Source organism: Corallococcus carmarthensis (assembly GCF_003611695.1).
GTDB lineage: Bacteria > Myxococcota > Myxococcia > Myxococcales > Myxococcaceae > Corallococcus > Corallococcus carmarthensis.
Map to the genome: position 1 here is coordinate 1 of NZ_RAWE01000055.1, position 49,027 is coordinate 49,027.

Below are 49,027 nucleotides of genomic sequence, written 5' to 3' on the forward strand. Positions count from 1 at the left end.
CGGCGGGACAGCCGGCTCCTGCGGGCGGGGCGTGGTCGTGGGGCGCGGGCCGATCTTCGGAGGAGTCATGCCCCCAGTATCGGCCGGACCGGGTCCGAAGTTGCCCCGGCGGGCCGGGCGGGGTGGGTCCTCCAGGCGTCGCGGGCGACCTCCAGGGTCACGGCCTGGAAGCGCACCGGAGCGCCCGGACGGCGGGCACCCAGGCGTCCCCAGTCCGCGCGGATGACGGCGGCGATGAGCGGGTAGCCGCCGGTGGTGGGGTGGTCCGGGCCCAGCACGATGGGGGTCCCGGAGAGGGTGACCTGGATGGCGCCGCGCACCATGGGCCGGGAGGTGCCCGAGCCCTCGTCGCCGTGGGGCACGGGAGGTCCGTCCAGGCGCTGGCCCACGCGGTCGCTGGAGGGCGACACGGCGAAGGTGCTGCCCAGCAGGAGCGCCACGGCCGCGCCGCCAAAGCGGGCCGCATCCGGGCCCAGGAGCACCCGCAGCGGAGCGGAGGGGTCCAGGGCTTCGGTGAGACGTGAGAGGTCGGCTTCGGAAGGAGCGGCGTCCGGCGGGGTGGGAGGTCCCAGCGGGAGCCGGTCACCGGTGCGCAGGGGCCGGCCCTCCCAGCCGCCCAGGCGGGCCACCCACAGCGTGCCCTGGCCTCCAAGGACCTCGGGGACGGCGAGCGCGCCATCCACGGCCACGTAGCGCACGGCGTACCGGGTGGGCGCGGGCACGGTGAGCGTGGCTCCGTCCGCGAGCAGGCTGGGGGCCGCGCCATCCACGGACACGCGCACGTCGCGGCCCCGGGCGCGCAGTTCCATCCGGCCGAAGGCTTCGAACGCCGCTGCGCCGGGCGCATTGCCCACCGCACGGTTCGCCGCGACGAGCAGCTCCGGCACCCACGCGCCACCGGGCGGAACGCCGTGGTGCATGACTCCAGGCCGTCCACCGTCCTGCACGGTGACGGGAGCGCCCAGGCCGACGACCTCGAGCCACGCCGTCATGGATGCACCTGCTCGAAGCGCACGCGGTCGTCCAGGTGCAGCACCGCGCCGCGCGTCGGGTCGAACGCGGTGAAGTCCAGCGCGGTGCCCACGAGGTTCCAGCCACCCGGCGACGCGAAGGGATACACGCCCGTGCGCTCCCCGGCGATGCCCACCGCGAGCGCCGGCACCCGCGTGCGCGGCACCGGCAGCCGGGGACACGCGATGCGCGGATCCACGTCCCCCAGGTACGCGAAGCCCGGCAGGAAGCCCACGCAGCGCACCGTGTACTCGCGCGCCGTGTGACGCCGCACCACCTCGTCCACTGTCAGGCCCGCGTGCTCGGCCACCTTCGGCAGGTCCTCGCCGTCGTAGCGCACGCGGATGCGGATGAGCGGATGCTCCACCCTGGCGACAGGCGCCACACGCAGCCGCGTCAGCACGAGCGCCGGAGACTCAGGCGGTGTCTCCGGGTCGAAGTACACGCACGCGTGGGCCTCGGTGATGACCGCGTCCCGCACGCCCGGCAGCGCGCACAGGGCCTCTCGCGCCAGGCCCCGGTCCACCGCCTCTGGCAACACCAGCCGCAACGCGCTGTCCCCCAGCGGTTCCGGCGGCTGCTCCAGCGCGTCCAGCATCGCGCGCACCTCGCGGGCCAGCGTCACCGCGCCCGGCGTGTCGCCGTGCACGCACAGCGTGTCCACCGTGCCACCCGTGGCCAGCCGCACCGTGTTCTCGCGTGCCTGCGCCACGTCCGTCAGCACCGCGCCGGGCTGGCCTCGCGGAATCAACGACCCGTCCGGCAGCGTGCCCCGGTCCGCGAAGCCCTCGCGCGCGTACCCGAGCCCCGCCGCGCGCGCCGCGTCCCTCAACGCCCCGGCACCGGGCCCCACGACCGTGACGCCCGTCCCCAGGGCCTCCACCACGCCGTCCACCACCGCGCGCGCCAGCGAGGGGGACTTGTTGGCCGCGTGGTACAGCGCCCCATGGGGCTTCGCATGGCGCACCGGCACGCCGCGCTCGCGGGCCAGCGCGGCCAGCTGTCCGCACTGCTCCGCCACCTGCGCGCGCAGCACCTCCGGTGCCACGTCCAGCGCCTTGCGCCCGAAGCCCTCGCGGTCCGCGTACGACGGGTGCGCGCCCGCCAGCGTGCCGTGCCGTTCGCACAGCTCCAGCGCCCGCCGCATGGACGCCGCATCCCCCGCGTGTCCTCCGCAGGCGATGTTCGCCAGGTGCGCGAGCGCGTAGAGCTGTTCGTCCTCCCCGGGCAGCTCCCCCAGGTCGATGTTGAGCAGGCACCGCGTCATGGGCCCACGCTACGCGAGCCCCACCCGTCAGCGGTAGGTGATGAGCGAGCGGTGTTCGCCCTCGAAGTGACCGTGCTCGTTGAGCGTGGACAGATACCGGCCCCGGTCGCTGTAGATGACCTTCGTGATTCCACAGTTCGACAGCGTCCAGTTCGTCCGGAACGCGTGTTCGTCCGGGATGCCCAGCAGGTCCTGGCTGATGGCCGTGATGGGGCCGCCGGAAGTGAACACCAGCGCCGTCCGGGAGGGCCCCAGCGAGCCCACCAGCGTCGCCAGCGCCTCCAGGCAGCGCGTCTTGAAAGCCGGCCAGGACTCCCGGTACTCGGTGTCGTGTCCGCCCGCGACCCAGCGCCCCACGGCCTGCGTGAAGAGGTCCTGGTACGCGCGGCGCGGATCCTTCGCCGTTGCCAGCTCCTCGCGCAGCACGGCGAAGTCCGCGTAGCGCGGCGTGTGCCGGTGCACGACCTCTTCGTGGTCGAACTCGTTGAACCCTGGCGTCCGCACGGGCTCCACCTGCTGGCCCAGCGCCGCAAGGCACGCGTCCGCCGTCTCGCGGTGGCGCAGCATCGTGCCCGTCACCACGGCGTCCACCTTCGGCAGCCGCGCACGGAGCGCTTCGCCCAGGACGCGCGCCTGCTGCACGCCCACGTCCGACAGCTTGTCGTAGTCCTTCGCGCCGAAGGACGCCTGCCCATGGCGGATGAGGTAGAGCGCGCCCACTTCAGCCCCCTGCCTTCTTGATCAGCTGCCGGCAGCGGTAGGCCAGGTAGTTGACGATGAGCCAGTAGTTCTTGAACGCCGGGTTGCGCGTCTGCTTGTGGTGGTAGCGGTAGTAGATCTGCTGCGCGATGACCGCGAGCCGGAACACGCCGTAGACCTCGTAGAAGGTCCAGTTGGCGGGCTTCAGGCCGGTGCGCTCCAGGTAGTACGCGACCACCTCCTCGCGCGTGAGCATGCCGGGCAGGTCCGTGGGCTGCCGGCGCGTCATGCGCAGGAACGCGTCGTCATCCGCCTGGACCCAGTAGGCCAGCGTGTTGCCCAGGTCCATCAGCGGGTCGCCCAGCGTGGCCATCTCCCAGTCCAGCACCCCGATGACCTGCGTGGGGTCCTCCGGCTTGAGCACCACGTTGTCGAAGCGCCAGTCGTTGTGGATGACGCACGTCTTGATGTCCGGCGGGACGTGCGCGGCCAGCCACTCGCGCGTGCGCTTCATCCGGGGCACGTTCCAGGTGCGCGCCTTCTCGTAGCGGTCGGACCAGCCGGAGATCTGGCGCTGCGGATAGCCCGGCCCCTTGCCCAGCGACTGGAGGCCCACCGCCTGCGCGTCCACGCCGTGCAGCGCGATGAGCTGATCCACGACGTTGAGGCACAGCTGGCGCGTGCGGGCCTTGTCCAGGTTCAGCCCCTTGGGCAGGTGCTTGCGCGGGATGAGGCCGGGGATGCGCTCCATCACGTAGAACTCCGCGCCCAGCACTCCTGGGTCCTGGCACAGCCCCACCATGGTGGGCACCACCGGGTACACGGGCTTGAGCGCCTGCTGCACCGTGTACTCGCGCGCCATGTCGTGCGCGGACTTCGCCTTGGTGCCCGAGGGCGGCCTGCGCAGGATGAGGTCGCGGTTCTCGTACTTGAGCCGGTAGGTCCAGTTGGAGGCGCCGCCCGTGTACTGCGTCACCTCCGGCGTGCCCTGGAGCGAGGGCACCTGGGCCTTCAGCCACGCATCCACCGCGTGCACGTCCAGCGACTCGCCGGAGCGCACGGCCTTCCCCTCGTCCAGCGGGATGGAGACCGGGGTCGTCATGTTCAACCTCCCTTGCTGAAGCCGCGCTTCGCGAGCTCGATGCGGGTGATGACGCCCTTGTGCACCTCATCCGGGCCGTCCGCGATGCGCAGGCTGCGCGCCTGGGCGAAGAAGCCCGCGAGCGGCGTGTCGCGCGACACGCCCGCGCCGCCGTGCACCTGGATGGCGTCGTCCACCACCTTCTGGAGCACGTTGGGCGCCACGACCTTGATGGCCGAAATCTCCGTCATCGCGCCCATGGCGCCCACGTCGTCCAGCTTCCACGCCGCGTACAGCGTGAGCAGGCGGGCCTGGTCGATGGCGATTCGTGCCTCCGCCACGCGCTCGCGGTTGCCGCCCAGGTTGAGCAGCGGCTTGCCGAACGCGGTGCGGCCCATGCCCCGGTCGATCATCAGCTCCAGCGCCCGCTCCGCCGCGCCAATGCAGCGCATGCAGTGGTGGATGCGGCCCGGCCCCAGGCGGCCCTGCGCGATTTCGAAGCCCATGCCCGGCCCGGAGATGAGCGCGGACACCGGCAGGCGCACGTCGTGGAAGTGCACCTCGCCGTGGCCGTGCGGGGCGTCATGGTCGCCGTACACGGGCAGCATGCGGATGATCTCCACGCCCGGCGCGTCCATGGGCACCAGGACCATGGAGTGCTGGTGGTGGCGGTCCGCGCCCGCCTGCGTCGTGCGGCCCATGAAGATGGCCACCTTCGCGTTGGGATGGCCCAGGCCGCTGGACCACCACTTCTTGCCGTTGAGCACCACGTGGTCGCCGTCCACTTCGGCGGTGGCCTGCATGTTGGTGGCGTCCGACGACGCGGCGTCCGGCTCCGTCATGCAGAACACGGAGCGGATGTCGCCCGCGAGCAGCGGCTTCAGCCACTGTTCCTGCTGCTCCGGGGAGCCGTAGCGCCAGATGACCTCCATGTTGCCGGTGTCGGGGGCGCTGCAGTTGAAGACCTCCGGCGCCATGAAGCTGCGGCCCATGGCTTCCGCGAGCGGCGCGTACTCCAGCGTGCTCAGGCCCGCGCCCAGCTTCGCGTCCGGGAGGAAGAGGTTCCACAGCCCTTCGGCCTTCGCGCGGGCCTTGAGCTCCACCATCACGGGCGGCACCTTCCACTGGCGCCAGTCTCCGCCGGCCTCCATCGCGTGAAGGGCCCGGAGGTATTCGCCCTCCACCGGCTCGATGTGTTTGGACATGAAGCGCTGCACGCGCTCCAGATATTCGGTCGTCCTGGCGGAGGGCTGGAAGTCCATGCGGGGCATCCTGCGCCCCGGCGGGTTGGTGAAGCCACTGAATGTTGACTGTCTGTTCTGGGGCTGGCGCTGCGCCGCCTGCTGCCTTCAGCGGCGGCGCGGGCCCGGGGCCTTGCGCGGCGTACGGGGGGAACGCGTCCCACGCCGGCCCTGGGCCTTCGGCTTGCGCGCGGGCGAGCGGGGTGGGGTGGGCTGCTCGATGCTCGCGAGGATGATCCGCCGCAGGAGCGCGTACACGGGCAGCGGGTCGAAGCTCTTGTCCAGTTGGTGGTGCAGCGCGAGCCCGTCCACGCACGCCTTGATGATGACCGCGTAGTGCCCGTCCTCCGCGGAGGGGGCCGTGGCGTGGCCCGTGCGGAACTGCGCCACGGTGCGGGCGATCTCCTCGTCGCCCTGTCCCAGCAGCTGCGCCACGGCGGGCGTCAGGTCGCGGTTGCGCAGGCCCAGCGCGAACAGCTCGTAACGCAGCCGGCACGTGCCCGGCGCGTCCGTGGCCAGCTTCTCTCCCCAGGCGAAGGCCGTCTCCGCCAGCTCCTCCGCTGGCGTCTGCGCGCGCAGCCGCTCCAGCTCCGACATGTACTGCCGGCTCGCCTCCTGCGTGACGGCCAGGAGCAACGCGTCCTTGCTGCCGAAGTAGTAGTGCACCAGCCCCTGGTTCACCCCCGCCTCGCGCGCCACCTCCTTCACCGTCGCGGCGTCGTAGCCCCGCTCCCCCAACACGCGTTGGCCGGCGGCGATGAGGCGCGCCCGGGCGTCAGGCTCCGGGGCGGTCGGGGGAGGCGGCGTCTTGCCACGGCGGGGGGAAGGCATCCCAGACCCATAGGGCACCGCCTCACACCCCCGCAAGGCCGGCGTCCGCTCGTCGGCTTGACATCCCGCGTCGTCGGTCTTAGTTAGTTGTGTGACTAAGTTAGTCGTCCGGCTAAACCGAAGGAGACGGTCCATGCGAGTCGAGTCCAAGCGGTCGATGCAGTGGGTGAAGGCTGTGGCGGTGGGTGCGGCGTTGGTGTCGGTGCCGGCGGTGGCCCAGGACATGGCGTCCTCGTCCACGGGGCAGGAGCAGCAGCGGCGCGGGGCGTTCCTTCTGGAGCTGCAGCCGCCCGCGCTGGACGGCTCGCTGTACGGCATCCGGGCGGAGGTGGCGCCGTCGCGGGATTCGCGGCTGGCGTTCGGCCTGCTGGGGCGCGCGGGCGGGTGGAACCGGTCGCTGGGCGCGAAGGCGCGCTTCACGGGCGTGGGCGGCAGTGACGTGAAGCTCAACTTCGGCGTGGGCCTGGACGGCCGCTACACGCTGGCCTTCCTGGCGGACGGCACGGTGCGCCCGTTCGTGGGGATGACGCTGGGCCTGGAGGAGTTCGTCGCGCGCCCGGACAGCGCGGCGATGCCGGACCGCAAGGACTACACGACGACCGCCTTCCTGGAGCCGACGCTGGGCGTGATGTGGCGGCCGGGGTCCGGGCGCGTGGGCCTGTCGGCTCGGGCCGGCCCGGGCTTCACGTTCACCGACGTGCGCGAGCTCCAGGTGGGCTCCAGCAACCTGGGCCTGCGCACGGTGTACCCCACGGCGTCGCTGGGCCTGCTGGTCGTCCTGTAGTCCGTCAGCGGGGGCCACGGGAGCTTGCGGCTCGCGGTAGGCGGGTGGCTACACTTGCTGGACATGCGTGCCCCGTTCGAGTCCTACCGCGCCGAGTTCCCGGTCCTGAAGGAGCAGCTCTACCTCAACCACGCCGGGGTCGCGCCCACCAGCGTGCGCGCCGCCGCCGCGGTGAAGTCGTGGATGGACGACGTGGTGAATCACGGCGTCCTCCATGAGCGGGGCTGGGAGGCCCACAGCGAGAAGGTGCGAGGGCTCGCCGCGCGCATCATCGGCGCCTCTCCGGAGGAGGTGGCCTTCGTGCGCAACACCAGCCACGGACTGGGGCTGGTCGCGGAGGGCCTGGACTGGAAACCCGGGGACGAGGTCGCCGTCGCCACCAGCATCGAGTACCCCTCCAACGTCTACCCGTGGCTGCACCTCAAGGCCCGGGGCGTGGAGGTCCGCGAGATTCCCACGCCGAACGGCGGCGTGACGCCGGAGGCCGTGGCGTCCGTGCTCACCCCGCGCACGCGGCTGGTGGCGGTGTCGTCGGTGCAGTTCGCCACCGGCCACCGCACGGACCTGGATGCGCTGGGCGAGCTGTGTGAGCGCTCGGGCGTGCTGCTGTGCGTGGACGGCATCCAGAGCGTGGGCTGCATCCCGGTGGACGTGAAGAAGAGCCGCGTGCACTTCCTCAGCGCGGACAGCCACAAGTGGATGCTGGGCATCTCCGGCATCGGCTTCCTGTACGTGGCGAAGGACGTGCTGCCGCGCGTGCGCCCCGTGCTGGTGGGCTGGCGCAGCACCACCGACGCGTGGAACTTCAACCGCTCGCACTTCGAGCTGCGGCCGGACGCGGCCAAGTTCGAGGAGGGCAGCGCCGCGTACCCCGGCATCTACGCCCTGGGCGCCGCGCTGGAGCTGCTGCTGGAGGTGGGGCCGGAGGCCATCGGCGCGCGGATTGGCGAGCTGCTGACCCGGCTGGACACGGGCCTGCGCAACCTGGGCTGCGAGGTGGGCCCGGAGCCGAAGGACCGCGCGGGCATCCTCACCTTCCTGCCGCCCGGCGCGAACGTCCGGGCGCTCGGCGCGTACCTGGGGGAGCAGAAGGTGTCCCACTCCGTCCGGCGCGGGCGCATCCGCCTGTCGCCGCACTTCTACAACACGCTGGAGGAGATGGACCGGCTGGTGGAGCTGGTGCGCGCGTACCGGCCCGGGTGAGGCGTCCCACCCGGGCCGTGGCGCGCGACGACGGCTACTGCGCCGGGAAGAGGTTCTCCACGGAGAGGTAGCGCTCGCCGGTGTCGTAGCAGAAGGCGAGCACGCGGCTGCCGTCCGGCATCTCCGCCAGCTTCTGGTTCACCGCGGACAGCGAGGCGCCGGAGGACACGCCCACGAAGATGCCCTCCTCGCGCGCGGCGCGGCGGGCGAACTCGAAGGCGTCCTTCTCATCCACCTGGATGGTGCCGTCGAGGATGGCCGTGTGCAGGTTCTTCGGGATGAAGCCCGCGCCGATGCCCTGGATGGGGTGCGGGCCCGGCTGGCCGCCGCTGATGACGGGGGACTTCACCGGCTCCACCGCGAACACCTTCAGCTTGGGCCACTTCGCCTTGAGCACCTCACCGCACGCGGTGAGGTGGCCACCGGTGCCCACGCCCGTGATGAGGTAGTCCAGCCCGTCCGGGAAGTCGTTGAGGATCTCCTGCGCGGTGGTGCGCTTGTGGATCTCGATGTTGGACTCGTTCTCGAACTGCTGCGGCATCCACCCGCCCGGCGTCTGGCCGACCAGCTCCTGGGCGCGAGCGATGGCGCCCTTCATGCCCAGGGCGCGCGGCGTCAGGTCGAACTGGGCGCCGTAGGCGGCCAGCACGCGGCGGCGCTCGATGCTCATGGACTCCGGCATCACCAGGATGAGCTTGTAGCCCTTCACCGCGGCCACCATGGCCAGGCCGATGCCGGTGTTGCCGCTCGTCGGCTCGATGATGACGCTGCCTTCCTTGAGGACGCCCCGCTTCTCCGCGTCTTCAATCATCGCCAGGCCGATGCGGTCCTTGATGCTGCCGCCCGGGTTGGCGCGCTCCAGCTTCAGGTGCACCGAGACGCGCGACGGATACAGCCGGTTGATGCGCACGTGCGGCGTGTTGCCAATGGTCTGCAGGATGTTGTCGACCTTCATGGCGTCTCCTGTGAGTGGGGAACGGGCACTGCGTGAGGGAAAGTCAAATCTGGTAGTCGAGGACGTCCAGGCCTTCCTCGCCGTGGCGCGCGCGCACCTCGCTGCGGCGGGTGACGACGGACTGGGCGGGCACGCTCTGCGTCAGCCACGCGTTGCCGGCGATGATGCTGCCCTTGCCCACCACGGTGCCGCCTCCGAGGATGGTGGCGTTCGCGTACACCACCACGTCGTCCTCGATGGTGGGGTGGCGCTTCTTGTCCGCCAGGGCCTTCTCCACCATCAGCGCGCCCAGCGTGACGCCCTGGTAGAGCTTCACGTTGTCGCCAATCACCGTCGTCTCACCGATGACCAGGCCCGTGCCGTGGTCGATGACGAACTTGCGGCCGATGGTGGCGCCCGGGTGGATGTCCACGCCGGTGCGCTGGTGGGCGTATTCGGTGAGCAGGCGCGGCAGCAGGGGGAAGTTCAGCCGGTGCAGCGCGTTCGCCACGCGGTAGATGGCGATGGCGTAGAAGCCCGGGTAGGTGAGCACGACCTCGTCCACGCTGCGCGCGGCGGGGTCCGCTTCGAAGATGGCGCGCGAGTCCTGCTGCAGCCACTCATAGATGTCCGGCAGCTTCGCCATGAAGCGCGAGGACATGCCCGCGTCCGTGACGGGGTAGTGCGGCGCGAGCAGCGCCTGGATGCGCTGGAGGCTCGCCTCCACCGCGGTGACGTCCCGGCGCACGGCGGCGGCGTTGCACTCCAGCCGCTCCGCGAAGTGGGGGAAGAGCAGCCCCAGCACCTGCGCGACGAACTCCGGCGCCGCCTTGCGCACGTCCGGGGGGAAGCAGTGGCGCTGTCGCGCCTCCAGCAGGGTGGCAACCAGTCGGGCGTTCGGATCGTCCATGGGGCGTTGCGTCAGGATAGCGCGCCGGTACGGCGTTTTCCTTGTTTCCAGTTCGGGAAGGGCTGATGGAGGCCGGGCAGGTCTTTGCCTGGCGTCCCGGGACGTAGCGGCGGGGTTCTGGACGTGGATGCCGTTGCCGGGAAAACGTCGCGGCTGTCCGGCCGTCCAGGAACCAGGGCGGGGGGCGGACAGGCAGCGAAGAGAGGTGGGGATTACCCAGGGGGATGCCTGAAGGACACAGCATCCACCGGGTCGCCCGGGTCCACCGCCGCTGGTTGGTGGGGCGGCGCTTCACGGCCGATTCGCCGCAGGGCCGGGCGGAGGTGGCGCATGGGTTGTCCGGGCGGACGCTGCTGGGCGTGGACGCGCATGGCAAGCACCTGTTCCACGCGTTCGAAGGCGGTGTGCGGCTGCACCTCCACCTGGGCCTCTTCGGGCGCATCCGTCACTTCCGCGGGGACGCGCCCGTGCCGTCCACGGCGTGCCGGCTGCGGCTGGCTTCGGATGGAGCGACGCTGCACCTGTCGGGACCGTCCGCGTGCGAGCTGCTGTCGCCGGAGCAGGAGGCCGCGTTGCGCGCGAGGCTGGGGGAGGATCCGCTGCGCGCGGATGCTTCGCCGGACCGGGCGTATGCGCGGCTGACGCGGGGACGCATGCCGCTGGCGCAGGCACTGCTGGACCAGGGGCGCATCGCGGGCGTGGGGAACATCGTCCGGGCGGAGGCGCTGTTCGTCGTGGGCCTGCCGCCGCTGTTGCCCGCGTGTGAGCTGGAGCGGGACGCGTTCGACGGGTTGTGGCGCGCGATGCGGGCGCTGTTGCAGGACGGCGTACGTGACGGACTCATCGTCACGCCCGGAGCGCCGCCGCTTCCGTCACCCGGACGCAAGCGGGCGGAGCGCTTCTGCGTGTACAGCCGCGCGGGCCTGCCGTGCCCGCGCTGCGGCGGGAAGGTGACGGGGCAGTCGTTGGCGGCGCGCACCCTCTACTTCTGCGCCGCGTGCCAGGGAGTGGACCGTGTGCGGCGGACACGCCGTGGGTACGAGCGGACAGCCAGAGGCCCTGCTCCTACGCTGTAGCTTGCCGAGCCGGGGGCACCCTGGGGACGATGGAGTCATGACGACCGCCCTGTCCTATGCCCATGGCACCAGCACCACCCCGCTGCTGGGGGAGACCATCGGTCAGAACCTGCGCCGCACCGTCGAGCGCCACGGCGACCGCGAGGCGTTGGTGGTGGCCTCGCAGAACTACCGCGTCACCTGGCGGCAGTTCTGGGACGCGACGACGGCGGTGGCCAAGGGCCTGCTGGCGCTGGGCGTCCAGAAGGGCGACCGGGTGGGGCTCTGGTCGCCCAACCGCTTCGAGTGGACCGTGTCGCAGTACGCGCTCGCGCGCACGGGCGCCATCCTGGTCAACCTGAACCCCGCCTACCGGACGTCGGAGCTGGAGTACGCGCTCAACCAGGCGGGCGTGAGCGTGCTGTTGCTGGCGAAGGGCTTCCGGCAGACGGACTACACGCAGATGCTGGCGGAGGTGCGGCCCCGGTGCGCGGGCCTGCGCGAGGCGCTGGTGCTGGACTCGGACTGGGACCGGCTGGTGAGGGGCGGCGCGAGCATCCGCGACGACGTGCTGGAGGCGCGCGAGCTGTCGCTCCAGTTCGATGACCCCATCAACATCCAATACACGTCCGGCACCACGGGCTTCCCGAAGGGCGCGACGCTGTCGCACCACAACGTGCTCAACAACGGCTTCTTCGTGGGCGAGGTGCTGCGCTACGGGCCGGAGGACCGCGTGTGCATCCCGGTGCCCTTCTACCACTGCTTCGGCATGGTGATGGGCAACCTGGCCTGTACGTCCCATGGCTCGGCCATGGTGATTCCGGGCGAGGCCTTCGACCCGCTGGCGGTGCTCCAGACGGTGCAGGCCGAGCGCTGTACGTCCCTCTACGGCGTGCCCACGATGTTCATCGCGGAGCTGGACCACCCGCGCTTCGGCGAGTTCGACCTCAAGTCCCTGCGCACCGGCATCATGGCGGGGTCGCCGTGCCCGGTGGAGGTGATGAAGCAGGTGCAGTCGCGGATGCACATGGAGGAGGTCACCATCTGCTACGGCATGACGGAGACGTCCCCTGTGTCCACGCAGAACCCCCTGGATGACACGCTGGAGAAGCGCGTGGCCACGGTGGGCCGCGTGCACCCGCACCTGGAGGTGAAGGTGGTGGACCCGGACACGGGCGCGGTGGTGCCACTGGGCCAGCCCGGTGAGCTGTGCACGCGTGGCTACAGCGTGATGCTCGGGTACTGGGAAAACGCGGTGGCCACGGCTGCGGCCATCGACAGGGCGGGGTGGATGCACACCGGCGACCTGGCGACCATGGACGCGGAGGGCTACGTCAAGATTGTCGGCCGCATCAAGGACATGATCATCCGGGGCGGGGAGAACGTGTATCCACGCGAGGTGGAGGAGTTCCTCCACTCGCACCCGGAGGTGTCCGAGGCGCAGGTCATCGGCGTGCCCAGCGTGAAGTACGGCGAGGAGGTGATGGCGTGGGTGCGCCTGAAGTCCGGTGCCACGCTCACCGCGGAGACGCTGACGGCCTTCTGCACCGGCCGCATCTCCACGTTCAAGATTCCCCGCCACTGGAAGTTCGTGGACAGCTTCCCGATGACCGTCACCGGCAAGGTGCAGAAGTTCCGCATGCGCGAGGTCTCCATCGCCGAGCTGAGGCTCGGCGACGTGGCCGCCATCAAGACCGCCTGACGCGCTTCGCGGGGGCCTTCTTCACCGCGGTCTTCTTGGCCGCGGGCGCCTTCTTCGCGACAGGGGCTTTCTTCGCGGCGGGAGCCTTCTTCGCGACGGGAGCTTTCTTGGCAGCGGGGGGCTTCTTCGCGGCCTTCTTCATGGCCGCGCGGTTGGAGGCGTCCACGGCGCGGCGGGCCCAGGGCAGCAGCCGGCGGCCGTCGTCCTCCGCGTCCACGGGCGGCGTCCAGTAGCTCATCGGCTGTTCCTTGCCGCGGCTCTGGTAGATGAAGGGCCGGCAGCCCTCGGCCTCGAAGTCGGCGCGGGTGACGTCGTCCGTCTTCAGGTAGAGCTGGCCCTGGATGATGAGGCCGAACATCCGGCCCCCGAAGTACAGGCCCCAACCGCCGAACATCGAGCGGGCCTGTACCGCGCCAAGCGGCTCCAGCAACTCCAACGTGTACTCCACGAAGCTGTCCATGCGGGGCATGGAGTCCTCCTAGTCCAGCGGCAGCTCGAAGTGGAAGGTGGCACCGTGGCCGGGCTCGCTGTCGACCGCGATGCTCCCGCCGTGGGCCTGGATGAGCTGCTTCGCGATGTAGAGACCGAGCCCCAGCCCGCTGACCTCGTTCGGGGACGTGGCCCGCTCGAACCGGACGAAGATGCGCTCGTGGTGCTCCGCGGGGATGCCCGGGCCTTCATCGCGCAGGCTGAACCGCACCTGGTGCCTCCGCCGCTCGACCTTCGCGTGCACGGGCCGGCCAGGCGCGTACTTGATGGCATTGATGAGGAAGTTCGTCAGCACCTGTTCGATGCGAGTGGCGTCGAGCCGGGCCACGATGCCCGCTTCGATGTCCTGCTCCAGCGTGCAGCCCGCCGCCTCCAGCTGGGGTTCGAAGCGCTCCAGGACCGCCGCCATCAACGTGGAGACGTCCGTCTCCACCCGCGTCATGGACAGCTTCCCGGAGCTGATGCGGGACACGTCCAGCATGTCGTTGATCAGCCGGTTCATCCGGTCCACCTGGAGCAGCGTGCCGTCGAGCAGCTTCTTGAGCCTCGCCGCGGTGAACGCCGCCAGGCCCTGGTTTTCGAGGAGCCGCTGGTTCATCTGCGTCTGCAGCTTGAGCGTCGTCAGCGGCGTGTTGAGCTCGTGCGAGGCGACGCCCAGGAACGTGTCCCGCGACACGATGGCCGCGCGCAGGTTCTCCGCCAGCTGTTCGATCTCCCGCTGTTCGTTGACCTGGTCGGTCACCTCGTAGATGAGCACCAGGATGCCGTCGATGTTCCCGGCCGGGTCGCGCTTCGCCTGATAGGTGAAGTTGACGAACATCTCCCGTTCGGTGCCATCCGCCTGGACCATGGACGCGCGCTGCTTGGCGCCGTGGAAGCTCCGGCCCGTCTGGTAGACGCCGTCGAGGATCTCGTAATAGCCCTGGTCCTCCAGCTCCGGCAGCGCCTGCCGGACGGTCTTGTGGAGGAGGTCCTCCGCCGGACGGCCGCTGAACAGCATGGACATGAAGGGCGCGTTCGCGAAGGTATAGACGTGGTGCGGTCCGCTGTGGATGGCGATGCCGAGCGGCGCCTGGGTGAGGAAGCCGTGGAACTCCTGGCGCGCGCGCAGGACCTCCTCCTCGGCCCGCTTGCGGTCGCTGATGTCGAGCGCTGTTCCGACGAACTGGAGGGCCCTGCCTTCCGCGTCGAAGGTCACCTGCCCGCGCGCCTCCACCCAGCGGGCGAGGTGCCCCGGCATCCCCACCACCCGGTGCTCCATGACGTAGCGGCCCTGCGCCCTGCCCGCAAGCGTGGCGGTGATGGCCGCGCGCAGCGCCTCGCGCTCGTCGGGGTGGACGCACTCGAGCACCTGCTCCAGGCGGTAGGCGCCTGCTTCGGGGAGGCCAAAGAGCAGGGCCATCCGCTCGTCCATCCGCATCTGGTTGGCGCGGACGTCCAGTTCCCAGGTGCCTGCTCCGGAAGCCTCCACGACCCGGCGGAGGCGCTCCTTGCTTTGCTTCAGCGCCTGTTCGCCGAGGACCCGCGCGGTGGTCTCCGTGCAGACCACCAGCGTGCCGTGGACCCTGCCCGCGTCGTCGAAGGCGGGAGAGTAGCCATAGGTCCAGTAGACGTCCTCGATGCGGCCGTTGCGGAAGATGGGGACGAGCTGGTCTTCGTTCCAGCTGGCCTTGCCCTCGCGCATCACGTCGTCGATCTGCGGTCCGATGATGGGCCAGATCTCCGGCCAGCACTCCCGGCCTGGCATCCCCAGGGCCGAGGGATGTTTTCCCCGGCCGAAGCTGGGCACGTAGGCGTCGTTGTAGAGCTGGATGAGTCGCGGCCCCCACCAGAGGAACATGGGGTGGCGCGAGTGGAGCATCGTCCGCACCAGGGTCCGCAGTGAGACGGGCCAGCCTTCGACGGGGCCGAGCGGCGTGGTGGCCCAGTCCTTCTCGCGCATCCGGGCGGCCATCTCGCCGGAGCCGCTGAACAGTTCGTCCGCCTTCACGTGGTCCGGCTCCCAGTGTGAATCAGGTGGAAGGCGTCATAGGTGACAACTCCCGCGGAGAATAGAACCAGGCGTGGCCAGGCCAGGGAGCGACCGCTCCCCAGGTGTCGAGCGAATCACACCTCCGTGAAGTCCATGCCGGTGGCTCCGGTGCGCTCCAGCGCCGTCTTCAGGTCCTCGGAGACGATGAGGGCGACGTTCCAACCCCAGGGGCGGAAGATCTTCGCGTCACCCACCTTCGATTTGTCGATGCGCATGATGTCCACGGAGCGGTATTCACCGATCCGCCAGGGCTGACCGTGCCGGGGCTCCCAGAATCGGACCCCTTCCGAAGCCTGCTCGTCGATGCAGCGGATGACTCGGGTGGTGACGAGGATGACGTACTGGTCCGGGTGCTTGGGAATGGTGACGGGGATGAGTTGAACCTCATCCGCCGCGTGCTCCATCAATACGTTGGCGAGCTTGATGTGGACGACAGGGGTCATCCCGCCGGCAATCCAGGAGAAATCCAGCGGCTTGCCTGGCTCCTCGACTGGAACGGTCAGCGTCCCTTCGATCTGGACACGGGTCCCTTGGGTGAACATCCAGGGATCTTCTTCCTCCTGACGGAGGTCATTCCTGGGCGTGTCGAGAAGCCAGATGCCTTCCTGAACGTCCATCGCAAGGTCGAAGTAACGAGCAGCCATGGATTGCTAACGTCCTTGTTTCAGGGTCAGAAGCTTGTTGATGGGAGTTCCTGGCACGGTGGCTTCTTCCGCCAGTTCCCGCAGCGCGCCAGTCAGTGCTTCACGGCATTGCACCACGGTGCGGCAATTTCTTGTGGATAGCTCCAGTCGTCGAAATACCAGGTCATGGTACGCCTTTGGATGCGGTCCCCGGTGGCCATGGACCTCGACGATGTTCTCCGGATCTTTCAGCACCATTCCGGCCTTCTTGAAGATGCGGCGGAAGAGCGGGGTCCACGGTCCACCGTTCTTCGAGGACTTCTCATTCCGGATGGTGGCCAGGTGGTGACGCTGGGGCTTCCCAGGCCGCGATGACATCCGCCTCGAACTCTTCACCCTCCAGCCGGGCCTCGGAAGGGGACGCGCCTTCCTCCTCCCGGGGCGTGACGACGATGCGCTCGCCGTCGTCCGTCTCCAGGTGCACGACCCGTGTCGTCGCGCAGCCCGACACGAGCAACCCCAGCAGCAGTGCCCACCCCAGTTGCTTCATGGATGCCTCCTTACCGGGGCTCACCCAGTTCCCGCAGGAAGAACCGGCGCACGTCGTCCTGGTAGTACCTTCCTTCAGGGCTGTGTCCCTCGCCGGGCATGAGCAACAGGTCGAAGTGCTTGTTCGCGCGCACCAGCGCCTGGGCCATCCGCATCGTCGTGGACAGCGAGGCGTTCACGTCGCTCGTTCCGTGCATCAGCTTGAGCGCCCCCTGGAGCTTGTCCGCCAGCGCTTCGTTGGAGCCCGCCGCGTAGCCTTCCGGGTTCTCCGACAGCAGGCCCATGTTCGGCTCGTTGATGATGGCTTCTTCCGTCAGGGCGCCCGGTGCTCCCGCGTAGCCCGCCTTGAAGAACTCCGGCGCCGTCAGCATGCCCCGCAGCGCGAAGTAGCCTCCCCAGGAATGTCCATGGATGCCCACCCGCTCCAGGTCCATGTAGGGCCGGCTGGCTGCCGCCTGCTTCAGCGCCGCGACGTGGTCTGGAATCTCCGTCTGGCCCACGCGGCCGTAGTTCACGTCCTGGAATGCCTTGCTTCGTCCCGGCGTGCCTCGACCGTCCAGCACCATGGCTACGAACCCGAGCTGCGCCAGCGAGTGCGCGATGCGCGACTCATACGAGCCCACGTAGCCCCAGGGCACCATCGTCGTGAACGGCCCCGCGTAGATGACGTCGATGACCGGGTAGCGCTTCTTCGCATCGAAGTTCCATGGCTTGTACAGCACGCCGTACAGGGGCGTGACGCCGTCCGCGGCCTTGACCGTGATTCCTTCCGGCGGCGTGTAGTGCAGCTCCGCCAGGGCGCTCGTGTCCGCCTTCGCGTAGCGGAAGGAGGGGCGCCCCTCCGTGGAGGTCACGTCCCAGACCCGGGGCTGCTCCCGCGTGGAGTGCCCATCCACGAAGTACCGCGTGGACGGTGACAGCACGGGCCGGTGCATCCCGGGCTCCGGAGACAGCCGCTTCAGCGCCCCGCCCGGAATCGCTGCCCGATACACCAACCGGTCATAGGGAGCCCCGGGCTCGGCGGAGGCCAGGACGAAGCAGGCATCCGACTTCGGCGAGACACCCACCACCGCGTGGACCGGAAACGCGCCCCGGGTGACCTGGCGCACGAGCCTACCGGAATAGTCATACAGGTAGACGTGACGCCAGCCATCGCGCTCGGACATCCAGAGGAAGTGCTGGTTGTCCGGCAGTGGCTTCACCTGCTGGGCCCACCCGCCCGCCGCGAAGTCCAGTGCCCCGACAAAGGTGTCCTTCCGCTCCTCCCGCAGCACGCGGCGGCGCTTGCCTGTCGCGGGCTCCACCGCCACCAGGTCCAATCGCTTTCCATCCCGCGACAGCTGGAGCACCAGCGCTTCACCGCCGTCCGGACGCCAGCCCGCGAACCAGTCGTAGCGCTCCGTGGAGTCACCCGGCGCGGGCGTCACCTGTCCCATCTCCACCGTGACGAAGTGCAGCTCCGAGCGCATCAGCGGGGTGCCCACCTTGGAGTAGGGGGCCCACGTCACCTTCTCCAGCGCGCTGCCGTAGTCGACCAGGGGAATCCGGTGCATGCCCCGCATGTCGTCGTGCCAGACCGCCACGTACCGGCCCTGGGGGGACCACGCCGCTTCGGGCAGCCGCCAGGGCGCGTCCTCCGTGCCGGTGCGCTCCAGGCGGGTCGCGCCCTTCGCGTCCACCACCGCGAACCCCGTGTCCCGCTGCACCGCGACCGCCCCGCCATCCGGAGACAGGATGTTGCCGGGCACGAGTGACAGCGCCGATGGATGCGTGGGCTCGAACGCCACGAGCCGCTTGTCGCTCAGCCCCAACGAGAACGTCCGGCCCTGGACGGCGAAGACGATGGCTTTCGCATCGGCGGTGAGCGTGAAGCGCATGGCGACGGGCAACGGCACCGGCCTGCCGAACACCTGCGTGAGTTGGGAACGCAGTGACTCCGCGTCCAGCAGGGGCTGCTGGGTGCGCCGCTGCGCATCCACCAGGACCCAGGTCTCTCCAAGGGGCTCGGTCCGGGACCCATAGACGAACCGTTCGCCCTCGGGCAGCCACTGGGGCGGCGTGAAGGTGTCCCGGATGCGGTCGACCCAGTGGAGCGACGCCTCCGAAAAGTCGAGCCGCTCCTGGAGCGTTTCCCTGGCTTGCGCGCCATCCGCCATCGCCATGCAGGGGACGGTGAGTCCCGCGAGGAGGAGCGCGATGCGCACGCGCGACAGGAGTCCACCAGAGCGGAGCAGGGGAGGCGTCATGGGCAATCTCCGGGACGGAGTGAAGGGAAACGTCAGGCCAGGCGTCGCGGTGCCGGGGCGGCAAGCAGCTCCACCAGCGTCTTCAATCCCCGCTCCAATTCCTCGCGGGAGCCGGCCGCGCCCAGAGACACCCGGAGCGCATTGGGGGCATGGCCCGGCCGGGCCGAGAACAGGTGCGCGGGGCCGAGCAGCACGTCACGCGCGGCGGCTTCCTCGACGAGTCCCGCGGCGCGGCGGTGCTCGGGGATGGGCATCCACAGGAAGTACGCGCTGGCGTGCGCGACGTAGGGATGGCCCTTCAACACCTTCGCCGCCAGGGCCTGGCGTGCCGTGGCTTCAGCCCGCCGCGCGTCGCGGAGGGACTCGGCCGTGCCGTCCGTCACCCATTGCGTGGCCAGCTCGTTCAGCAGGGGCGACCCCGACCAGGCCGTGGCCGCGGCGGCCTGCTCCAGCGCCAGACGCGCATGGGCCGGCGCCCGGATGTAGCCGACGCGCAGCGCGGGCAGCACCGCCTTGGACAGACTCCCCAGGTGGTATGTCCGCTCGGGCGCCAGGGCGGCCAGGGGGGCGGGCGCCTTCGCCACGAGCGGCGCCAGCGCGCCGTTCTCGATGAGGGTGACGTCGAACTCGCGGCAGACCTCGACCAATGCCTGCCGCCGCTTCAACGGCATGACGGCCGTGGTCGGGTTGTGGTTCGTGGGCGTGCAGTAGAGCACCCGCGCCTTGCTCCTCCGGCAGGCCTCCGCGAGCGCCTCGGGCACGAGTCCCTCCGCGTCGAGGGCCACCGGATGTGTCGGCAGCCGGAGCCACTCCGCGGCGGCGAGGACCCCGGGGTAGGTGAGGTCCTCCACCAGCAGTCCGTCCGGGTGCGCGAGCAGGGACAACACCATCAAGGTCGCGTGCTGGGCCCCGCCGCACACGGTGACCTCTTCGCTCGTGGCCGGGACCCCCGCGAGCTCCAGCCAGCGAGCCCCCGCCGCGCGCTGGGCCTCCGTGCCCGCGTGGGCCTGATAGCCACTGAGCGCGCCCAGGTCCGCGCGCTCACCCAGGCGCCGGAGCGCGGCCGCGAGCGCGAGGTGCCCCAGGTCTCCGGGGACGATGGGCACCGCCGTGGGCCCCAGGTCGATGCGCGTCCGGTCAAGCTGGGGCGAGTAGCGGTCCCCCTCCCGCAGATCCCTCACGAACGTCCCGTTGCCCACCTGGCTCCAGATGAGGCCCCGCCGTTCCGCCTCGGCGTAGGCCCGGGTCACCGTGCCCAGCGACGCCCCCAGCGTGCTCGCGAGCTCCCGGTGCGTGGGCAGCCGGTCCCCCGCGCGCAGCCGCCCCGCGCTGATGTCCGCCGCGAGCGCCTCGACAAGCGCCCCGTAGAGGGGGCCAGCGGAGCGTTTCAGGCGCGGCTTCCAATTGGAGCGGGACATGGTTCAGATTGTACCATGACAATCAGAGGCTTGTGCCAGGGCCCTGGGGTTTTCGCCTCGGGGTGCCTCGGTCTGGAATCTGGCGCAGGCAGCGGAGCGGGCCGGCCTGGGTCACTACACCTCAGTGAACCGCATGCCGGTAGCGCCGGTGCGCTCCAGGGCCGTCTTCAGGTCCTCGGAGACGATGAGAGCGATCTTCCAGCCCCAGGTGCGGAACACCCTGGCGTTGCCCACCTTCGACGGGTCGATGCGCATGCCCACGACGGACGCGTACTGGCCTGCCTTCTCGGGCTGTTTGTGCTTGATGGGATCCCAGTACTCCACTTCCCGGGATGCCTTGTCGTCGATGCAGCGGATCAACCGGGTGGCCACGAGCATGCTGAACTGTTCGGGGTGTCCCTGGATGTCGACCGCGAAGAGCTGGACGTCATCGGGCGCAAGCTCCGCGAAGACGGTGGCCAGTTTGACGTGAAGGATGGGCGTACTTCCGATGCCTGCTTCAGAGTAGTCCAGCGGCTTTCCGGGCTCGTCGATAGGAACGCGAAGGTGGCCTGGTGACTGGATGGGCTTCCCCGCACTGAACATCCATGGGTCCTCGACTTCCACGGCTCCTTCATCGACGAAATCACCCAGGTACCAGCGCCCCGGTGCGTAGACGTCTTCTGACAATCTGAAGTACCGGGCTGTCATGGTCGTGGCTGTCCGTGGCCTTGAGTCAGCAATCGATTGAGTTCCGTGCCCTTCGTCCTGGCTTTCTCACCGAGGACCCTGAGGGCGCCGGTCAGGGCCTCGCGGCATGCCTCCACGCTGCGGCATTCAGAAGTCGCTTGCCTCAACCTGTCATAGACGAGTTGATGGTACTCGGCGGGATGAGGGCCCCGGTGGCCCGGGACCTCGACGATGTTCTCCGGATCCTTCAGTTCCATGCCGGCCTTCTTGAAGATGCGCCGGAAGAGTGGGGTCCACGGTCCACCCGTCTTCGCGGACTTCTCATTCCGGATGGTGGCCAGATGGTGCCGCTGGGGCTTCCCAGGCCGCGATGACATGGCGACCGCGTTGGGTGCGAGCGCAATGGTGAAGCCCTCCGCTGTCATCGCCACGGAGCGCACGCCCCCAAGGGCCACGAACTGGAGGCCCGCCTGCGTCTCCACGGCGACCGCTGCCTGCGCGGAGCCCGGCAGGGTCGGGGCCTTCATCGCAAGCCCCGCGGTGTTGCCAATCGCCGCCGTGGCCAGCATCACGAAGACGCGCGCGGCGTTCCTGCCCAACACTTCTCCGTAGGCCTCGCCCGCGTCGCGCACCTGGAGGAACGTGGTGGCCTGGTCCACGTGGCGCACCAGCGTCACCCAGCCGTCGAGGATGCGCCACACCGTGTCCACGCCCAGGTAAGCAATCGCCGTGGCGGTGATGAGGGCGGCGAGTCCCTTGGACAGAGGCTCCGGCATGGCCCAGAGCAGCAGGTACATCGTCACGGTGGAGGTCATCGTGGCCATGACGGCCTGGGGACTCGCCATGCCCTCCAGGGCTTCGGCCGTCTCATGCCAGACGGAATCCATCGCGATGGCCATGGCCAGCGCATAGCGGCCATCGCTGCCCAGCAACGGGCCTTCGTCCAACAGTCGCAGGCAATCCCCGGCCTGCTTGCGCTTCTTGTCGCACCACTGCCTGTAGCCGCGCGTCAGGTCGTCCGACGCATCCAGCAGGCGCAGGTCGCGTGCCTCTTCTTCACCCAGCGGGACGATCTGCCGGGTCCGCTCCCGGAAGCCGAAGAGGCCGCTGCGCTCCGGCAGGCCGAAAAGGTCTCGCGCTTGCCTCAGCGGATGCGCGAAGGGCCGGACGTCCCGCGCGAGCGTCCTTACCGCTGCCTTGAACTCGTCCTCCTCCAGCCGGGCCTCGGAAGGGGACGCGCCTTCCTCCTCCCGGGGCGTGACGACGACGTGCTCGCCGTCGTCCGTCTCCAGGTGCACGACCCGCGTCGTCGCGCAGCCCGACACGAGCAATCCCAGCAGCAGTGCCCACCCCAGCCGCTTCATGGGTGCCTCAGTCCTCCGTCAGCAGGAGGCTCCAGAGCAGCACCTTCTTCTTGCCCGGAGGCCGGTGCAGGCAGCGGAGCGGGCCGTCCTGGGACGCCACGAACACGATGGCGCCGGAGTGCTGGTTGGCGAAGACCGCCGCGGCGCGGTGGCGCGAGCCGTGCTGGCTGATGGGGTAGTGCGGCCCGGGCCGCCCCTGGAGCGTGCGCGCCTCGAAGACCTGCGGCGGGCCGCTGCGCGGGATGGCGATCTGATACCCCGCGCAGAGCACCTCCAGCTCCGGCCCCAACACCAGCGCGTTGTCCACCGCGGTGAACTGCCCGATGCTCTCCACCAGCGCCTGGAAGTCGCTCTCCGTCACCTTGTCGTCGTGCTCGGCGGCGGCCTTCTTCAACTCCGGATCCTCTTCCTCCTCCGCCGCCTTGCCGGCCTCCGCCTGCCACGCGCCGTTGATGAGGTCCGCTCTCGCCTGGACGAAGCGCTGCAACCGCTGGCGGAGCAGCGAGCCCTGCTCCGGCGGCAACACGTACTTGCCTCGCGTGCGGAAGCGCTCCACGTCGTGCTGCTTGGGCAGCAGCGCGATGAGCCCCCCGTGGTGCAGCCCCGCCATCTTCCGGATGAGCCCCTGCACCGCGTTGGACACGTACCACTCGCGGTTGCCGCCCATCAGCGGCTGCACCTTGGGCAGGGACTCCACCAGCGTGGAGCACATCTCCATCAGCGCCGCGCGCACCGCGCTGTCCTCGTGGAAGAGCAGGTCGTGCAACGCCACGCGACGGCCCGGCGGCACCGGCGCGCCCTGCTCGTAGCGGAACACCTCGCGCCCCTGCGTGCTCACCACCAGGTGGCCCGGCTCCGGCGCGTGCAGGATGAAGACGTCCTCCTCGCCCTCGGCGTGGAACTCCGTGTACTCCACCCGGCGCGCCAGCCCCTGGATGCGCAGCTTGCCCTCGCGCGGCCCCACCACCACCGCCGTGCGAGGCAGGTGCGCCGCGGGCGCCAGCTTCACCAGCGCCTCCACGCTGAAGTCCGTGATGCTCGACTTGGGCTCCAGGGGCAGCGTCTCCCACGCCTGCCGCTTCCCCTTCTGACCGCCGATGTAGACCGTCTCGCGCACCGCCTGAAGGCCCTGCAACCCCTGCGCGTGGTAGGCGATGCGCACGCGCGTGGCCTCGCCTTCCTCCCGGCCCAGGCTCGCGAAGAACACCGTGTCCGCCAGGACGACCAGCAGCTTCAGCGTCGGCTCGGCCACGGGCGTCTTGGCGAACTGGCGCAGCCAGCTGCGCAGGGCTTCTCCGGGATATTGCAGGCCGGGTTCATCCATCGGGCGGGCAGCATAATCACGGCGCCGCGCTTCCCGGTGGAAGTCACGCACGCGCCGCGATGCGGCGTCCGTTTCCCACCGTGCGCCCGGCCTGTAGCGCCGCCGTCCAACTCCACGGCCTGAAGCCCGCGCCTCATTCCTCGATGAGCGGCTGGAGCGTGCCGAACCGCTCCAGGCCCTGGTCCAACGCGGAGCGCACCGCGTGGAGCAGGGCGCCATCCGACAGCCGCCGCACCAGGACGATGCCGGAGGCCACGTAGGACGGCGCACCGCCCAGCCGTGCCTCCAGCGCCTCCAGGGTGAGCACGGTGAGGACGAAGCGGCGTCCGTCGCGCAGCCGCACCACCAGGTCCCGGGAGCCCTCGAAGTGCAGCGCCGGGGGCTCCGCGATGAGCAGGGAGGCGATCCGCTCATCCTCGGTGTCGATGGACCGCATGCCTGACCGTTCGCGCGTCGAGCGTCGCATGGCGGGGACGATGGCGACCCCCACCCGCGCCTACAACCCGTGCCGCCGGGAGGGCCGCATCGTCCGACAGCGCCCGGCCCTGGGGGACAGGGGGGCGGGCAAGGGAGCGGACACGCCGGACAAGACGAACGGGCCGGACCGGGTGTATGGCCCCAGGCCTCCCATGCCCGCCGAGCCGTCCACCCTGTCCACCTGGGGCCTCCCCGGGATGTTCTTCGTCGCCATGCTGGCGGGCTCCGTGGTGCCGGTGCCCTCCGAGGCGATGCTCGCCGCCCTCATCTACAACGGCACCCCGCCGGTGATGGCCACGGTGGTCGCCACCGTGGGCAACGTGCTGGGCGCCATCACGCTCTACATCCTGGGCCAGTGGGTGTCGCGCGGCGGTGGCGGGGCCGTGGGCCGGTGGGTGTCTCGCCGCCGGGAGAAGGAAGGCCCCCGCATGGCGCGCGTGGAGGCGAACCTGCGCACCTGGGGCGCCCCCGCCCTGCTCATGTCGTGGCTGCCCATCCTGGGGGACGCGTTCGTGCTCGCGGGCGGCTTCGTGGGCGTGCGCCCCTTTCCCTTCGTTGTCTTCGTCACCCTGGGCAAGGGCCTGCGCTACGCCTTCGTCGCGCTGTCCACCACGGCCGCGATGTAACAATGCGTAACATTGCGCGCCCCCGAGGGGTGGGATGCGCCGCTCACGCAGGGTTTCAAGGAATGTGACGGATAAGCGGCGTCGGCGTCGTGTACGCGGAATACTGCGTCCGCGGCGCTGCCGCGACGTCCTTGAACCCCAATGGCTCCCGGGTTTGCCGGGAGCAGGATGAAACATTGTGAGCCTGAAACAAGACCTCTTCCGGCGGCCTGCCGCCTCCTGGCGCACGTGGTCCTTCACGCTGGTGTGCGCGGCGCTCAGCGCGTGCGGTGGCTCCGTGGAGGCGGACGCGGATGAGACGGCGCCGGAGTTCGTCGCGCGCGAGGACTCGCTGGCCAACGTGCGGCTGCGCCTGATGGCGGCCAACCTGAGCAGCGGCACGGGCCAGGACTACGACCCGGGCCACGGCATCCGCATCTTCCAGGGGACCGACGCGGACGTCGTGATGATCCAGGAGTTCAATTACAAGACGGACTCCGCGGCGGACATCCGCAGCTTCGTGGACACCGCCTTCGGCACGGGCTTCTCCTACTACCGCGAGGCCGGCGCGCAGATTCCGAACGGCATCATCAGCCGCTACCCCATCATCGCCTCCGGCGAGTGGGACGACACGCAGGTGTCCAACCGCGACTTCGCGTGGGCGCGCATCAACATCCCGGGCCCCAAGGACCTGTGGGCCATCAGTGTGCACCTGCTGACGACCAGCTCCAGCATCCGCAACACGGAAGCGTCCAACCTGGTGAAGTTCATCAACGCCAACGTGCCCGCCGGGGACTTCCTGGTGATTGGCGGTGACTTCAACACCGGCAGCCGCAGCGAGGCGGCCTTCAGCACCTTCTCCAGCGTGGTGAGCACGGCGTCGCCGTACCCGGCGGACCGCAACGGCAACACCAACACCAACGCGGGCCGCAGCTCGCCGTATGACCACGTGCTGGTGGACAGCGACCTGCGCGCCTACCAGACGTCGGTCGTCATCGGCTCCAGCACCTTCGCCAACGGCCTGGTGGCGGACACGCGCGTGTACTCGCCCATCTCCGACATCTCCCCCGCGGTGTCGGGCGACAGCGGCGCGTCCGGCATGCAGCACATGGGCATCATCAAGGACTTCCTCATCCCCGGGGACGGCACCACGTCCTCCTCCGTGACGGTGCTGTCGCCCAACGGCGGTGAGAGCTGGGTGGCCGGCTCGGCGCACACCATCACCTGGTCCGCGTCCGGCGTCACCAACGTGAAGGTGGAGTACTCGCTGAACGGCTCCACCTGGACGACGCTGACCTCCAGCGCGTCCGGCGGCAGCGTGGCGTGGACGGTGCCCTCCAGCGCCAGCACCAACGCGTGGGTGCGGGTGAGCGACGCGAGCGACGCCTCCACCAGCGACCTGTCCAACGCGGCCTTCGCCATCACCACGGGCGGCGGCTCCGGCACGGGCAACGTGTTCATCAACGAGGTGTTGATCAACGAGCCGGGCTCCGACGTGAACGGCGAGTTCGTGGAGCTGGTCAACAGCGGCACGGCGGCGGTGGACCTGAGCGGCTGGACGGTGTCGGACAGCACGAACGTGCGCCACACCTTCGCCAGCGGCACCACGGTGGCGGCGGGCAAGGCGGTGGTGGTGTTCGGCGGCGCGGCGGGCATCCCGTCCGGCACGGTGGGCGCGGTGGCCGCGTCCACGGGCACGCTGGGGCTGGGTAACAGCGGTGACACCATCACCGTGAAGAACAGCGCCGGCACGGCGGTGGATACGGCCACGTTCGCCTCGTCGCTCGCGGGCACGGACGGCGTGTCCGCCAACCGCAGCCCGGACGCGTCCTCCACGGGCGGGTTCGTGCTGCACACGGGCGTGTCCAGCCTGAGCAGCTCGCCGGGTACGCGCGCCAGCGGCTCCGCGTTCTAGTGATGAACACCGCGCCTCCGGACCGTGCTGGTCCGGAGGCGTGACCTGGGACAGTGTGCCCCCGTCCGTCCCGCTTCCGGACGCGAGGAGCCCGCCCCCCATGTTGAAGGTCCACCACCTCTCCGAATCCCGCTCGCAGCGCATCCTCTGGCTTCTGGAGGAGCTGGGGCTCGACTACGAGGTCGTCCGCTACGAGCGCGATCCGAAGACGGGGTTCGCCCCACCGGAGCTCAAGGCCATCCACCCGCTGGGCAAGTCGCCGCTGGTGGAGGACGGCGGAAGCGTTCTGGCGGAGTCCGGCGCCATCATCGAGTCGCTGATCCGCAAGCACGGCCAGGGCCGGCTTTCGCCCGCGCCGGAGGACCTGGACCGGTACGCGCACTTCCTCCACTACGCGGAGGGCTCCGCGATGCTGCCCATCGTGCAGCTGCTCTACGTGAAGCGGCTGGGGGAGGCCGCGGCGCCCATCAAGCCGCGCATCGACTCCGAGCTGAAGAACCACCTGAGCTACCTGGAGGGGGTGCTTCAGGGCCGTGAATACCTGGTGGGCAACGCGCTGACGGGCGCGGACATCCAGCTCTCCTTCGTGCTGGAGGCCGCGAAGTCCTTCCGGCTGCTCGGGGAGTTCCCGAACCTCACGGCCTACCTCGACCGGCTCCACGCGCGCCCCGCGTACCAGCGGGCCCTGGAGCGGGGCGGGCCCTACAAGATGGGCCGCTGAAAGACGACGGGCCGCCCCGGGAGCACCTCGGGACGGCCCGCAACCTGTCCGACAGCCGGACTAGTTCCGCGACGCCTCGCGCAGGCGGGGCGGCACGCGGGGGCCGAAGACGGGCGGCTCCTCCGACAGGTCGACCTTGGGGGCGCGCTTCAGCGGCGAGATGCCCATCCAGCGGTTGAGGGTGGCCTTCGCCTCCGCCTGCGGGACCGCCGGCAGCTGGCTGATGCGCGAGCCGTGGTTTCCGCCCGCCACCGTGTACAGATAGGAATCCTGCGCGTTGCCCAGCACGTAGGCCGCCGCCGTCCAGGGGTCGTAGCTGCCGTAGATGAACATCAGGCGCTGCCCCTGGGTGGACACCCAGTCCTGGATGTCCGGCATGGCCTGCGGGCGGAAGACGTACGGGATGCCCGGCGGCGAGTACACCTCACCGGTGTCGGTGTCCGGGAAGTGGATGAGCGCGCCCAGGTGCTTCTCATAGGGCTGGGGCCAGCCCAGCTCCACCGCGGCCTGGTAGTAGTAGGCGGCGTACGGCTTGATGCCCGAGTCCGCGAACGACCCCATGCCCACCTCGTAGTCCATCGCGTCGAACAGCTGCTGGTCCGTCGCGGTGGTGTCGGGGATGTTCCGGGTGCAGTTCCCCGCGCCGTCGTACTGCCAGAAGGCGAAGTAGGTCTCGATGGCGGCGTGCTCCAGGGCCAGCTCGAAGCCGAGCTGCGAGTACGTCAGCTTCGGATTCTGCTCCTCCGCGTAGGCCTTCAGGAGCGTGAGCATGTTCTCCCGGCGCGAGAGCACTTCACGCTGGAAGGCCCACAGCCGCTCGCGGCACGCGAGCTGCGCGTCCCCGCCCACGCTGTCCTGGAACGTCACGAAACGTTCGTCGTTGCGCTTCGCGATGGGGGCCACGTACGCCACGGTGGCGTCCACGTCGTCCGGGTGGAAGCGGCGGAAGAACACCACCGTCTCACCGCCCTTGCTGCCACCCGTGGACACCCACTTGCCGGTGTAGATGCGCTTGAGCGCCTGGGTGAGGCGGTGGAAGTCATCCGCGGACTGGCGGATGGTGAGGTGGCTCCAGTCCGCGGGCGACGGGATGCTGGGCGGGAAGAAGCGGTGCTCCACGGCGACCTGGTTCGCGCCCAGGAGCTGCGTGGGCTCGCTGCGGCCGGTGCCGGTGGAGACGTTGTAGCCGCTGGTGGAGAGCACCATCGGGCTGGCGTCCGCCTTGTGCAGCAGCGTCATGCGCTGCTCGAAGCGCTGGCATTCCGGGTGGGCGTGGTCCGACGGCTGGTTGTACCTCAGGATGAAGAACCGGTAGCCCGCCGGCACGGTCGCGCCGTTGGGGTTCTCCTGCACGGTGAGGCCCGGGATGGCTTCCAGCCGGACCCGGATGTCCAGCGATGTGTTGGTGATGACGCTCAGGTCCGGCGTCTGCTCAACCCAGCCGCTCGGCGTGCAGGCCACGCCGCCGTCGGTGCCCGCGTCCTCGGAGCCCGTGCCCGCGTCCGTTCCGGTGCCCGCGTCGACATCGGTGCCCGCGTCCGTTCCGGAGCCGGCATCGACATCGGCGCCCGCATCGACATCGGTGCCAGCATCGGTGTTCGTGCCCGCATCCACGATCGGGGTACCGCTGTCAGGACGCGGGTCGTCCGGGTCATCCTCGCCGCAGGCCAGCGGACCGGCGAGCAGCGTGAGCAGGGGAAGGAGCAGCACCCAGCGCGACGGGGCCGCCGCGTGGGAGTGCCGGAATCTCAGGGGAGTCTTCATCGGTCCGCGTTCCTCGGCATCCGCTTCCGCCGGGCCAGCCCCGGCGAGCGACGAAGCCCGCGCGGATTCCACTCTCAAGGCCGGATCATGTTCAAGGGGGCCGTCCCGGTGAGGTCCTCCACGCTGTCGAAGAGGAGCTGCCCGATGTAGTTGAAGTTGTGTGCCCATGCGCCCGGGTCCTTCCTACTCAACTGGTAGTTGTGGGCGGCCTTCACGAGCGCTGGAGTGAATGGCGCGAACGCGTTGGCGGAGACGGACTCGGTGGCGCTGCAGGTGCCGTCCTTGTCCGTGTCCTTGAAGAAGTAGGGATTGACCTCGCCGTTGTAGCAGAGGCCATTGCCGGTCACCCCGCGCATGGCCGTCAGCAGGCGTGCGGCCATTCCCGAGACCTCCGCGTCCAGGGGCTCCGTGGTGTTCGCGTCGCCGTCGTAGTCGGCCAGGTGGACGACGCGGATCTGCTCCGCCGCGTCCTGGTCCGCGTGGCAGGTCTCACAGCGCTCGCTCCACACGTCCGCGATGCGGAAGGTGTGGTTGCTCTTGCCCGGCACATGGCAGCTGGTGCACTGCGCCCCGCCCATGTGCGTGAGCCGGCTGGCGTAGGTCTTGTTGGGGTACTCGTAGCCAATCCGGGCCTGCGTTCCTTCACGCGTCCCCGCGGCCGGCAGGTAGTGCACGTTCTGGAACCGCGGCGTGCCGCCCGCCGCCAGCGCCGCGTCGATGGTGGCCTTGGACGCGCGGCCGATGTGGCAGTTGGCGCAGAGGTTGTCCTGGCCCGGCAGGTTCACTGTCTTGCCGTCCGGAAGCCACGTCTGGGCCGGGATGAAGACGTCGTAGTCGGGCTCGAAGTTCTCGTGGCAGGTGGAGCACTCCAGGCCGTTGGCGGTCTCCGGCACCAGCTGACCGACCCCGTACTGGACGAAGAACCGGTAGCCCTGCGCACCGCTGTGGCAGCGCGAGCAACTGGCCTGGACGGTCTCGCTCGAGTCCCAGTTGCGCGCCGCCTTGCTGGCGCCGTTGAAGTGGCCCGGGTCGTTGCGCACCAGCAGGGACGTATCGAAGGGCACGGCCAGCGCCTCGTTCATCGACTTCGTCGAGTCATGCAACAGCTGGAGGATGTACTTGGCGTTGTGCGCGAACGCGCCCGGATCCACGCGGGACAGCTGGTAGTTGTACGCCGCCTTCTGCAAGCGGGGTGTCCAGTGGGCGAACGCGTTGGTGGCGGCGGATTCGGCCTGACTGCACGTCCCGTCCCCGTTGGTGTCCTGGAACCAGTAGGGGTGGGTGTCGCCGTAGCAGAGGGGCCAGGCCCGCTCCGCGCCGTACCGCTGGATGGCGGCGAGCAACCGGTCACGCAGCCCCTGGATCTCGAAGTAGATGCCCTCGGTGCGGTCGTGGTCCCCGTCGTAGTCCTGGTTGCGCGAGGCGATCTGCCGGATGTTCCAGGCCTTCGTGACGTCGGTCACGCCGGGATGGCAGGTGGCGCAGGCATCCCAGCGGACCCGCGTGGTGTGCGGGTCATGGCATTCGTTGCACTTGTCGAAGTTGGGGACGTGGCGGAAGCGCGAGTCGTAGACCTGGTTCGCGTACTGGTAGCCGCCGGCGGCCTGGCTGGCGAAGAGCGTCGCGCCCGCGGGGTAGTAATGGATGTTGGTGAAGCCCAGTGCCGGTGAGGCGGTGTCCTCGCCCACCACGCCCGCGTCCGCGACCTGCGCGTCGATGTCCTTGCCCGACGCGCGCCCCTGGTGACACACCACGCACCGCGCCTCCGGCCCCAGGCCGGTGACCTGCTTTCCCGAGGGGAAGGTGACCGCGGTCAGCCCGGAGGCCGCGCTGTCGTGGCACGTCTCGCAGCGGACCACGGACTGCGTGCGGCCGGGGGCATCCACCCGTCCGGGGGCGGAGCCGTCGCCGCCCAGGAAGTCGATATAGCCCTCCGAGCTGTGGCACCGCGCGCAGGTGGTGGGAACCATGCCGTCCTCGTTCCAGTGGGAGAAGGCCTCGGCGGTGGTGTCCGCATGCGGCGAGCCGGACCAGGCGAGGTAATAGGGCACCTGGCTGGGATCGACGCCCGCGTCGCCCGTGAGGCCGCCCAGCACCACCACGACGTGACGCGCCTCCAGCCGGGACTGCGCGCCGGTGACCTTCACCGCGGTCTCGCCCGCGCCAACGCCTGTCACCTGTCCGGTGTCGTCCACGGTCGCGATGGCCGGGTTCTCGCTCTCCCATTGGTAGCCGTCGTCGGTGGCCTCGCGCGTGGTGGCCGTGAGCTGGAGCGTCTGACCCACGAGCACCGAGTGCGGGCCGTCGGTGATGATCTCCGGGTGGGGTGTCTCCAGTCTGGCGCAGGCGCTCAACGTGAAGGCCAGGAGCATCCGTCCGGCCAGGAGCAGGAGAGGTCGTCTCATCGAAGCCTTCTCGGGGATGAAGTGCGTCATGGTTGAGCGCCTCCGGAGATCCACGCCAGGAGGGTCTGGTACTCCGGCGTGCTCTCTCCGTAGATGGCTCCGCCGCCGTGGCCCGCGCCGGACGCCTTGCGCAGCAGCCGGCTGGCGGAGGGATTGGATGCGTCCGTCAAGGAGCTGACCTCCGCGTAGTCAGCGTCGGCATCGCCGGTCAGCACGAAGGAGGTGCTGCCCGCGGCGCCTCCCGCGCGATGACAGGTCTGACAGCCGGTGGTGAGGAGCGGATGGACGTCGCTGGCGAAGGAGACGGTGGTTCCACCGTCCCCGCCGCTGCCGCCGCCGTCGGTGGGCGGGACCCCCGCGTCGGGGGAGGGCGCGCCACGGTGGAGGTCCGCGCACCCAACGACCAGCGCGAACATCACGGTGAGGACCGCGGCCCGTGTCTGGATGCGGGAATCAGAACTCATACGCCACCACCAGCCGGGTGAAGTCGTCCGGCGTTTCGTCTGTCTTCTCCAGGTTCCAGAACTGGAAGAGGCCGGCGCTCAAGCCCCGCCACCGGGCGACCACGCCCACGTTGTGGCTGGAGCCGTCCTCCCGGGTGAGCGCGTTCGAGTCCAGGATGAGGCCTCGCCGGTTTCCGAACGTGCGCAGCCCCTGCCGGTACTGGACGTAGAGCCAGTCCGTGGGGTGGTAGCGAAGCTGGAGGTAGCTGGCGAAGTGGTAGTAGTCCGCGCCCGGCCCGCCGTAGCCCTCCGCCTCGCCTCCGGAGACATCCGCGCGCAGCAGCCCGGCGCCCAGCGAGAAGTGCTCCAGCACCGGAAGCCCGCGCGGACGCCACACCGCCACGTCCAGCGCCTGGAGGAACAGGCGGCGCCCGAACCCCAGTGAATTGAAGTAGGGCGAGTACCACACGTTGATGGGCCCCCAGGAGCCGCCAAGCCTTGCTCCGACGCCCAGGCGGGTGTCCTCCAGCGGTGCCAGGTCCGACTGGAGGTTGAGCACCGCGTCGGCGCGCTTCAGCCGGTAGCCGGAGATGACGTAGGCATCGCCGGAGAGGGCGATGGGCCCCAGACGGCGCTCCACGTTCACCGTCAGCCCTTCCCGGGCGAACACCACCGGAAGCACCCGCTGGTCGAAGCCGGCGAGCCCTCCGTAGCTGTGATGGAAGAGCGGATCCCCGCCGAAGGGCACCAGCACCTTGCCGCCCTTGGCGAACACCTTCACCGGCCAGGACGCTCCGTTGATCCGGTAGCCCACCTCCCAGAACTGCAGCGACAGCACTTCCAGGGTGAGGGTCACCGGGTCTTCGGCGGACTGCCGCGTCAGGAAGAGGAAGTGGTGGTAGCTGCGCAGCGCGCTCTCGCCCTCGGCCTTGAAGGGGTGGTCGTTGTAGTTGATGCGCTCGTAGTTGAGGTCGAAGCGTCCGTTCAGGCTCAGCGAGCCGAGGACCGGGAAGGTTCCCAGCGGTACGCCTGCATGCGGGCCGGAGGGGACGGGAGGCGCAGCGGGTGCGGCGGCGGGCTCGGGTGCGGTGGGCGCGGGTGGGGCGGTGGCCACGGCGGTGTTCGCGGTGGCTGGCGGGGTCGTCCCCAACGCGCCCGCGTCAATCCAGCGGGCCAGGAGCGCCAGCTGCGCGCTGCCCGGTTCCCACACCGCGCCGCCCGGGTGCGAGTCACCCTTCGCTCGCTGGTACAGGAGGCTGCTGGCGGCAGCGCCGGGCACCACCAGCGGCGCCACCGACCGCAGGTGCGCGTCTGGATCCGTGTGGGTGAGGTAGCGGCTGGCTCCGGCCATCCCGTCGGAGGCATGACAGCTGGAGCAGTCCGCCAGCAGCGCCTCGTGGACCTGGGGAGCGAAGCGCGGCGCTGCCGAAGCGTCCTCGGAGGGAGCCGTGGGTGGCGTACCGGCGCTCGCGGACGCAGCCGGCGCCGTGGATGGCGGACTGGGACTCGCGGACGCAGCCGGCGCCGTGGATGATGAACCAGCACTCGCGGACGCAGCCGGCGCCGTGGGTGATGAACCGGCACTCGCGGACGCAGCCGGCGCCGTGGGTGATGAACCGGTACTCGCGGACGCGGAAGGCGCCGTGGATGGTGAACTGGCACTCGCGGGCGCGGAAGGCGCCGTGGGAACCGGGCTGGAAGCGGAGGGCGCGGACGCAACCGGCGCCGCCTGGGTGCCAGCCCGTGCCCTGCCGGGCGGGGCGCCACCTTCAATCCACCGCAGGAGCGTCGCGTACTCCACCGACTCCACCGCGAGGACCTTCTTGCCGCCGTGAAGGGCGGTGCCGGTGCCCTTCTTGAGCAGCGGACTCTGGGCGGCGGTGGCGGTCTGCACGAAGCGGACGGTGGCGTCGTAGTCCTCCGGCCCGCCTTTCAGCACCCAGCGGGATCTGGACGCCTTGCCCTCCGGGCTGTGACAGGACCCGCACGCCTTCTCCAGGATGGGCCGGGCGTCATCCGCGAAGCCCGGCACGCGCGGCCGTGCCGCGATGGGATTCCGGGTGGCTCTCGCGGGGGCGGCGGGTGACGGCGTCCCCGGTTCGACGACACCCGCGTCGGGCGCCGCCTGCGCATGTCCGGGAGGCTCGGGGGGCGGCTTGATGCCCAGCCGCTCCTGGAGCTGCCGCCGCTTCTCCTCCTGCGACTGCGCCCGCGTGAGGCTGGGGACGGCCAGCACCAGCGCGCAGGCAAACAGTGTCCAGGCACTGCGCTCAGCGACGCGCATGGCATGCCTCGCAGCTCATGGAGCTCTGGGCCCTGGCGGCCCGTCCGTCATGGCAGCGCCCGCAGTAGCGGCCCTCTCGCATGTCTTGATGCGTGAAGCCCAGCCGGGCCTGCGGGAACGTGCCGGGGTGGCAGCTGTAGCAGTACATGGAGCCATGCCCCCAATGGGAGAACAGCGCCGGAGCAGGCGCGGCGCGCTCCTTGAGCGGAGGCAGCCGCACGTCCTGCGGCGAGTTCACGGCGAAGATGGGCGTCGTGAACAGGAGAAGGATGGCGAGCCCGGCCCGCCACCACCCCCCGCGCGGGGAGGGGGCGCCAGGCGGATGCGAAGGGGCGGAACTCATAGGGCCCTTTGCTCCTTCAGGATTCTCCAGACCGTGACGCCGTAGAGCAGGACCCCCAGCAGGACCAGGGGGACGCCCACGGCGGTGGAGATGACGAAGGTCAGTGGCGTCCAATACAAGAGGGCGAACAGCTGGATCAGCAGCCCCGCCAGGACGAAGAGGGCCGCCACCCGGATGCGCTTGTCGTGGCTCATGGGCGCGCTCGCTCCGGCAGCCAGAAGTTCTGGGCCTTCACGCCCTCCAGGTCGTGCGCGAGGTCATGACAGCTCAGGCACGAGCGGGCCCCGCTCTGGAGCTCCGCCTGGAGCTCCCGGTGCGGCCCGGCCTCCAGGTAGCCGCGCGCATCGTTGTGGCAGTGGAGGCAGTTGTAATTGGGATACGGCTGATAAAGCCGGGGCTCCGGGGGAATGGTCCCGAAATAGTGGACCCAGACGTGCCGCAGGCCGTTGAGCTTGGCCTTGGCGTCCCCGAAGAGCGCGTAGTCCGTGTGGCAGGAGAAGCAGGTGGAGTCGCGGTTGATCAGCCGCTTCTGGTAGTGGACCGCGGCCAGGGCATTCGGGTTGTCCACGAACAGGCTCTGCCCGTAGGGCTCCATCTCGTGGCAGCCCATGCAGAACTGGGTCTGGCTGGATTCGCGCACGCCCACCGCGACCCCGGTGCCGCTGACGGCCAGCGGCAGGAGGGCCAGTCCTCCGAGCAGCACCAGGCGTCCCAGCCGGTTCGCGGTGAGGTGGCCCGCGGCATGGGCAATCATCGCCACCAGCACGGCCACCGCGCTGACAATCACAATCATGAGGGTGGGCAGTGGGGTCTCCATGGGGCCTGGGTCGTGAGAACCGTGCAGTGGGGCGATTCAGGAGCGCTGGGGGACCCGGAGGGCCGCCGCCACGGCGCCGCGCGCTACCGGGTGGGCGCCCCGGCGGAGGGCGGGAGGGGAATGGGCTCCACCTTCGCTGTCTGCCCGTCCACGCGCAGGTCCAGGGCCCCGTGGCCCGCCGGCGAGGCGTAGCGCAGCCACCAGGACGCCTCGCCTTGCTTCGCCATCACCAATTCCAGGGCGTGGTCCTGGCTCCGCGCGAACGCGGCTCCCAGCCTCACCGCCTCTTCGTACCCCACGGTGAGCGCCACCGAGGTGGGCGGTGGCGGCAGCGGGGCAGAGGGATCCGCACGCGTCTCCCGCGCGGAGCCCGCGCACCCCGCGGCGACGAGGGCGGCGAGCAGGACGGCGCGGGGCAGGGAGTGCGAAGAGGTCATGGGCGCTGGCTCGAACGGAGGGGAGGAATGAAACCCGTCCGCCCTTCGACACTGCATGCCCCGTACCGGGGTGGACTCGTGCCCCTGTGGGGGGTGGGCCCGGGCGCGGGTGCGCCTCCCGCCTGGGTGCTCCGGCGCAAACCTTGCGCCAGCCGGCGGCATCCCGCGCATTCCCTGCGTGGGCGCCCGCACGCCCCTTCCCGGAGGCTGGCGCGAGCGGTGGGCCCCGGGACCGGACCGGGCTTTCGGGCTCGGACGCGCGGGGGCACCGGGCCACGACCACGCCGCCCCGGCGGCACACTCTGTCTGGCCGCGAGGGGCACGGCGGCGCGCGGCTTGAGTCCACCCCCGGCGCGCGGTAGCCACGTCCCGTCACGTCTCCCCGGAGCCCCCCATGAAGCCCCTGCTGCTGGCCGCCGTCCTCGCCGCCGCGCCCGCCACCCCGCCGAAGTCCCTGGCGCCCGACGCCGGGCCCGCGCAGGCCGCGCAGCCCACCCTCACCGTACCCGGCGGGAAGTTCCTCCGCGCCCGCTCCGGCAACACCGCCGTCGCCCAGATGTTCGCGCCGGGCATCGCGGAGCTGTCGCTGGCGGAGAAGCGCGTGGCGTGGTCCCTGACGCTCGCGGCGCACGCGGGCGAGGACATCGCGTTGGATCAGCTCGGCTGGAAGCTGGTGCCCGCGAAGCAGCTGCTGGAAGGCGTCTGGCTCTTCGGCCGGGATGCGCAGAGCGCCGCGTCCGGCTTCGACGCGAAGCTGGCGGACTACCTGCTGCGCTTCTACGGGCACGGCGGCAACCACGACAGCACCACCGGGCAGAAGTTCGTCCCGGGCTTCACCGCCGAACAGCTCGCCGCGGGCGCCTCGCGCGCCCTCAATGCCGGAGCACCCTGGACGGTCAAGGACGACGCCGCGCTCCAGGCCTGGCTCCAGGAGCTGAAGCCCACCCTCTTCGACGCGGGCTTCGAGCCGCAGCTCACCTCCAAGGCCCCGCCGCAGGGACAGGACCTCCTCACCGCGTCCTCCAACACCGCCTATGGCCCCGGCGTGACGGAGAAGGACCTGGTGGGCTTCACGGAGAAGTACCCGCTCAACTCGCGCGTGGTGAAGCAGGACGGCAAGCTGACGGAGCAGGTGTTCCGCGCGGGCACGCCGGACGGCAAGGTGAAGCCGGGCCTGTACGCGAAGGAGCTCTCACGCGTCATCGCGCACCTCCAGGAGGCGATGAAGTCCGCGGAGCCCGCGCAGAAGACCGCGCTGGGCAAGCTGGTGCGCTACTTCCAGACGGGCAGCCCGCAGGACTGGGACGCGTACAACATCGCGTGGCTCAAGGTGGACCCGAAGGTGGACGCCAACCTGGGCTTCATCGAGACGTACGTCGACCCGCGCGGCCACAAGGGACAGTGGGAGGCGCTGGTCAACTACCGCGACACGAAGGAGAACCAGATCATGGTGCTCATGGGCCAGAAGGCCCAGTACTTCGAGGACCGGCTGCCCTGGCCGGAGAAGTACCGCCGCAAGAAGGTCGCGCCGCCGGTGGCCAAGGCCATCAACCTCATCACGTCCAACCCGGAGCCGCCCGCGGGCATCAACCTGCCCAACGAGCAGCACATCCGGGAGAAGTACGGCAGCAAGAGCGTGATGATCACCAACGTCATGGACGCGGCCTCCGCCGTGACGCGGCTGCCCCTGGCGCTGGAGTTCTCCCGCACGGCGGAGGACCGCGAGCAGGCCCAGAAGTACTCCGTCACCGCGCGCAAGTGGCTGGTGGCCTTCCATGAAGTGCTGGGCCACGCCTCCGGTCAGGTGGACGCGAAGTTGAAGGGCCAGTCCCCGTCCGTCTTCCTCAAGGAGTACGACAACACGCTGGAGGAGGCGCGCGCGGACCTGGTCGCGCTGTGGCACGCGTTCGACCCGGCGCTCGCGGAGCTGTCGCCGGACCACGAGGCCATCGCGCGGCAGATGTACCGCGACTTCCTGGTGGAGGGGCTCACCAACCTGCGCAGGGTGGAGACCGGCAACGCCTTCGAGGAGGACCACCAGCGCGGCCACCACATGACGGTGACGTTCCTGGAGGAGAAGGGCGTGGTGAAGCAGGTGACGCAAGATGGCCGCACGTACTTGGTGGTTCCGGACTACGGCAGGATGCGCGAGGCCGTGGGCGAGCTGCTCTCCAAGCTGATGGTCATCAAGGCCACCGGCGACTACGAGGGCATCCGCGCGCTGGTGCAGGAGAAGGGCATCCACTTCGACCCGAAGCTGCGCGACGAGGTCGCCCGCCGGGTGAAGGCCGTGGACGTGCCCACGGTGCTGCTGCTCAATTCGCCGCGCGTGGTGCCGGTGCTGGACGCGAAGGGGGCGCTGGTGGACCTGAAGGAGGACACCACCCAGGCCTTCGTGGATCAGCACCTGGAGCGCAGCCTGCTGGGCCGGCTGTCTCCCGCGGAAGGCCGCCGCGTCGCCGCGAAGGTGGCGGGCTCACCGGACGCGGTGCGCGAGGCCTTCAAGGAGCTGGGGCCGGAAACGGCTCCGGCGCCGTCCCCCGTGAAGGGAGCGGCGCCGGCGAAGGTCAAACCCTGACGGGCGCGGTGGCCGTCAGTGATTGGACGGCGTGTCCCTGTCCGTGAGGGGTGTCCCGGACTCCGTGGTGAGCACGACGCGAGCGTTGCCCGGCTGCACCGGTCCACCCGGGGTGGCCGGGTCGCCCAGCTGGCCATTGGGCCGGCCGTAGTCGCGCTCGTAGATGCGCACCACGGAGAGGAAGAAGGCGACGATGAGGGGCCCCAGCAGGAGGCCCACCGCGCCGAACGCCGCCAGGCCGCCGAGCAGCGCGAAGAAGATGATGGCGCCGTGCTGGTTCATGCCCTTCCGGGCCAGCAGCGGCTTGACGACGTTGTCCACGAGCCCCACCACGACGACGCCCCAGATGGCCAGGAAGAGCGCCGCCCACGGATGGCCGCTGAGGAACATCAGGCCCGCGGCGAACAGCACCACCACCGCGGCGCCCACGGCGGGGATGAGGGCGAAGAAGAAGGTGAGGCCCGCGAAGAACAGCGGCGCGGGCACCCCCACGATGAGGAAGCCGATGAGCGCGGCCACGGCCTGGACGCCCGCGGTGGCCACGGTGGAGACGAGCACCGACACGGAGGTGCTCTTGAACTCGAGCAAGAGCTCCCGGGTCTGGCCCTGCCTTAGCGGCGACACGCTCTCGAGCCACTGCACCAGCCGTGCGCCGTCGGTGAGGAAGAAGAAGAGGGCGATGAGCATCATCGTCGTCTGGAGGATGAGCGTGCCGGTGGCCGCCACCGCCCCCGTCACCGCCTTGGCGGCGGTGCCGCCCTGGGTCGTCACCTGCTCCTGGAGCTTCTGGTCCAGTTCGGCCTGCTCCAGCGGGAGCCGCTCGATGAGCTTGCTCACGGGGGCCCGGATGCCACTGGGGAGCTTGTTGACCAGTCCGTTCATTCCGTCCTTCTGCACGGTCTGCGACACGAAGCGCGCGCCCTCGGACACCTCCGCGACGACGAAGGCCGTGAGGCCGCCCAGGGGCAGGAGCAGGGCCAGCATGATGCCGGTGACGATGATGCCCGCGGACACGCTGCCGTGGCCCCGCAGCCGCCGCTTGAGCCGGCTGTACAGGCCGTAGAAGGTGCCCGCCAGCACCGCCGCCAGGAAGAAGGCCTCCGCGAATGGCCGGATGACCATGCAGAGCAGGAGGATGGACAGAAGGATGAGACCCACGAAGACGCGTCGCGCTACCTGATCCGAGGCCATGGCCCCTCATTATTAGGGAGCCGGACCTGTCAGCGGGAGCCTGCACGGTCGGATTGTTGCAGGAACATTCCCCACGGCCCGGCTGGTTGCCTGCTCACCGGACTTGGGAGCGGCCAAGGGGGCGGTAGAGTGCGCGCATGCCGCCCTTCGACTCCGCCCGCTTCACCCTCTGGCTTCCGCAGCTGCTGTGCGCCACCTTCCTGGCCATCCTCTTCCTGCAGTCCGGCCTGGACAAGGTCGTGGACTGGAAGGGGAACCTGGGGTGGCTGACGGGCCACTTCTCCAAGTCGCCCCTGAAGGGCGTGGTGACCCCGATGCTGGCCGTCATCACCCTGATGGAGCTGGCGGCCGGGGCGCTGAGCGCGGCGGGCGCGGTGGCGCTGCTGCTGAATGGCAACCCGCTCCTCGCGTACCTGGGCGCGGTGCTCTCCTCGCTGTCGCTGCTGGCGCTCTTCTTCGGTCAGCGCATGGCCAAGGAGTACGCGGGCGCGGCGGTGCTGGTGCCGTACTTCGTCGTGGCGCTCGCGGGCGTGTACCTGCTGCGGCTGACCTGAGCCGCCTCAGAGCACCTTGCGCGAGGGCATGATGGCGTTGGCGGACAGCAGGCCCGCCGCCAGCGCCACCGCGACCATCAGCATGGAGAAGGCCGTGTCCACGCCGGCCACCACGTCGCGCTCCAGCAGTGACGCGAGGCTGCGGAAGCCCACGCTGCCGGGGACGAGCAGCATCAGCCCCGGCACCACGGTGGTGACGGCGGGCCGGTTGCGCAGCCGCGCCAGCGCGTTGCTCCCGATGCCCAGCAGCAGCGCGCCCGCGAAGGCGCCCAGCTGAGGCCCCAGCAGCAGCGCTCCCAACCGCGCGCCCATGAACGCGGCGGCGCCGGCCAGGGCAATCCATCCCCAGTCGCGCGGCCGGGCGCGGAAGAGCACCGCGATGGCGAAGCCCGCCACCACCAGCGCGACGACCGCGGTGCCCGGGGGCAGCACCGCGGGCAGGGGCGGCGTGGGCACGGGAGGCAGCACCGTGGCCACGCGGCTGCCCAGGGCCGCGCCGAAGCCCAGCTGGAGGAACACCAGCGCGGCGTGGGTGAGGCGCGACGTTCCGGAGATGAGGTTGCGCGTGGCCACCTCGTTGACGGCGATGGTGAGCGTGAGTCCGGGCAGCAGGACGATGAGGCCCGCGAGCGTGGCCACCTCGCCGTGCAGCGGGCCGAAGAAGTGGGCCGCGATCCCCGCGAACGCGGCGGACAGCACGGCCGCCACGGGCTCCAGCACCCGGGCGGTGGTGGGCTGCTTGCGTGTCAGGAGGTCCAGCGCGCCAATGGCCAGGCTGCTGAAGCCCGCGACGCCCATCTCCTTCCAGCCGCCGCCGAACAGCAGCGCCGCCGAGGCTCCCGCGAGCATCCAGCAGAGCAGCTGCAGGGCGGGGCCGTAGCGCGGCGGCCGGGCGAGGAGGGTCTCCACGCGGGTGGCGCCCTCGGTGGGAGTGAGGCGTCCCTGGATGACGTCGTCCGCGAGCATGTCCAGGAGGATGAGGCGCTCCAGGTCGAAGTCGCCGGGCTCCACGCGGATGAGGCTGGTGCGCAGGTCTTCCGGCGGGCCGAAGGACGCGAAGATGGAGGTGGGCGTGGAGAAGAAGCGGGCCTCCAGGCCCAGCCGCTCGCTCACCCGCTGCATCAGGCCCTCCAGGCGGTGGGCGGGCGTGCCGTGGCGGTGCAGGGCGTGGCCCAGGCGCAGCACGAAGGCCACCGCGGGACCGGGCGGTGGGGGCGCGAGCGCGGCGGCGAACTCGGGCGGGGCTTCAGCGGTTTCGGAGGAGAGCGTGGACACGGCGGGCGCGCACATGCGCAGAGCCGCCCGGGGGAGTCAAACAGCGTGGAACCCCCCTGCAAGCCTTCCTGCTCGCTCCAATGTGCGTGGTGCTCAAGGAATCCCTTGTCGTGACGCATCTGATACAGCGGGTGGAACACGGGAGGACGCATGGCGCGCAAGCAACGGACGCCGCGATGGCTGGAGGCCGCGAGGCGCAGGGGACCGGAGGCCCCGGTGGGCCCGGGCGCGGACTGGCTGGCGCGAGCGCTGGGCCGGGCCGGCGTGCTGCCCCGGGCTGAAGCCGAGCAGGCGATCCGCGACGGCCGCGTGGAGGTGGATGGCCGCGTGGAGCATGAGCCCTTCGCGCCAGTGGGGGAGGGGACGCGGGTGCGCGTGGACGGCGTGGAGCACGCGCTGACGCGCCAGGCGCGGGGGCTGATGTTCCACAAGCCCGCGGGACCGGTGGTGCACGGCTCGGATCCGGAGGGCGTGGGCACCGTCTTCGAAAGGCTGCGCGCGGTGCTGCCGCCAGAGCTTCAGGGCTTCGAGTGGTACGCGGTGGGCCGGTTGGACCGGGACACCACGGGGCTGCTGCTCTTCACCAACGACGAACGGCTGGTGCGGCACGCGACGGCGCCGGAGACGCACCTGCCCAAGCGGTACGTGGCGCGCGTGGAGGGACAGCCCACGGAAGCCGAGCTGGCGCGGCTGCGAGAGGGATTGACCTTGGAGGACGGCCCCACGCGTCCCGCGGAGGCGGTGCTCCGCGCGCCCGACGTGGTGGAGCTCACCCTCACCGAGGGGCGGCACCACCAGGTGAAGCGGATGCTCGAGGCGGTGGGGCACCCGGTGCTCACGCTGCACCGTGAAGCGGTGGGGCGGGTGGTGCTGGACGTGGCGGAGGGGGCCTTCCGCGAGCTGACGGAGGCGGAGGTGTCGGGCGGGCTGGGATTCACCGCGACGGACGTGGACCTGACGGACTAGCGGCCGAGGTTCTTGAGCATCTCCCGCGCCTTCGCGGGGTTCGCCATGTTCCTGGGGGACATCAGCAGGTACCGGTCGTGGGCGCGCCTGGCCTTGGCCTTGTTGCCGGTCAGGGTGTAGGCGGTCTCCAATCCCAGCCAGGCTCGCCGGATGTTGGACTGGCGATGGGTGACGTCCTCCAGGAGCTTCACGGCCTGCTTGTGGTCGGCCGGGGTGCCGGGCATGAGCTGGATGAGCGTCAGGCCCAGCTCGAGCTTGGCGTCGAGCGAGCCCGGCTTCATGGCCAGCGCGTTCCGGAACGTGGCCGCCGCCTCCGGGAACTTCTCGTCCCGGAAGGCCGTGCGGCCGACGTCCATCATGTCGGCGAAGGTCTCCGGCTTCGCCACCCGGCCCGATGCCGACGAGAGGGCATTCGCGTCGTCCAGGATCTGCACCACCTTCGCGCGGCTGGGGTGCGTGGCGGGGGCGTACTCCAGGAAGCGTTGGTAGTGCGTCACGCTGGTGCGGCTGTCATTGAGGCGCGCGTACAGCATCCCAAGCAGGAGATGGCATTCCCCTTCCTGGGGGAACCGCGTCGAGCACTGATGCGCCAGGTCCACGGCCTCGCGGAGCTCTCCCCGCTGCACCCGCGCGTGGATGCGGTCCTGATAGTCGGCCAGGGACAGGGCGGACGCCGGGAGCGGTTCCACGGTCAGGGGTGCGTTGCCTGTTGCCTGGGGGCTCGGTGCGGCAATCGCAGTGGGGCTCCGCGCATCGTCGGAGAGGGATTGAACCGCGGTGGGCGGACGCTCGATGGGACGCGGCGCTCCAAGGGGCTCGGGAGGCACATCGGTGGAGGTGAGGAGCCAGAGACAGCTGGCCCCGATGGCCAGGCCCGTGGTGCTCAATCCGAGCGCCCATTTCCTCAATGATGTCGCGGGCGCGAGCGCGGCCGGGGCTTCGTCCTCCACGCTCTCCATGTCGGATTCGGGGAGGGGGATCCTCCCTGTATGGAGCAAGGGCCTGGGACGCGGGGGCTTCTTCGCGAGTGCCGGCTCCTGCTCGCGCCAGGACTTCAGCTCCTCCTTGAAAGACGCCGGGACGGACAGCTCGCGGCCCTGAGCCAGCAGGTCCTCCCGGAACAGCATCCGCAGCAGATGGGCGGCGCTCAGCGAGGACGCTCGTGGATGGTTCGCGTACAGGAATCCTGAGAGCGCCTCCGCGAAGGCATGACTGGATTCGAAACGCTGGGACTGCTCCGGATGCAGGGCCTTGAGGACGATGCGGTTGAGCGCCTCCGGCAGGTCCGGCCGAGACTCGCTCAGCGACGGAAACTCACCGCGCGCCACGCGCATCATCACGACCTGCGGAGGCCCCTCCACGGGCAGCTTGCCGCAGAGCAGCTCGTACAACACGACGCTGGTGGCCCAGACGTCCGTGCGCGCATCCACCTCTTCTCCACGCGCTTGCTCCGGAGAGAAGAAGAGGTACTTGCCCTTCACCACCCCGGGCTCTGTCTTGATGTCGCGGATGAGCTGCGCCTTCGCGATGCCGAAGTCGACGATCTTGACCTGGCCCTCGTAGCCCAGCAGCACGTTGTCCGGGGAGATGTCCCTGTGCACGATGCCCAGCGGTTGGCCGCTGCTGTCCGTCCGCGTGTGCGCGTAGTGCAGCCCCCGGCACATCTCGATGGCGATGAAGACCGCGATGGGAATGGGCAGCGCGCTCATGCCGCTCTTCATCGCGCGCTTGAGGGCGTGGTGGAGGGGCTGGCCGTCCACGAACTCCATGGCCAGGAAGTACTCACCCTCCACCCGGCCAAAGTCGAAGACCTGCGCCACGTTGCCATGGGACAGCGTGGCGGAGATGCGTGCCTCGCTTATGAACATGGAGATGAACGCTTCGTCGTTGGCGTACTCGGGCAGGACCTTCTTGATGAGCACGGGTTTGGTGACGCCCGCGTCGCCTACCAGCTGGGCGCGCCACGTCTCCGCCATGCCGCCCCGGCCCAGCCAGGACACCAGCTCATACCGCCCGAAGGTGTCACCTGCCTGGAGTGCCATGGGTTGTGGGGCCTGAGTCTCGATTTGCCTGGTGCGTGACGGAGCGTCCCTGGGGGGAAGACAAGTCTAGGGAGGTGGATTGTTCATGGGCATTTTAGTCAAGGCATGGAGGACGAGATCCCTCTTGGGATAGCCTTCAGGCGTGAGGGTCAGAAATATCTTGTAGTGCTGTTCGCTTTCCTTGAACTCCTTGCGCCTGGCATGGACAATGCCAAGCATGAGATGACACTCGGGGACCTTGGGGACCCTGGCCTCGCAGTCCTTTGCCAGCCTGAAGGCCCCGTCGAGATCTCCCTCTCTGCTGCGCCTCAGGACCTCTGTCTGAATGGCTTTGATTGAGTCGTGAATAGATATGGCACTTGTTCTCGAGCCAATGAACTCGTCGGCGGGCGCATCGGTAGGCGCGTCGGTGGGCGCACTGGCGACTTCCTTCTTGTCCTCGGGTGGCACGACGGGCGCAGGAGGGCGCGTCTCGACAGTCACGGGAGCGCGAATGGGCGTGGGAGGTGGAGCCGCCGACACGGGTGTGGCCGACTGCGTATCCATCAGCAGCCACAGGCTCGCACCCACGACCATCAGTCCTCCCGCGCTCAACCCGTAGAGCAGCGGGCGTGAGGTTTCAGAAGACGCCACGATGGACCGAGGTTGGGTCGTCTCCGTTGTCTCCGTGACTGGCGGGGTGACCGCCCGGATTCGCCGCGTCTGCCGCTGGGTGACGGGAACCGGCGTCACCGGTTCCTCTGGCGCGGCCTGCGCGCGCCAGGCCTTCAGTTCCTCCAGGAAGGAGCCCGGGACGGACAGCTCACGCCCCTCTTGCGCCAGGTCGCCCCGGAACAGCACGCGCAGCAGGTGCGCGATGGTCATGGAGGAGAAGCGCGGGAAGTTCGAATACAGGAACCCCGCCAGCGCATCCCCGAAGGCGTGACTGGACTCGAAGCGCTGCTCACGGTCCGGAGTCAGCGCTTTCATCACGATGTCATTCAATTCCTTCGGGAGGTCCGGCCGGAGCACGCTCGGAGCGGGAATCTCCCCCCGGCCCACGCGCATCATCACCATGTGCGGCGGCCCCTCCACGGGCAGCTTTCCGCAGAGCAGCTCATACAGCACGACGCCGGTGGCCCAGACATCCGTTCGTGCATCCACGTCTTCCCCGCGCGCCTGCTCTGGAGAGAAGAAGAGGTACTTGCCCTTCACCACGCCTGGCGCCGTCTTGAAGCCCCGGATGAGCTGCGCCTTGGCGATGCCGAAGTCGACGATCTTGATCTGCCCTTCGTAGCCCAGCAGCACGTTGTCCGGAGAGATGTCGCGGTGGACGATGCCCAGCTGTCTGCCACTGCTGTCCGTGCGCGTGTGCGCGTAGTGCAAGCCCCGGCACATCTCCATCGCGATGAAGACCGCGATCGGAATGGGCAGCGCCCCCAGGTCGCTCTTCATCGCGCGCTTGAGGACGCGGTGGAGCGGCTGGCCGTCCACGAACTCCATGGCCAGGAAGTACTCACCGTCCACGCGGCCGAAGTCGAAGACCTGTGCGACGTTTCCATGGGACAGCGTGGCGGAGATGCGCGCCTCGCTGATGAACATGGAGATGAAGGCCTCGTCGTTGGCGTACTCCGGGAGGACCTTCTTGATGAGGACTGGCTTGGTGACGCCGGCATCCCCTACCAACTGGGCGCGCCACGTCTCCGCCATGCCGCCCCGGCCCAGCCAGGACACCAACTCATACCGCCCGAAGACGTCGCCCGCTTGCAGTGCCATGGGGCGGACATCCTAAGCCCAGATTCCAGGGATGGCCGAATAGAGGCTGTCTTTCTCCTGCCTGGCTGCCTGGGATGTCAGCGAGTGGAAACCACTGACTGCTCAATTCGCCGCGCCGGCCTTCGCCAGCATTTCAATGACGCGCGCCCGGCGGGGATGGTCCTCGGGTGCGAGCGCCAAGAACATCTCGTAGTGCTGCGTGCTCTCACGCGGATGGTTGAGCTTCGCGTGGACGTCGCCGAGCATGAGGTGACATTCCGGCACGCGCGGATTGTTCTTCGCGCAGTCATTGGCCACTTCCAGCGCCGCGTCGTAGTCCTTGCTCTGGAGCAGGCCGGAGACCTTCTGCTGGACCTCCTGCTGCTTCGTCTTCACGAGCGAGCTGACCTTCTGCGCCACCTCCTGCCGCTTGGAGTCGAGCATCCCGAAGACGCCCTTCTTGGGCGCGGGGGCACTCTCCTCAACGACGGGAGGCGGTTGCTGGACGGCGCTGGCCACGACGACGGTGGGCGGCGCGGGTTCCTCGACGACTGGCTCCGGATTCGCGGACTGGACCCGCTGGGTGGCGCGGACGGGCCTGGCGGAAATCTTCCGGGTGGAATGCGCGGGCCGCGTGGCTTCTGGCTCCGCGGGACTTTCAGCTGGAACCTCCGCCACGGCCTCCGGCTCCTTCACGGGGCTCGGCGCAGGCGGTGGTTCAGCCTCGACCTTCGGGGCGGGGGCTTCGACCGCGACCGCCTGCGGAACGGGCGCGGGCTGCGCGACGGGCTCTGGTGAACGCGAACCCACGAAGAGCCAGAGGCAGGCTCCCGCCACGGCCAGGCCTCCGGCCGCGCCTGCTCCGTAGATCACCTTGCGGGAACGACCCGTCGGAATCGTGGGCGCGTCGGACTGGGTCGTCTCGTCGGTGGGCGGCGGCTTCGCGACGGCGCGCACCATTCGCCGCGTTTGGACCTGCTGCGGCGGTGGGGCACCCAGGAGCTTCGCGAGCGCCGGCTCGCCCCACTTCTTCGCCTCGTCGAGGAAGGCCTCGGGCACGGACAGCTCGCGGCCCTCGTTCGTCAGGTCCGCACGGAACAGCAGCCGCAACAGGTTCGCGAGGCTCAACGAAGAGAAGCGCGGGTAGTGGGCATGGAGGAACTCCGCCAACGCATCCCCGAAGGCATGACTGGATTCGAAGCGCTGCTCCTGGTCCGGAGCCAACGCCTTCATCACCAGGTCGTTCAACTCCTTCGGCAGGCCCGGCCGGAGTGTCGTGGGTGCGGGGATCTGTCCGTGGGCGATCTTCATCATCACCGTCTGGGGCGGCCCCTCCACCGGAAGCTTCGCGCACAGCAATGAGTACAGCACGATGCCGGTGGCCCAGACGTCCGTGCGCGCATCCACCTCTTCTCCGCGCGCCTGTTCCGGAGAGAAGAAGAGGTACTTGCCCTTCACCACGCCGGGTTCCGTCTTGAAGCCCCGGAGCAGCTGCGCCTTCGCGATGCCGAAGTCGACGATCTTGACCTGACCCTCGTAGCTGACGAGCACGTTGTCCGGAGAGATGTCCCGGTGGACGATGCCCAGGGACTTCCCGCTGCCATCCGTGCGCGTGTGCGCATAGTGCAGCCCCCGGCACATCTCCATCGCGATGAAGATTGCGGCCGGAATGGGCAGTGCGCCCAGGCCTGCCTTCAGCGCGCGCTTGAGCACCTTGTCGAGCGGCCTACCGTCGACGAACTCCATGGCGAGGAAGTACTCGTCCGCCACCTGTCCGAAGTCGAAGACCTGCGCGACATTGCCATGGGACAGCGTGGCGGAGATGCGTGCCTCGCTGATGAACATGGAGATGAAGGCTTCGTCGTCCGCGTACTCCGGCAGGACCTTCTTGATGAGCACGGACTTGGTGACGCCCGCGGCCCCCATCAGCTGGGCGCGCCAGGTTTCCGCCATCCCGCCCCGGCCCAGCCAGGACACCAACTCATACCGCCCGAAAGTGTCGCCAGCCTGGAGTTCCATGGGGCGCGCATCCTAGTCGGAACGCGGAAAACGCCGAATGACGGCTCCCTGTCCGCCGGGCTCACGAGAGGCTCTCCCCGTCGGCGGCGCACCGCGCGAACCTGTCCGACAGTCGGACAGGTTTGGCGGACCGCGTCGGGCGGGAGGGGGACCGCGCGAAGGTCCGAGCATCAGGGGGCGGTCGCCCGCAGCTCGACGAGCTTCCGCAGGACGGACGGGCGCCGGGGATGGTCCGCGGGCGCTAACGCCAGGAAGCGCTCATAGCTTCGCGTGCTTTCCTGGACCTGGTTCATCTTCGCCAGGACGTCCCCCTGCAACAGGTGACACTCGGGCTCCCGGGGGAGCCGCGTCACGCATTGGCTGGCGGCGTCGAGCGCTTCCTTCAGGCGGCCTTGCGTCAGGTGCAGCAGGACGGCGCTTCGCGAGGACTCCAGGTCCGACTCGTTGGCGGGCGTCTGCTCCAGGGGCTTGCGCTGGGGCAGGGCCGACAGGCGCTCCGAGACCGCGCCCCGCCGCAGGTCGGTGGTGGGGGCGTTCTGCAGGAAGGCCCGGTAGTGGAGCGCGCTCTTGTCGAAGGCGCGGAGCCGTTCGTAGGTGAGGCCCGCGGCCAGCCGGCAGTCCGCGTTGTCTGGCACCGCGTCCACGCAGGTCTGCACCAGCTTCGCGGCCCGCGTCAGCTCCTTGCTGCTCTTGTTCAGGCGATACACGTCATCGACCAGCCTGGCCACCCGCGCCTCATTCCATCCATCGTCCGGAGGGGGCGGCGGTTTCACGGGAGGGACTTCCACCGTCTTCGTGCCCGCATCCGTTTCCAGGAGCTCCACCGGCGTCGGTGCTGGCGTCGGGGCAGGAGCCACCACCACGGGCGTCCTGTCCGGGCCCTCGCCCAGGGTGACTTCCGGTGCGCGCTGGAGCCATGCCCACCAGAGGCCTCCGCCCACCACGAGCAGCGCCGCGCCCCCCGCCGCGAACCCCACCCATGGCGAGCGGGCGCGAATGGGCGGCGACACCTCGGCCGTGGGCAG

At 69.9% G+C, this 49,027-nt stretch carries 42 protein-coding genes and 1 pseudogene; 10 read left to right on the forward strand and 33 right to left on the reverse strand.

The window, feature by feature from the left end:
* Nucleotides 1–65: 65 nt before the first annotated feature.
* The 6 genes from D7X32_RS17000 to D7X32_RS17025 all read right to left on the reverse strand — a co-directional run bounded on the left by D7X32_RS17000 (nucleotide 66) and on the right by D7X32_RS17025 (nucleotide 6,130).
* On the reverse strand, nucleotides 66–992 hold the full coding sequence (locus D7X32_RS17000; protein ID WP_120603601.1) for a 5-oxoprolinase subunit C family protein: 927 nt from the start codon (nucleotides 990–992) through the stop codon (nucleotides 66–68).
* The gene (locus D7X32_RS17005) at nucleotides 989–2,278 is read right to left on the reverse strand and encodes a LamB/YcsF family protein (RefSeq protein ID WP_120603602.1); all 1,290 of its coding nucleotides are present in this window, start codon (nucleotides 2,276–2,278) and stop codon (nucleotides 989–991) included. Before D7X32_RS17005 ends, D7X32_RS17000 begins: the two co-directional genes overlap by 4 nt.
* A 27-nt stretch (nucleotides 2,279–2,305) precedes the next feature.
* On the reverse strand, nucleotides 2,306–2,998 hold the full coding sequence (locus D7X32_RS17010) for a histidine phosphatase family protein (RefSeq protein ID WP_120603603.1): 693 nt from the start codon (nucleotides 2,996–2,998) through the stop codon (nucleotides 2,306–2,308).
* 1 nt (nucleotide 2,999) lies between these two features.
* A complete protein-coding gene (locus D7X32_RS17015) occupies nucleotides 3,000–4,079 on the reverse strand; it encodes a phosphotransferase family protein (protein ID WP_120603604.1) in 1,080 nt (359 codons plus the stop codon).
* A gap of 2 nt (nucleotides 4,080–4,081) precedes the next feature.
* Entirely contained in the window at nucleotides 4,082–5,320 is a 1,239-nt protein-coding gene (locus D7X32_RS17020) for an acyl-CoA dehydrogenase family protein (protein WP_120603605.1), read from the reverse strand.
* An 87-nt stretch (nucleotides 5,321–5,407) separates the two neighbouring features.
* Nucleotides 5,408–6,130, reverse strand: a complete 723-nt coding sequence (locus D7X32_RS17025) for a TetR/AcrR family transcriptional regulator (RefSeq protein ID WP_244239049.1) — start codon at nucleotides 6,128–6,130, stop codon at nucleotides 5,408–5,410.
* Nucleotides 6,131–6,263: 133 nt separating this feature from the next.
* On the opposite strand from D7X32_RS17025, the gene D7X32_RS17030 reads away from it, so the two are divergent.
* Nucleotides 6,264–6,914 (forward strand): hypothetical protein, encoded by a 651-nt coding sequence (locus tag D7X32_RS17030; RefSeq protein WP_120603607.1) that lies wholly within the window; start codon nucleotides 6,264–6,266, stop codon nucleotides 6,912–6,914.
* A 63-nt stretch (nucleotides 6,915–6,977) separates the two neighbouring features.
* The gene (locus D7X32_RS17035) at nucleotides 6,978–8,117 is read left to right on the forward strand and encodes an aminotransferase class V-fold PLP-dependent enzyme (protein ID WP_120603641.1); all 1,140 of its coding nucleotides are present in this window, start codon (nucleotides 6,978–6,980) and stop codon (nucleotides 8,115–8,117) included.
* Between the two features lie 34 nt (nucleotides 8,118–8,151).
* Here the strand turns inward: D7X32_RS17035 and cysK are convergent, their stop codons facing one another.
* Nucleotides 8,152–9,072 (reverse strand): cysteine synthase A, encoded by a 921-nt coding sequence (gene cysK, locus D7X32_RS17040; RefSeq protein ID WP_120603608.1) that lies wholly within the window; start codon nucleotides 9,070–9,072, stop codon nucleotides 8,152–8,154.
* Between the two features lie 43 nt (nucleotides 9,073–9,115).
* The gene (gene epsC / locus D7X32_RS17045) at nucleotides 9,116–9,961 is read right to left on the reverse strand and encodes a serine O-acetyltransferase EpsC (protein ID WP_120603609.1); all 846 of its coding nucleotides are present in this window, start codon (nucleotides 9,959–9,961) and stop codon (nucleotides 9,116–9,118) included.
* Between the two features lie 224 nt (nucleotides 9,962–10,185).
* Here epsC and D7X32_RS17050 point away from each other — a divergent pair, with 224 nt between their 5' ends.
* Both D7X32_RS17050 and D7X32_RS17055 read left to right on the forward strand, forming a co-directional pair.
* A complete protein-coding gene (locus D7X32_RS17050) occupies nucleotides 10,186–11,037 on the forward strand; it encodes an Fpg/Nei family DNA glycosylase (protein ID WP_120603610.1) in 852 nt (283 codons plus the stop codon).
* A gap of 37 nt (nucleotides 11,038–11,074) precedes the next feature.
* The gene (locus D7X32_RS17055; RefSeq protein ID WP_120603611.1) at nucleotides 11,075–12,718 is read left to right on the forward strand and encodes an AMP-binding protein; all 1,644 of its coding nucleotides are present in this window, start codon (nucleotides 11,075–11,077) and stop codon (nucleotides 12,716–12,718) included.
* Here the strand turns inward: D7X32_RS17055 and D7X32_RS17060 are convergent.
* From D7X32_RS17060 to D7X32_RS17110, 11 genes and pseudogenes are all read right to left on the reverse strand, one after another.
* The gene (locus D7X32_RS17060) at nucleotides 12,705–13,187 is read right to left on the reverse strand and encodes a TfoX/Sxy family protein (protein WP_120603612.1); all 483 of its coding nucleotides are present in this window, start codon (nucleotides 13,185–13,187) and stop codon (nucleotides 12,705–12,707) included. The two genes, D7X32_RS17055 and D7X32_RS17060, sit on opposite strands and share 14 nt — an antisense overlap.
* A 9-nt stretch (nucleotides 13,188–13,196) precedes the next feature.
* Nucleotides 13,197–15,197, reverse strand: a complete 2,001-nt coding sequence (locus tag D7X32_RS17065) for a PAS domain-containing sensor histidine kinase (protein ID WP_120603613.1) — start codon at nucleotides 15,195–15,197, stop codon at nucleotides 13,197–13,199.
* A gap of 116 nt (nucleotides 15,198–15,313) precedes the next feature.
* The gene (locus tag D7X32_RS17070) at nucleotides 15,314–15,883 is read right to left on the reverse strand and encodes an imm11 family protein (RefSeq protein WP_120603614.1); all 570 of its coding nucleotides are present in this window, start codon (nucleotides 15,881–15,883) and stop codon (nucleotides 15,314–15,316) included.
* Nucleotides 15,884–15,889: 6 nt separating this feature from the next.
* A pseudogene (locus D7X32_RS17075) lies at nucleotides 15,890–16,240 on the reverse strand (AHH domain-containing protein); the annotation flags it as partial.
* Nucleotides 16,185–16,412, reverse strand: coding sequence for a hypothetical protein (locus D7X32_RS17080; RefSeq protein WP_120603616.1), 228 nt, complete (start codon nucleotides 16,410–16,412; stop codon nucleotides 16,185–16,187). The gene D7X32_RS17080 and the pseudogene D7X32_RS17075, both read right to left, overlap by 56 nt.
* Nucleotides 16,413–16,422: 10 nt before the next feature.
* The gene (locus tag D7X32_RS17085) at nucleotides 16,423–18,657 is read right to left on the reverse strand and encodes a S9 family peptidase (RefSeq protein ID WP_120603617.1); all 2,235 of its coding nucleotides are present in this window, start codon (nucleotides 18,655–18,657) and stop codon (nucleotides 16,423–16,425) included.
* Nucleotides 18,658–18,689: 32 nt separating this feature from the next.
* Nucleotides 18,690–20,075 carry an aminotransferase-like domain-containing protein gene (locus D7X32_RS17090; protein ID WP_120603618.1) on the reverse strand — a complete coding sequence of 462 codons (1,386 nt, stop codon included), beginning with the start codon at nucleotides 20,073–20,075 and terminating at the stop codon, nucleotides 18,690–18,692.
* A gap of 114 nt (nucleotides 20,076–20,189) precedes the next feature.
* Nucleotides 20,190–20,765 (reverse strand): imm11 family protein, encoded by a 576-nt coding sequence (locus D7X32_RS17095; RefSeq protein ID WP_120603619.1) that lies wholly within the window; start codon nucleotides 20,763–20,765, stop codon nucleotides 20,190–20,192.
* Nucleotides 20,762–22,108: an AHH domain-containing protein gene (locus tag D7X32_RS17100; protein ID WP_120603620.1), complete on the reverse strand. Its 1,347-nt coding sequence runs from the start codon at nucleotides 22,106–22,108 to the stop codon at nucleotides 20,762–20,764. The genes D7X32_RS17095 and D7X32_RS17100 overlap by 4 nt, the downstream gene beginning before the upstream one ends.
* A gap of 7 nt (nucleotides 22,109–22,115) precedes the next feature.
* Nucleotides 22,116–23,432 carry a putative sensor domain DACNV-containing protein gene (locus tag D7X32_RS17105; RefSeq protein ID WP_120603621.1) on the reverse strand — a complete coding sequence of 439 codons (1,317 nt, stop codon included), beginning with the start codon at nucleotides 23,430–23,432 and terminating at the stop codon, nucleotides 22,116–22,118.
* A 133-nt stretch (nucleotides 23,433–23,565) separates the two neighbouring features.
* On the reverse strand, nucleotides 23,566–23,868 hold the full coding sequence (locus tag D7X32_RS17110; RefSeq protein ID WP_120603622.1) for a hypothetical protein: 303 nt from the start codon (nucleotides 23,866–23,868) through the stop codon (nucleotides 23,566–23,568).
* Nucleotides 23,869–24,061: 193 nt separating this feature from the next.
* Here D7X32_RS17110 and D7X32_RS17115 point away from each other — a divergent pair, with 193 nt between their 5' ends.
* From D7X32_RS17115 to D7X32_RS17125, 3 genes are all read left to right on the forward strand, one after another.
* On the forward strand, nucleotides 24,062–24,535 hold the full coding sequence (locus D7X32_RS17115; protein WP_120603642.1) for a YqaA family protein: 474 nt from the start codon (nucleotides 24,062–24,064) through the stop codon (nucleotides 24,533–24,535).
* Nucleotides 24,536–24,713: 178 nt separating this feature from the next.
* Nucleotides 24,714–26,429, forward strand: a complete 1,716-nt coding sequence (locus D7X32_RS17120; protein WP_120603623.1) for a lamin tail domain-containing protein — start codon at nucleotides 24,714–24,716, stop codon at nucleotides 26,427–26,429.
* A gap of 100 nt (nucleotides 26,430–26,529) precedes the next feature.
* Nucleotides 26,530–27,150, forward strand: coding sequence for a glutathione S-transferase family protein (locus D7X32_RS17125; RefSeq protein ID WP_120603624.1), 621 nt, complete (start codon nucleotides 26,530–26,532; stop codon nucleotides 27,148–27,150).
* A gap of 60 nt (nucleotides 27,151–27,210) precedes the next feature.
* Here the strand turns inward: D7X32_RS17125 and D7X32_RS17130 are convergent, their stop codons facing one another.
* From D7X32_RS17130 to D7X32_RS17165, 8 genes are all read right to left on the reverse strand, one after another.
* Nucleotides 27,211–28,914, reverse strand: coding sequence for a S28 family serine protease (locus tag D7X32_RS17130; protein ID WP_120603625.1), 1,704 nt, complete (start codon nucleotides 28,912–28,914; stop codon nucleotides 27,211–27,213).
* Nucleotides 28,915–28,988: 74 nt separating this feature from the next.
* Nucleotides 28,989–31,319 carry an Ig-like domain-containing protein gene (locus D7X32_RS17135; RefSeq protein ID WP_158625704.1) on the reverse strand — a complete coding sequence of 777 codons (2,331 nt, stop codon included), beginning with the start codon at nucleotides 31,317–31,319 and terminating at the stop codon, nucleotides 28,989–28,991.
* Nucleotides 31,320–31,345: 26 nt separating this feature from the next.
* Nucleotides 31,346–31,783 (reverse strand): hypothetical protein, encoded by a 438-nt coding sequence (locus tag D7X32_RS17140; protein WP_120603627.1) that lies wholly within the window; start codon nucleotides 31,781–31,783, stop codon nucleotides 31,346–31,348.
* A complete protein-coding gene (locus D7X32_RS17145; RefSeq protein ID WP_120603628.1) occupies nucleotides 31,773–34,046 on the reverse strand; it encodes a hypothetical protein in 2,274 nt (757 codons plus the stop codon). The genes D7X32_RS17140 and D7X32_RS17145 overlap by 11 nt, the downstream gene beginning before the upstream one ends.
* Nucleotides 34,033–34,389, reverse strand: coding sequence for a c(7)-type cytochrome triheme domain-containing protein (locus D7X32_RS17150; protein WP_120603629.1), 357 nt, complete (start codon nucleotides 34,387–34,389; stop codon nucleotides 34,033–34,035). Before D7X32_RS17150 ends, D7X32_RS17145 begins: the two co-directional genes overlap by 14 nt.
* Nucleotides 34,386–34,583 carry a hypothetical protein gene (locus D7X32_RS17155; RefSeq protein WP_120603630.1) on the reverse strand — a complete coding sequence of 66 codons (198 nt, stop codon included), beginning with the start codon at nucleotides 34,581–34,583 and terminating at the stop codon, nucleotides 34,386–34,388. Before D7X32_RS17155 ends, D7X32_RS17150 begins: the two co-directional genes overlap by 4 nt.
* Nucleotides 34,580–35,206: a NapC/NirT family cytochrome c gene (locus D7X32_RS47535; protein ID WP_120603631.1), complete on the reverse strand. Its 627-nt coding sequence runs from the start codon at nucleotides 35,204–35,206 to the stop codon at nucleotides 34,580–34,582. Before D7X32_RS47535 ends, D7X32_RS17155 begins: the two co-directional genes overlap by 4 nt.
* Before the next feature lie 83 nt (nucleotides 35,207–35,289).
* Complete coding sequence (locus tag D7X32_RS17165) at nucleotides 35,290–35,643, reverse strand: hypothetical protein (protein WP_120603632.1); 354 nt, start codon at nucleotides 35,641–35,643, stop codon at nucleotides 35,290–35,292.
* A 394-nt stretch (nucleotides 35,644–36,037) separates the two neighbouring features.
* On the opposite strand from D7X32_RS17165, the gene D7X32_RS17170 reads away from it, so the two are divergent.
* A complete protein-coding gene (locus tag D7X32_RS17170) occupies nucleotides 36,038–38,221 on the forward strand; it encodes a dipeptidyl-peptidase 3 family protein (RefSeq protein WP_120603633.1) in 2,184 nt (727 codons plus the stop codon).
* A gap of 15 nt (nucleotides 38,222–38,236) precedes the next feature.
* Here D7X32_RS17170 and D7X32_RS17175 read toward each other — a convergent pair whose 3' ends face one another.
* A complete protein-coding gene (locus D7X32_RS17175) occupies nucleotides 38,237–39,412 on the reverse strand; it encodes an AI-2E family transporter (RefSeq protein WP_120603634.1) in 1,176 nt (391 codons plus the stop codon).
* A gap of 137 nt (nucleotides 39,413–39,549) precedes the next feature.
* Between D7X32_RS17175 and D7X32_RS17180 the strand changes: the two genes are divergently transcribed.
* A complete protein-coding gene (locus D7X32_RS17180; RefSeq protein ID WP_120603635.1) occupies nucleotides 39,550–39,966 on the forward strand; it encodes a DoxX family protein in 417 nt (138 codons plus the stop codon).
* Nucleotides 39,967–39,972: 6 nt separating this feature from the next.
* Here D7X32_RS17180 and D7X32_RS17185 read toward each other — a convergent pair whose 3' ends face one another.
* The gene (locus D7X32_RS17185; protein ID WP_120603636.1) at nucleotides 39,973–41,256 is read right to left on the reverse strand and encodes a threonine/serine exporter family protein; all 1,284 of its coding nucleotides are present in this window, start codon (nucleotides 41,254–41,256) and stop codon (nucleotides 39,973–39,975) included.
* 135 nt (nucleotides 41,257–41,391) lie between these two features.
* On the opposite strand from D7X32_RS17185, the gene D7X32_RS17190 reads away from it, so the two are divergent.
* Nucleotides 41,392–42,207 carry a pseudouridine synthase gene (locus D7X32_RS17190; protein WP_120603637.1) on the forward strand — a complete coding sequence of 272 codons (816 nt, stop codon included), beginning with the start codon at nucleotides 41,392–41,394 and terminating at the stop codon, nucleotides 42,205–42,207.
* On the opposite strand, the gene D7X32_RS17195 is transcribed toward D7X32_RS17190, so the two are convergent.
* The 4 genes from D7X32_RS17195 to D7X32_RS17210 form a co-directional block, all read right to left on the reverse strand.
* Entirely contained in the window at nucleotides 42,204–44,249 is a 2,046-nt protein-coding gene (locus tag D7X32_RS17195; protein ID WP_120603638.1) for a serine/threonine-protein kinase, read from the reverse strand. The two genes, D7X32_RS17190 and D7X32_RS17195, sit on opposite strands and share 4 nt — an antisense overlap.
* A 66-nt stretch (nucleotides 44,250–44,315) precedes the next feature.
* On the reverse strand, nucleotides 44,316–46,004 hold the full coding sequence (locus tag D7X32_RS17200) for a serine/threonine protein kinase (protein ID WP_120603639.1): 1,689 nt from the start codon (nucleotides 46,002–46,004) through the stop codon (nucleotides 44,316–44,318).
* A 102-nt stretch (nucleotides 46,005–46,106) separates the two neighbouring features.
* A complete protein-coding gene (locus D7X32_RS17205; RefSeq protein WP_120603640.1) occupies nucleotides 46,107–48,002 on the reverse strand; it encodes a serine/threonine-protein kinase in 1,896 nt (631 codons plus the stop codon).
* Between the two features lie 170 nt (nucleotides 48,003–48,172).
* Nucleotides 48,173–49,027, reverse strand: an 855-nt coding sequence (locus D7X32_RS17210) for a tetratricopeptide repeat protein (RefSeq protein ID WP_147450180.1), incomplete at its 5' end; no start/stop codon positions are given.

Coding starts and splice junctions, on each gene's coding strand:
- D7X32_RS17000 (WP_120603601.1), bottom strand. CDS start 992: ATGACGGCGTGGCTCGAGGTCGTCGGCCTGGGCGCTCCCGTCACCGTG.
- D7X32_RS17005 (WP_120603602.1), bottom strand. CDS start 2,278: ATGACGCGGTGCCTGCTCAACATCGACCTGGGGGAGCTGCCCGGGGAG.
- D7X32_RS17015 (WP_120603604.1), bottom strand. CDS start 4,079: ATGACGACCCCGGTCTCCATCCCGCTGGACGAGGGGAAGGCCGTGCGC.
- D7X32_RS17020 (WP_120603605.1), bottom strand. CDS start 5,320: ATGGACTTCCAGCCCTCCGCCAGGACGACCGAATATCTGGAGCGCGTG.
- D7X32_RS17025 (WP_244239049.1), bottom strand. CDS start 6,130: ATGCCTTCCCCCCGCCGTGGCAAGACGCCGCCTCCCCCGACCGCCCCG.
- D7X32_RS17030 (WP_120603607.1), top strand. CDS start 6,264: ATGCGAGTCGAGTCCAAGCGGTCGATGCAGTGGGTGAAGGCTGTGGCG.
- D7X32_RS17035 (WP_120603641.1), top strand. CDS start 6,978: ATGCGTGCCCCGTTCGAGTCCTACCGCGCCGAGTTCCCGGTCCTGAAG.
- cysK (WP_120603608.1), bottom strand. CDS start 9,072: ATGAAGGTCGACAACATCCTGCAGACCATTGGCAACACGCCGCACGTG.
- epsC (WP_120603609.1), bottom strand. CDS start 9,961: ATGGACGATCCGAACGCCCGACTGGTTGCCACCCTGCTGGAGGCGCGA.
- D7X32_RS17050 (WP_120603610.1), top strand. CDS start 10,186: ATGCCTGAAGGACACAGCATCCACCGGGTCGCCCGGGTCCACCGCCGC.
- D7X32_RS17055 (WP_120603611.1), top strand. CDS start 11,075: ATGACGACCGCCCTGTCCTATGCCCATGGCACCAGCACCACCCCGCTG.
- D7X32_RS17060 (WP_120603612.1), bottom strand. CDS start 13,187: ATGCCCCGCATGGACAGCTTCGTGGAGTACACGTTGGAGTTGCTGGAG.
- D7X32_RS17070 (WP_120603614.1), bottom strand. CDS start 15,883: ATGGCTGCTCGTTACTTCGACCTTGCGATGGACGTTCAGGAAGGCATC.
- D7X32_RS17080 (WP_120603616.1), bottom strand. CDS start 16,412: ATGAAGCAACTGGGGTGGGCACTGCTGCTGGGGTTGCTCGTGTCGGGC.
- D7X32_RS17085 (WP_120603617.1), bottom strand. CDS start 18,657: ATGACGCCTCCCCTGCTCCGCTCTGGTGGACTCCTGTCGCGCGTGCGC.
- D7X32_RS17090 (WP_120603618.1), bottom strand. CDS start 20,075: ATGTCCCGCTCCAATTGGAAGCCGCGCCTGAAACGCTCCGCTGGCCCC.
- D7X32_RS17095 (WP_120603619.1), bottom strand. CDS start 20,765: ATGACAGCCCGGTACTTCAGATTGTCAGAAGACGTCTACGCACCGGGG.
- D7X32_RS17100 (WP_120603620.1), bottom strand. CDS start 22,108: ATGAAGCGGCTGGGGTGGGCACTGCTGCTGGGATTGCTCGTGTCGGGC.
- D7X32_RS17105 (WP_120603621.1), bottom strand. CDS start 23,432: ATGGATGAACCCGGCCTGCAATATCCCGGAGAAGCCCTGCGCAGCTGG.
- D7X32_RS17110 (WP_120603622.1), bottom strand. CDS start 23,868: ATGCGGTCCATCGACACCGAGGATGAGCGGATCGCCTCCCTGCTCATC.
- D7X32_RS17115 (WP_120603642.1), top strand. CDS start 24,062: ATGCCCGCCGAGCCGTCCACCCTGTCCACCTGGGGCCTCCCCGGGATG.
- D7X32_RS17125 (WP_120603624.1), top strand. CDS start 26,530: ATGTTGAAGGTCCACCACCTCTCCGAATCCCGCTCGCAGCGCATCCTC.
- D7X32_RS17130 (WP_120603625.1), bottom strand. CDS start 28,914: ATGAAGACTCCCCTGAGATTCCGGCACTCCCACGCGGCGGCCCCGTCG.
- D7X32_RS17135 (WP_158625704.1), bottom strand. CDS start 31,319: ATGAGACGACCTCTCCTGCTCCTGGCCGGACGGATGCTCCTGGCCTTC.
- D7X32_RS17140 (WP_120603627.1), bottom strand. CDS start 31,783: ATGAGTTCTGATTCCCGCATCCAGACACGGGCCGCGGTCCTCACCGTG.
- D7X32_RS17145 (WP_120603628.1), bottom strand. CDS start 34,046: ATGCGCGTCGCTGAGCGCAGTGCCTGGACACTGTTTGCCTGCGCGCTG.
- D7X32_RS17150 (WP_120603629.1), bottom strand. CDS start 34,389: ATGAGTTCCGCCCCTTCGCATCCGCCTGGCGCCCCCTCCCCGCGCGGG.
- D7X32_RS17155 (WP_120603630.1), bottom strand. CDS start 34,583: ATGAGCCACGACAAGCGCATCCGGGTGGCGGCCCTCTTCGTCCTGGCG.
- D7X32_RS47535 (WP_120603631.1), bottom strand. CDS start 35,206: ATGGAGACCCCACTGCCCACCCTCATGATTGTGATTGTCAGCGCGGTG.
- D7X32_RS17165 (WP_120603632.1), bottom strand. CDS start 35,643: ATGACCTCTTCGCACTCCCTGCCCCGCGCCGTCCTGCTCGCCGCCCTC.
- D7X32_RS17170 (WP_120603633.1), top strand. CDS start 36,038: ATGAAGCCCCTGCTGCTGGCCGCCGTCCTCGCCGCCGCGCCCGCCACC.
- D7X32_RS17175 (WP_120603634.1), bottom strand. CDS start 39,412: ATGGCCTCGGATCAGGTAGCGCGACGCGTCTTCGTGGGTCTCATCCTT.
- D7X32_RS17180 (WP_120603635.1), top strand. CDS start 39,550: ATGCCGCCCTTCGACTCCGCCCGCTTCACCCTCTGGCTTCCGCAGCTG.
- D7X32_RS17185 (WP_120603636.1), bottom strand. CDS start 41,256: ATGTGCGCGCCCGCCGTGTCCACGCTCTCCTCCGAAACCGCTGAAGCC.
- D7X32_RS17190 (WP_120603637.1), top strand. CDS start 41,392: ATGGCGCGCAAGCAACGGACGCCGCGATGGCTGGAGGCCGCGAGGCGC.
- D7X32_RS17195 (WP_120603638.1), bottom strand. CDS start 44,249: ATGGCACTCCAGGCAGGTGACACCTTCGGGCGGTATGAGCTGGTGTCC.
- D7X32_RS17200 (WP_120603639.1), bottom strand. CDS start 46,004: ATGGCACTGCAAGCGGGCGACGTCTTCGGGCGGTATGAGTTGGTGTCC.
- D7X32_RS17205 (WP_120603640.1), bottom strand. CDS start 48,002: ATGGAACTCCAGGCTGGCGACACTTTCGGGCGGTATGAGTTGGTGTCC.